The 57,671-nt window shown below is 35.9% G+C and carries 53 protein-coding genes and 1 pseudogene (1 of these 54 only partly in view); 31 read left to right on the forward strand and 23 right to left on the reverse strand.

All coding sequences use genetic code 11. From position 1 onward, the window contains the following. The 5 genes from C0Z22_RS06885 to C0Z22_RS06905 all read right to left on the reverse strand — a co-directional run. Positions 1 to 865: the start of a hypothetical protein gene (locus tag C0Z22_RS06885; protein ID WP_146037828.1), read on the reverse strand. It extends 1,766 nt beyond the left edge of the window; 865 of the gene's 2,631 nt are visible here — the first part of the coding sequence; the start codon lies at positions 863 to 865; its stop codon lies beyond the left edge, outside the window. A 56-nt stretch (positions 866 to 921) separates the two neighbouring features. Further along, the gene (locus C0Z22_RS06890; RefSeq protein ID WP_103217626.1) at positions 922 to 1,449 is read right to left on the reverse strand and encodes a hypothetical protein; all 528 of its coding nucleotides are present in this window, start codon (positions 1,447 to 1,449) and stop codon (positions 922 to 924) included. 26 nt (positions 1,450 to 1,475) lie between these two features. Further along, complete coding sequence (locus tag C0Z22_RS06895; RefSeq protein ID WP_146037829.1) at positions 1,476 to 2,966, reverse strand: hypothetical protein; 1,491 nt, start codon at positions 2,964 to 2,966, stop codon at positions 1,476 to 1,478. Between the two features lie 222 nt (positions 2,967 to 3,188). Continuing rightward, positions 3,189 to 4,322, reverse strand: coding sequence for a hypothetical protein (locus C0Z22_RS06900; RefSeq protein WP_103217628.1), 1,134 nt, complete (start codon positions 4,320 to 4,322; stop codon positions 3,189 to 3,191). Positions 4,323 to 4,469: 147 nt separating this feature from the next. Next, on the reverse strand, positions 4,470 to 6,206 hold the full coding sequence (locus C0Z22_RS06905) for a chloride channel protein (RefSeq protein WP_103217629.1): 1,737 nt from the start codon (positions 6,204 to 6,206) through the stop codon (positions 4,470 to 4,472). Between the two features lie 227 nt (positions 6,207 to 6,433). Between C0Z22_RS06905 and groES the strand changes: the two genes are divergently transcribed. From groES to C0Z22_RS06920, 3 genes are all read left to right on the forward strand, one after another. Then, a complete protein-coding gene (gene groES / locus C0Z22_RS06910) occupies positions 6,434 to 6,721 on the forward strand; it encodes a co-chaperone GroES (RefSeq protein ID WP_103217630.1) in 288 nt (95 codons plus the stop codon). Positions 6,722 to 6,752: 31 nt separating this feature from the next. Further along, a complete protein-coding gene (gene groL, locus C0Z22_RS06915) occupies positions 6,753 to 8,390 on the forward strand; it encodes a chaperonin GroEL (protein ID WP_103217631.1) in 1,638 nt (545 codons plus the stop codon). Between the two features lie 328 nt (positions 8,391 to 8,718). Continuing rightward, positions 8,719 to 9,126 carry a response regulator gene (locus C0Z22_RS06920; protein ID WP_103217632.1) on the forward strand — a complete coding sequence of 136 codons (408 nt, stop codon included), beginning with the start codon at positions 8,719 to 8,721 and terminating at the stop codon, positions 9,124 to 9,126. Positions 9,127 to 9,143: 17 nt separating this feature from the next. Here the strand turns inward: C0Z22_RS06920 and C0Z22_RS06925 are convergent, their stop codons facing one another. Further along, positions 9,144 to 9,536 (reverse strand): hypothetical protein, encoded by a 393-nt coding sequence (locus C0Z22_RS06925; RefSeq protein WP_103217633.1) that lies wholly within the window; start codon positions 9,534 to 9,536, stop codon positions 9,144 to 9,146. 140 nt (positions 9,537 to 9,676) lie between these two features. Here C0Z22_RS06925 and lepB point away from each other — a divergent pair, with 140 nt between their 5' ends. From lepB to C0Z22_RS06985, 11 genes are all read left to right on the forward strand, one after another. Further along, positions 9,677 to 10,441 carry a signal peptidase I gene (gene lepB / locus C0Z22_RS06930; protein WP_103217634.1) on the forward strand — a complete coding sequence of 255 codons (765 nt, stop codon included), beginning with the start codon at positions 9,677 to 9,679 and terminating at the stop codon, positions 10,439 to 10,441. A gap of 707 nt (positions 10,442 to 11,148) precedes the next feature. Next, a complete protein-coding gene (locus C0Z22_RS06940; protein WP_146037830.1) occupies positions 11,149 to 11,526 on the forward strand; it encodes a hypothetical protein in 378 nt (125 codons plus the stop codon). 16 nt (positions 11,527 to 11,542) lie between these two features. Beyond that, positions 11,543 to 11,938 carry a hypothetical protein gene (locus C0Z22_RS06945; protein WP_103217637.1) on the forward strand — a complete coding sequence of 132 codons (396 nt, stop codon included), beginning with the start codon at positions 11,543 to 11,545 and terminating at the stop codon, positions 11,936 to 11,938. Continuing rightward, entirely contained in the window at positions 11,916 to 12,599 is a 684-nt protein-coding gene (locus C0Z22_RS06950) for a bifunctional 2-polyprenyl-6-hydroxyphenol methylase/3-demethylubiquinol 3-O-methyltransferase UbiG (RefSeq protein ID WP_158246845.1), read from the forward strand. The genes C0Z22_RS06945 and C0Z22_RS06950 overlap by 23 nt, the downstream gene beginning before the upstream one ends. Before the next feature lie 56 nt (positions 12,600 to 12,655). After that, positions 12,656 to 13,345, forward strand: a complete 690-nt coding sequence (locus C0Z22_RS06955) for a hypothetical protein (RefSeq protein WP_103217639.1) — start codon at positions 12,656 to 12,658, stop codon at positions 13,343 to 13,345. A gap of 122 nt (positions 13,346 to 13,467) precedes the next feature. Further along, positions 13,468 to 15,117: an ABC transporter substrate-binding protein gene (locus tag C0Z22_RS06960; RefSeq protein ID WP_103217640.1), complete on the forward strand. Its 1,650-nt coding sequence runs from the start codon at positions 13,468 to 13,470 to the stop codon at positions 15,115 to 15,117. 14 nt (positions 15,118 to 15,131) lie between these two features. Then, positions 15,132 to 16,157 (forward strand): ABC transporter permease subunit, encoded by a 1,026-nt coding sequence (locus C0Z22_RS06965; protein WP_103217641.1) that lies wholly within the window; start codon positions 15,132 to 15,134, stop codon positions 16,155 to 16,157. Continuing rightward, on the forward strand, positions 16,154 to 17,164 hold the full coding sequence (locus tag C0Z22_RS06970) for an ABC transporter permease subunit (protein WP_103217642.1): 1,011 nt from the start codon (positions 16,154 to 16,156) through the stop codon (positions 17,162 to 17,164). The genes C0Z22_RS06965 and C0Z22_RS06970 overlap by 4 nt, the downstream gene beginning before the upstream one ends. A gap of 10 nt (positions 17,165 to 17,174) precedes the next feature. Further along, entirely contained in the window at positions 17,175 to 17,960 is a 786-nt protein-coding gene (locus C0Z22_RS06975) for an ABC transporter substrate-binding protein (protein ID WP_103217643.1), read from the forward strand. Further along, complete coding sequence (locus C0Z22_RS06980; protein ID WP_103217644.1) at positions 17,957 to 18,619, forward strand: ATP-binding cassette domain-containing protein; 663 nt, start codon at positions 17,957 to 17,959, stop codon at positions 18,617 to 18,619. Before C0Z22_RS06975 ends, C0Z22_RS06980 begins: the two co-directional genes overlap by 4 nt. Next, positions 18,616 to 19,542 (forward strand): iron ABC transporter permease, encoded by a 927-nt coding sequence (locus tag C0Z22_RS06985; RefSeq protein ID WP_103217645.1) that lies wholly within the window; start codon positions 18,616 to 18,618, stop codon positions 19,540 to 19,542. The genes C0Z22_RS06980 and C0Z22_RS06985 overlap by 4 nt, the downstream gene beginning before the upstream one ends. Here C0Z22_RS06985 and C0Z22_RS06990 read toward each other — a convergent pair. Further along, the gene (locus C0Z22_RS06990; protein ID WP_158246846.1) at positions 19,539 to 20,630 is read right to left on the reverse strand and encodes a S1C family serine protease; all 1,092 of its coding nucleotides are present in this window, start codon (positions 20,628 to 20,630) and stop codon (positions 19,539 to 19,541) included. The genes C0Z22_RS06985 and C0Z22_RS06990 overlap by 4 nt on opposite strands. A gap of 114 nt (positions 20,631 to 20,744) precedes the next feature. Here C0Z22_RS06990 and C0Z22_RS06995 point away from each other — a divergent pair, with 114 nt between their 5' ends. Further along, the gene (locus tag C0Z22_RS06995; RefSeq protein WP_199177536.1) at positions 20,745 to 21,647 is read left to right on the forward strand and encodes a phosphatidylserine decarboxylase; all 903 of its coding nucleotides are present in this window, start codon (positions 20,745 to 20,747) and stop codon (positions 21,645 to 21,647) included. Here C0Z22_RS06995 and C0Z22_RS07000 read toward each other — a convergent pair. Beyond that, a complete protein-coding gene (locus tag C0Z22_RS07000) occupies positions 21,611 to 22,390 on the reverse strand; it encodes an endonuclease/exonuclease/phosphatase family protein (RefSeq protein WP_103217647.1) in 780 nt (259 codons plus the stop codon). The genes C0Z22_RS06995 and C0Z22_RS07000 overlap by 37 nt on opposite strands. A 114-nt stretch (positions 22,391 to 22,504) precedes the next feature. On the opposite strand from C0Z22_RS07000, the gene C0Z22_RS07005 reads away from it, so the two are divergent. Continuing rightward, complete coding sequence (locus C0Z22_RS07005; RefSeq protein WP_103217648.1) at positions 22,505 to 22,807, forward strand: hypothetical protein; 303 nt, start codon at positions 22,505 to 22,507, stop codon at positions 22,805 to 22,807. Between the two features lie 9 nt (positions 22,808 to 22,816). Continuing rightward, positions 22,817 to 23,311, forward strand: coding sequence for a hypothetical protein (locus C0Z22_RS07010; RefSeq protein WP_103217649.1), 495 nt, complete (start codon positions 22,817 to 22,819; stop codon positions 23,309 to 23,311). Positions 23,312 to 23,329: 18 nt separating this feature from the next. Here the strand turns inward: C0Z22_RS07010 and C0Z22_RS07015 are convergent, their stop codons facing one another. Continuing rightward, a complete protein-coding gene (locus tag C0Z22_RS07015) occupies positions 23,330 to 23,728 on the reverse strand; it encodes a hypothetical protein (protein ID WP_103217650.1) in 399 nt (132 codons plus the stop codon). 81 nt (positions 23,729 to 23,809) lie between these two features. On the opposite strand from C0Z22_RS07015, the gene C0Z22_RS07020 reads away from it, so the two are divergent. Then, complete coding sequence (locus tag C0Z22_RS07020; protein WP_103217651.1) at positions 23,810 to 25,522, forward strand: ABC transporter ATP-binding protein; 1,713 nt, start codon at positions 23,810 to 23,812, stop codon at positions 25,520 to 25,522. Between the two features lie 22 nt (positions 25,523 to 25,544). On the opposite strand, the gene C0Z22_RS07025 is transcribed toward C0Z22_RS07020, so the two are convergent. From C0Z22_RS07025 to C0Z22_RS07035, 3 genes are read right to left on the reverse strand one after another with little or no spacing between them, the layout of a single operon-like run. Beyond that, the gene (locus C0Z22_RS07025) at positions 25,545 to 26,522 is read right to left on the reverse strand and encodes a glycosyltransferase (protein ID WP_103217652.1); all 978 of its coding nucleotides are present in this window, start codon (positions 26,520 to 26,522) and stop codon (positions 25,545 to 25,547) included. Positions 26,523 to 26,531: 9 nt separating this feature from the next. Continuing rightward, on the reverse strand, positions 26,532 to 30,206 hold the full coding sequence (metH, locus tag C0Z22_RS07030) for a methionine synthase (RefSeq protein ID WP_103217653.1): 3,675 nt from the start codon (positions 30,204 to 30,206) through the stop codon (positions 26,532 to 26,534). Beyond that, positions 30,206 to 31,150 carry a methylenetetrahydrofolate reductase gene (locus C0Z22_RS07035; RefSeq protein ID WP_103217654.1) on the reverse strand — a complete coding sequence of 315 codons (945 nt, stop codon included), beginning with the start codon at positions 31,148 to 31,150 and terminating at the stop codon, positions 30,206 to 30,208. Before C0Z22_RS07035 ends, metH begins: the two co-directional genes overlap by 1 nt. Before the next feature lie 200 nt (positions 31,151 to 31,350). Between C0Z22_RS07035 and C0Z22_RS16325 the strand changes: the two genes are divergently transcribed. Genes C0Z22_RS16325 through C0Z22_RS07045 form a run of 3 tightly spaced genes read left to right on the forward strand, consistent with a single transcriptional unit; the run spans position 31,351 to position 33,136 of the window. After that, positions 31,351 to 31,485, forward strand: coding sequence for a hypothetical protein (locus C0Z22_RS16325; protein ID WP_255407613.1), 135 nt, complete (start codon positions 31,351 to 31,353; stop codon positions 31,483 to 31,485). A gap of 4 nt (positions 31,486 to 31,489) precedes the next feature. Beyond that, positions 31,490 to 32,374 carry a hypothetical protein gene (locus C0Z22_RS07040; RefSeq protein ID WP_158246847.1) on the forward strand — a complete coding sequence of 295 codons (885 nt, stop codon included), beginning with the start codon at positions 31,490 to 31,492 and terminating at the stop codon, positions 32,372 to 32,374. A gap of 21 nt (positions 32,375 to 32,395) precedes the next feature. After that, positions 32,396 to 33,136: an inositol monophosphatase family protein gene (locus C0Z22_RS07045; protein ID WP_103217656.1), complete on the forward strand. Its 741-nt coding sequence runs from the start codon at positions 32,396 to 32,398 to the stop codon at positions 33,134 to 33,136. Here C0Z22_RS07045 and C0Z22_RS07050 read toward each other — a convergent pair. The 5 genes and pseudogenes from C0Z22_RS07050 to trmB all read right to left on the reverse strand — a co-directional run bounded on the left by C0Z22_RS07050 (position 33,133) and on the right by trmB (position 40,802). Beyond that, positions 33,133 to 36,267, reverse strand: a complete 3,135-nt coding sequence (locus C0Z22_RS07050; RefSeq protein ID WP_103217657.1) for a DEAD/DEAH box helicase — start codon at positions 36,265 to 36,267, stop codon at positions 33,133 to 33,135. The genes C0Z22_RS07045 and C0Z22_RS07050 overlap by 4 nt on opposite strands. Positions 36,268 to 36,371: 104 nt before the next feature. After that, the gene (gene rpoD / locus C0Z22_RS07055) at positions 36,372 to 37,808 is read right to left on the reverse strand and encodes an RNA polymerase sigma factor RpoD (protein ID WP_233189712.1); all 1,437 of its coding nucleotides are present in this window, start codon (positions 37,806 to 37,808) and stop codon (positions 36,372 to 36,374) included. Next, positions 37,782 to 38,123, reverse strand: a pseudogene (locus tag C0Z22_RS16405) (RNA polymerase sigma factor region1.1 domain-containing protein); the annotation flags it as partial. The pseudogene C0Z22_RS16405 and the gene rpoD, both read right to left, overlap by 27 nt. Positions 38,124 to 38,142: 19 nt before the next feature. Continuing rightward, positions 38,143 to 40,029: a DNA primase gene (gene dnaG, locus C0Z22_RS07060; RefSeq protein ID WP_103217659.1), complete on the reverse strand. Its 1,887-nt coding sequence runs from the start codon at positions 40,027 to 40,029 to the stop codon at positions 38,143 to 38,145. Between the two features lie 20 nt (positions 40,030 to 40,049). Then, a complete protein-coding gene (gene trmB / locus C0Z22_RS07065) occupies positions 40,050 to 40,802 on the reverse strand; it encodes a tRNA (guanosine(46)-N7)-methyltransferase TrmB (RefSeq protein ID WP_103217660.1) in 753 nt (250 codons plus the stop codon). Between the two features lie 155 nt (positions 40,803 to 40,957). On the opposite strand from trmB, the gene C0Z22_RS07070 reads away from it, so the two are divergent. Continuing rightward, complete coding sequence (locus C0Z22_RS07070; protein WP_103217661.1) at positions 40,958 to 41,857, forward strand: hypothetical protein; 900 nt, start codon at positions 40,958 to 40,960, stop codon at positions 41,855 to 41,857. On the opposite strand, the gene C0Z22_RS07075 is transcribed toward C0Z22_RS07070, so the two are convergent. The 5 genes from C0Z22_RS07075 to C0Z22_RS07095 all read right to left on the reverse strand — a co-directional run bounded on the left by C0Z22_RS07075 (position 41,854) and on the right by C0Z22_RS07095 (position 44,740). Beyond that, a complete protein-coding gene (locus C0Z22_RS07075) occupies positions 41,854 to 42,048 on the reverse strand; it encodes a hypothetical protein (RefSeq protein WP_103217662.1) in 195 nt (64 codons plus the stop codon). The genes C0Z22_RS07070 and C0Z22_RS07075 overlap by 4 nt on opposite strands. Before the next feature lie 8 nt (positions 42,049 to 42,056). Continuing rightward, complete coding sequence (locus C0Z22_RS07080; protein ID WP_103217663.1) at positions 42,057 to 42,269, reverse strand: hypothetical protein; 213 nt, start codon at positions 42,267 to 42,269, stop codon at positions 42,057 to 42,059. Positions 42,270 to 42,417: 148 nt separating this feature from the next. Next, the gene (locus C0Z22_RS07085; RefSeq protein ID WP_103217664.1) at positions 42,418 to 43,389 is read right to left on the reverse strand and encodes a hypothetical protein; all 972 of its coding nucleotides are present in this window, start codon (positions 43,387 to 43,389) and stop codon (positions 42,418 to 42,420) included. Then, the gene (locus C0Z22_RS07090) at positions 43,386 to 44,342 is read right to left on the reverse strand and encodes a hypothetical protein (protein ID WP_103217665.1); all 957 of its coding nucleotides are present in this window, start codon (positions 44,340 to 44,342) and stop codon (positions 43,386 to 43,388) included. The genes C0Z22_RS07085 and C0Z22_RS07090 overlap by 4 nt, the downstream gene beginning before the upstream one ends. Then, on the reverse strand, positions 44,330 to 44,740 hold the full coding sequence (locus C0Z22_RS07095; RefSeq protein ID WP_103217666.1) for an NUDIX domain-containing protein: 411 nt from the start codon (positions 44,738 to 44,740) through the stop codon (positions 44,330 to 44,332). The genes C0Z22_RS07090 and C0Z22_RS07095 overlap by 13 nt, the downstream gene beginning before the upstream one ends. A gap of 138 nt (positions 44,741 to 44,878) precedes the next feature. On the opposite strand from C0Z22_RS07095, the gene C0Z22_RS07100 reads away from it, so the two are divergent. The 4 genes from C0Z22_RS07100 to C0Z22_RS07115 all read left to right on the forward strand — a co-directional run bounded on the left by C0Z22_RS07100 (position 44,879) and on the right by C0Z22_RS07115 (position 49,156). Continuing rightward, the gene (locus C0Z22_RS07100) at positions 44,879 to 45,538 is read left to right on the forward strand and encodes a site-2 protease family protein (protein ID WP_103217667.1); all 660 of its coding nucleotides are present in this window, start codon (positions 44,879 to 44,881) and stop codon (positions 45,536 to 45,538) included. Positions 45,539 to 45,572: 34 nt separating this feature from the next. Next, positions 45,573 to 46,478: a ScpA family protein gene (locus tag C0Z22_RS07105; protein ID WP_103217668.1), complete on the forward strand. Its 906-nt coding sequence runs from the start codon at positions 45,573 to 45,575 to the stop codon at positions 46,476 to 46,478. Between the two features lie 23 nt (positions 46,479 to 46,501). After that, positions 46,502 to 48,019, forward strand: coding sequence for an SMC-Scp complex subunit ScpB (gene scpB / locus C0Z22_RS07110; protein WP_103217669.1), 1,518 nt, complete (start codon positions 46,502 to 46,504; stop codon positions 48,017 to 48,019). Positions 48,020 to 48,124: 105 nt separating this feature from the next. After that, entirely contained in the window at positions 48,125 to 49,156 is a 1,032-nt protein-coding gene (locus C0Z22_RS07115; RefSeq protein WP_103217670.1) for a pseudouridine synthase, read from the forward strand. Between the two features lie 47 nt (positions 49,157 to 49,203). On the opposite strand, the gene C0Z22_RS07120 is transcribed toward C0Z22_RS07115, so the two are convergent. After that, positions 49,204 to 51,207: a hypothetical protein gene (locus C0Z22_RS07120; RefSeq protein ID WP_146037831.1), complete on the reverse strand. Its 2,004-nt coding sequence runs from the start codon at positions 51,205 to 51,207 to the stop codon at positions 49,204 to 49,206. A gap of 379 nt (positions 51,208 to 51,586) precedes the next feature. Between C0Z22_RS07120 and C0Z22_RS07125 the strand changes: the two genes are divergently transcribed. The 5 genes from C0Z22_RS07125 to C0Z22_RS07145 all read left to right on the forward strand — a co-directional run bounded on the left by C0Z22_RS07125 (position 51,587) and on the right by C0Z22_RS07145 (position 57,665). Further along, positions 51,587 to 52,000, forward strand: a complete 414-nt coding sequence (locus C0Z22_RS07125) for a response regulator (protein WP_103217672.1) — start codon at positions 51,587 to 51,589, stop codon at positions 51,998 to 52,000. A gap of 12 nt (positions 52,001 to 52,012) precedes the next feature. Beyond that, entirely contained in the window at positions 52,013 to 52,849 is an 837-nt protein-coding gene (locus tag C0Z22_RS07130; protein ID WP_103217673.1) for a chemotaxis protein CheX, read from the forward strand. Between the two features lie 148 nt (positions 52,850 to 52,997). After that, the gene (locus C0Z22_RS07135) at positions 52,998 to 55,031 is read left to right on the forward strand and encodes a chemotaxis protein CheA (RefSeq protein ID WP_103217674.1); all 2,034 of its coding nucleotides are present in this window, start codon (positions 52,998 to 53,000) and stop codon (positions 55,029 to 55,031) included. 27 nt (positions 55,032 to 55,058) lie between these two features. Then, a complete protein-coding gene (locus C0Z22_RS07140) occupies positions 55,059 to 55,526 on the forward strand; it encodes a chemotaxis protein CheW (RefSeq protein ID WP_103217675.1) in 468 nt (155 codons plus the stop codon). A gap of 33 nt (positions 55,527 to 55,559) precedes the next feature. Further along, the gene (locus tag C0Z22_RS07145) at positions 55,560 to 57,665 is read left to right on the forward strand and encodes a methyl-accepting chemotaxis protein (protein WP_103217676.1); all 2,106 of its coding nucleotides are present in this window, start codon (positions 55,560 to 55,562) and stop codon (positions 57,663 to 57,665) included. Positions 57,666 to 57,671: the final 6 nt, after the last annotated feature.

The raw sequence follows: 57,671 nt of genomic DNA on the forward strand, positions 1-57,671 counted from the left end.
TGATGATTTGTTCGTATTTAGAATTCTCAACTTTCAAGTTCTTCATTGCCCATGCAAAATAGAGCTTCATTGAATTCCAGTAGTCAAAGCCAATATCTTTTTCCCAATATTTTTCTTTGATTCCTTTTATATCAAATTGATAGCCAGATACTTGAAGATTATCAATTTGATCGATATCCTCAAGGCGACAATCAGTTACCCTTTCGTCTAAGTCTAGCAGCTCTTGTGCGATTCTATTTAAGTCTTGAACCGAGGGTTTTTGACCAAAGAGATTAGCCTGTAGAGGACCGAATTTCTTTATTCTAATACACTTAAAAGTTTCATCATCATTGATATATTTTTTCTGAATATAGTTATTATCTTCAAAACTGTCATAGAGACGATGTTTTAACTTATGCGAGTTTGTCCATAGTACGTCCATATAATTATTAAGTTTCGGACACTCTAGTTTTCCATAGCACTCTTTCAATATTCGTTGATACTTAACTGGGATGTTATTTTCACTATCTAAGTAGGGGAGTAGAGGGAGTTCTTGATGAATAAGTTTTTGATGGATTTCATAGATAAGTCGAGTGACTTTATTTCGATAGTCTCTAATAAGCTCTTTTACAACTACCGTCTTATCCTGTCCCGTTCGATTTGCAAGTCGATAAGCAGCTTTTGCAGGAATAGTATTATTTAAAAAGATAAATATTGAAGTTGTTGGTTTTTTTGAATCAATTGCACAAGAGGCACGGTTGTTTAAGTCTATTGTTGTTAACGGTGTGATTAAATTATTTAATTCTTGATGTTGCCAATCATGCCATTTAATTTTTGCATGGGCCGTAAACGTAATTAAAAATAGAAATAAAAAACCTCTCATCATAGAGAGGTTTTATAATTTTGAATTAATCTTAACAATTAAAGAAAAGCTTAAGTTTTTTAGCTTCCGCTATTTCCATTACAGTTGCTTGATTTACCAATGATTGTTGTATAGAAAAGAATCATTGCTTCATCAGCAGGAGTGAAGCCACGGCGTGTATTACCATCTGTGTCAAGTAGGCCATACATATAACGGTTAATAGCAATATAAACAGACTTAGGTACTTTAATACGTTGAGTACACTTACCGTTGTAGTATCTAACATTAACTCCCCAGTATTCTCCGTTAATTTGTCCACCGTATCCTCCAGTGTAGATATTAACTCCACTTCCAGCTTGTTGATTCATGCCTTCGCCAATATTGAATCCAACTTCAAAACCAGCAAATTTGTTTTCAGTAGAAAAAAGAGTACATTCTCCTTTTCGACATGAAACTTTAATGTCTTGTTCTATTCTTAGTAGGATTTCTTCATTTGAAAATTTCTCAAATTCAAATTGGTCCTCGCCACTCCCAAACATATCGTCAACATCATTTGCGAAAGTCGTGCTTGTAAACATTAATAATAAAATCATCAGTAATTTTCTCATTGTTTCCCCTTTGCTAAATATAGCGACTAAAAATCAATATCCCCAAAATCATCATCACTGTCATCGTCCGTTGGGTCCTTCCCTGGAGGAGTACAAGTAAAATATGGTGCTTTGTATTCGTTTGTTGTCTTGTTATCTTGAACATTACTTATTTTTTGGTATTCAAAGACTTCTGAAAGCAGCTCTCCAGTCTTTTCATCTTTCGTTATCTTGAATTTTAATTTCAGTCTTAGCTTGTGATCTTTCATTAAGACACATGATCCCTCGATACAGTAGTCTGAAAAGTATGGTGGCCAAACTGGGTCGTCGAATACACGGCTAATTGAATTAACAGTATTCATTACACCTAAGTGGCTATTCCCAGTAAATTTAATCGTATCAAATACTGGATAAGTCGGTAGTGTCTTTAAAACTTCAACTTTTGCAAATGGTGAAATTTCACCAATTGTTCGTCCTTCTCTATTAATAGAAGGTATTGTTGTCGGTCTCAAAGTTAGGCGTGATTTAATACGGCCCTTGAACATCATAAAATTATATTCTTGATCATCGAGGATTACTTCTAGTTCATAATTCTTTCCAATCTCAAAATAATTAGAAGTAATTTGCGTACCAATTCCGTTTATTAGGCCTGTCCAGTTTGCTGGTGCGATACCTCCATCAAACCAAGAAGTTACATAGTGTTTTTTACCATTGCCAGCTAGCTGAGTAAGAACAAATTCTGCGGCTACTGGTTGCGTATAATTACAAGGTGCCGTACATAGCTTCCCTGGTTCGCATTTTTTCTCACATGTATTTCTTACAAATAACGGTACTCCGAAGTAGGCATTGTTTTTAGCATCTGCTGAAGTTGTTAAGTATAGTTGTCCCAGTTGAATATCGTTTACAGGCCACTTTGTTGGAAACTTTGGCTCTTCCGGTGTAACTGTTTTATTTACCGTTAATAATCCTTCTGGTGATTGATTTACTCTTAATTTAAAGTCATTAATATATTTTAGTTCAGTTGATCGTCCTGTTGCATCTCCTGAAACATAGACACCAATTGAAGCTAATATATCTTGAAGCTCAAATTCATTTTCTGTGTAAAAATCTTTTGTTAAACAAGCTTCGTTAATAATAGGTTTAATAATATAGGCAGAGTCAGTTTTTGGTTTGAAGAAACAGTAGTAACCTTGAAACCTAGCTGAGTTTTCATCAATTCTTGTTACTTTACAACCTGATTGTGATTTTGGGAAATCGATACCTGTTGCTGATACGTCATTCACTTCAAACTCTAAACAGCGATTCATAATTCGACGACGACCTAATAATCGTTGTTCTCTTTCATCTTTGGTTGTTCCATATGTATTTTCAAGATTTTCAATTCGGCAAAAATCTTTTGAACCATATGTAACACTATCGTTAATACTGTATGTTAGAAATTTATCTGTTAGAACGTAATTTTCTATACCAACTGTAATCATTGTATAGTGATTGTTTGTTGCCGCCGTCATACAGTTGGAAGCTAGTATGTTTGGCATATCATCTTTTTTTACCCCAGCCTCATCATAGATATACAGACCTTTACTGAGTGGAGAAATCGAAATGTTAATATTCTTTGGTGCCGATGCAATTAAGCAGGCAAGAGTATTAAATGTTAAAAATAATAGTATTAAGCCCCTGTAAATCATTTTTCCCCCGCACATCTCTTCACTTAGTAAAGGCAGGGTGGAAAACCACCCTGCAGTATTTAAAAATTGAGATTAGTATCCGTAGTCGTGATCGTGACCTTGGATGTTAGTGATAGCTGTATCAGTACAGATGTTTGCAGCTTGCATTTTCCATCTTCTGAATTTATCAACTGTTTTGTTTGCATATCTTGCATTCTCTTCGAATTCGTAACGAACAACACAACCTCTTAGGTCAGCTGCTGCATAACGCTTGAAGAATTCAACAACAGAGTTTGAAGATAGGTCGATTTGAGCAGAAGGGTTTCCTGATCCACCGTAAACTTGAACGAAGTCACCATCTTTGTCTTTACAGAAAATTCCTGATTTAACAGCAAGTTGAGCTGCTGATTGGTAACTTTCTTCTGACCAGATAACGTCATCTTCGTTTAGATCCCAGTCACCGTTAGTGTTAGAACCTGCGATGTCTGTTACTGTAACTTTTCTTTCGAATTTGTACAGTGGGTTGTCGATGCTACCAAATGACTCTGGCATACCTACTACATAGTCATCTCTGATTTCTTCAGGTACGATGAAATCAAATCTGTCTTCTGAAGACTCTGCTAGGTAGTCTGGTCTTTGACCGTAGTCAATTTGTGTTGCACGGAAACAGATATCAACAAAGTACTTCGCACCATACATTTCTGAACCTAGGTTGAATGATAGTTCTTTAAGTCTCTTGTTGAATTGCTCGTTGTAAGAAAGTAGGCTGTGGTAGTCATACTCACCAGCTGTTTTCTCAAGCGAGAAGCTGTGGTGAGAACGATCTCCGTGATCAGTCCATTTTGTGATTTTACCACGTACTGTATCTAGAGTATTTTCATTTCTTCCATCTAGATCACCAGCACATACGCAATCACAATTTGTTCCATCTGGTCCACAGTCTTGGCCACCGCCATTTGAGCCACCGTAACCGCCGTTACCACCTTCAGCGATAAGTCCTTCTAGGAAAGGATAACCACCATGGCCACCTCTTGATCCTGGATCACATGATCTTAAAGTTTTTGGGTTGTAGCAGAAAACACCTCTGTGCTTTTTGTGCTTTAAACCAGCGTTACATGGATAGATTGATGCTCCCGAAGAATAAACATCAAAGTCGAATTGAACTCTCGCCGCTTGCGTCGAGAAGGCTCCCATAAAAAGAGCCGAAGCTAGTAGTAATTTTTTCATTACCCTCTCCTTTTTAGTTAGGTTGTTAGACAAAAAATATTGATGACAAATTTGTAACAACCGATTTTTTGAAAGTCGAGAGGGGTCAAGGGTGGAAGGCCTGAATTTGTACTTAATTAACCGGCTTTTAAGAAAAGGTTAACTGATTTAATCATTTTCTTTCGATTCTGTGATTTGATAACCGAATTGTTTTACAATATCTTTCGGCGTAAGAATTCCAATGATTCTTTTTTCGTCAAGTCTCGAAACGACCGGTAGACGGGAGATTTGGAACCTTTTAAGTCTGTGAAGGGCAATGTATAAACTTTGATCTGGATATATTTTTATAATCTTTTTTTCGCAACAGTGTTCAATTTTTACATCACCGTTACCTTTAGCAAGTTGTACTTTAAGTTCTGAAGTCGACATCATTCCTAGAAGTCTTCCATTTTTTAAGACAGGAAAACCTTGAAGGTCTGGATTATATTTTTGAATATCTTTTAGTGTTTCACTTACTGTTAAAGTAGCACCGTATGTAACGATATCTTTTATCATTGCATCTTCTACATGTAACTGATCAAGCACTTCAAGGTCATCTCGTGTTGGTAAGTGTATACCATCTTGTGCTGAGATTTGTTCGTAGATAGATTCATTTTGTGTCGGTTTTGAAGAGAGCATATAGGCAATAATATTTGCAATCATTAGTGGCAAAATAATATTGTAGTCTCTTGTTAATTCAAACACGATTAAGATAGAAGTAAACGGAGCGCGAATAACTGTAACAAAGAAAGCTCCCATTCCTACTAGTGCATATGCACCCGTGTTCGTTGTAATCTCTGGAAAGAAAACACTTGCTAGTGAACCAATTAAACTTCCTAATGTTGCTCCCATTAAAAGTGTTGGCATGAAAAGACCACCTGAAATTCCTGCCGAATAACAAAGGGAAGTCGCAAGAAACTTCAAACAAAACATTAGAAATAAAACTTTTGGATCGAGTATTAGTGAAAGCAATGTATCTTCTAAAGTTCCATGTCCACTTCCAATGACACTTGAATGTACCTGAGTCATTAGTGCAATAATGAGAAAAACAATCATCATATAAGTAAGCTTATGACTCTTCATATGTTTTCGATTGAATTCTCTAAATGCTAAAACCGACTTCATCCAAAGAGGGCCAATAAAAGCACAGCTAATTCCAATTAATAAATAGAAAAGTAGTTCACGATGGTCGTGCATCTTATAGTAAAGCTGCTCAAACATATGATGTTGGCCAGTTAGCATCTGTCCAGTGATTGAGGCTACAACTGAAGAAATAACAATTGAACCAAGAACTTTTGCGTTGAGGTCACCAACAACTTCTTCTAATGTAAAAACCACTGCTGATATCGGAGTTGCAAATGCTGCTGCAATACCACCAGCTGCACCAACTGCAACAAGGGCCTTCACTCTCTTTTTAGAGATATGAAATGAGTAGCCAAGCCATGAGGCAACACCTGAGGCGATAGTAACTGTTGGACCTTCTCTTCCTAGAGAGACACCAGAGCCAAGAGCAAGCAGAGTTGTTACTGCTTTTGCAAATGTATCTTTTAAACTGATTCTTCCGTGATCAACGACTAAGGCCGCACGAACTTTTGGGATTCCCGAACCTTCAGAGAATGGAAATCTACGAGTCGTTAGCCAACCAGAAATAAAAAGGGCGATTCCACCAAGAATTACGGATTGCCATGTAAATGTAGTATCTGTTTTAAGGATATGTTGAATCCAGTGAACACCTTTTTGAAGACCAACGGCGATAAGAGCTGATGAAACACCTGTAATGAGCGTAAGGACAAAAAATGTTCTCTCTTCTGCAGTCTCATTTTGCAGGAATTTACCTAAAAGTTTTTCATTAAACTTTAGTTTCATATGCTGTTTATCGGAGCGACTCCTTATAAAGATAAGTTAACTGACTAATTTTTCGCAATATCTCACAATTTTAACCTTACGGAAAGAGAAATTCTGCCTTGCGCCAATATAAATGTGAAAAAATATGATTTTTTCTAGGTGGCAGACCTTGACATGTATCCGTTCACTCCCAATTTATGTATAAACAAACGTGAAATAAATAAAAAATGTATTTAACTGGAGGATTTATGCAAGTTAAACCATTACAAGATAGAGTTCTAATCAAAAGAATTGAAAACGAAACAAAGACAGCTGGTGGTATCTACATTCCAGATAACAACTCAGAAAAACCAAGTGAAGGTGAAGTTATTGCTGTTGGGCCAGGATACCGTCTAGACAATGGTTCTGTTGCAGAACTTGCTGTTAAAGAAGGTGATAAGGTTCTTTTTGGTAAATACGCTGGAAGTGAAGTAAAGCTTGATGGTGTTGAGTATCTAATCATGAAAGAATCAGATATTTTAGGAATTTTAGTTTAATCAAATTGATTAATATACAGGAGATAAAAAGATGGCAAAAGAATTAAAGTATTCAGAAGAAGCTAGAGGACTAATCCTTGAAGGTGTTAATCAACTTGCAAATGCAGTTAGAGTAACTCTTGGACCAAAGGGGAGAAACGTAGTAATCCAAAAATCATTTGGTGCTCCACACATCACAAAAGATGGTGTTTCTGTTGCAAAAGAAATCGAATTAGAAAATAACTTTCAAAATATGGGCGCTCAAATGGTTAAAGAAGTTGCTCAAAAGACTAACGAAGACGCAGGTGATGGTACAACTACTGCAACTGTTCTTGCTCAAGCAATCTATACGGAAGGTGCTAAGCTTGTAACTGCTGGTCACAATCCAATGGATCTTAAAAGAGGAATCGATACTGCTGTTGAGAAAATCGTTTCTGAATTAAGAGCTGTTGCAAAAGAAATCAAGACTAACGAAGAAATTGAACAAGTTGGTACAATCTCAGCTAACAATGACAATGAAATCGGAAAACTTCTAGCGGAAGCGATGGATAAAGTTGGTAAAGATGGTGTTATTACTATTGAAGAGTCAAAAACAGCTGAAACAACGTTAGATGTTGTAGAAGGGATGCAATTTGACCGTGGTTACCTTTCTCCATACTTTGTAACTAACTCAGAGAAAATGGAAGTTTCTTTTGATAATGCAAATATCCTAATCACTGATAAGAAAGTTTCTAACATGAAGGAACTTCTTCCAATCCTTGAAAAAGCTGTTCAGACTTCAAGACCACTTTTAATCATCGCTGAAGATGTTGAAGGTGAGGCAATTACAACTCTTGTTGTTAATAAGCTAAGAGGAACTCTGAATGTTGCAGCTGTAAAAGCTCCAGGATTCGGTGATAGAAGAAAAGAAATGCTTAAAGATATCGCAGCACTTACTGGTGGTACTGTAATTTCTGAAGAACTAGGAATGAGCCTTGAGACAGCTGCTCTTGAGCACTTAGGTTCGGCTAAGAAAATTTCAATTGATAAAGAAAATACAACTATCGTAGATGGTGCTGGTGATGTAGCTGCTGTTGAAGCACGTGTTAACCAAATTAAAGCACAAATTGCAGAAACAACTTCTGACTATGACAGAGAGAAACTACAAGAAAGACTTGCTAAGCTTTCTGGTGGTGTTGCAGTTGTTAACGTTGGTGCTCCAACTGAAACTGAAATGAAAGAAAAGAAAGACCGTGTTGAAGATGCACTAAACGCAACAAGAGCTGCTGTTGAAGAAGGTATTGTTGTTGGTGGTGGTTCTGCTCTTGTTAAAGCTGCTCAAGTTCTTGCAGATCTTAAAGCAAATAGAGAAGAAGAAATGCACGGAATTAAAATCGTTCAAAGAGCTGTTGAAGCTCCTCTTAGACAAATTGCTACAAACGCAGGACTTGAAGGTTCTGTTGTTGTTAACGAAGTTAAGAAGAACGAAGATGCAAAATATGGTTTCAACGCACGTGATGAGAGATATGAAGACCTAATCGCTGCTGGTATTATTGATCCAGTTAAGGTTACTCGCTCAGCACTTCAAAATGCTGCTTCAGTTGCAGGACTTATGCTTACAACTGAAACAATGATTGCTGATATTCCTAAGGAAGACGGTCCAGCGATGCCTCCAATGGGTGGAATGGGCGGAATGCCTGGTATGATGTAACCCGCAGCATCTTAGCGAAGCTAAGATTTGATGCGGGGTAGGCGCCCATCTTTTGGAATGCCTATCTCACCGATTTGCCCCAGCGCGAGGGGACTCACTTAAGTAAAAATAAGCCTGCTTTTATGCAGGCTTTTTTTATATTACTACTTGCTTCTTTGAGAGTGACTAGTTAAAAGCCAACTCTTCAAGGCGCCTATTTTCAAACCCATCCCATTTAAGGACTCTAGTTTTCAATGCTTTATACCGCTTATCTTAAGTACGTAAAGAATTTTCATTGGATTCCGATATAATATTTATTACGAAAGAGTTCACTTTAAGGGGAAAGTTCATGGAGTATTCAAGTATAAAAGCACTTGTTGTTGATGATCTCGATTATATTAGAAAATCAGTTAAAAGTATTTTGAATGATATTGGAGTAGAGAATATTAATGAAGCTGTTGATGGTATTTCGGCACTTCGAAAAGTAATCGAAGCCCATGAAAGTGGCTCACCCTATCAAATAGTTTTTTGTGATGTGCATATGCCAAACTGTGATGGACTTGATTTTCTCTTCCAACTTAGAGCTGATGAAAGGATGGCCGACTTGCCTGTCGTTATGGTTAGTTCTGAAAATTCGATTGCAATCATTAGAAGAACAATTGAATTAGGTGCAAATAATTACTTACTCAAACCTTTTTCCGCAACAGTATTAGAAGATAAAATGAAATCTGTTTTAAAAATAGAAGCGGCCGTTTAAGCCGCTTGAGTTTTTTCTTATTGCTCTTGTTTTCTTAATTCGTAACTGATGTCACTAAAGTTGCGATTCACACAACTTACGAAAGAGTAGCTAACGCCTCTTCCAATATTCATACAGTGGCTCAGAAACATTCCTAATTCACTTTCAATTCTTCTGAAATTATTGTTTACACAACTTTCAAATGAGAAGCTTAAGTCATCACCAAAGTTGCTGCAATATTGTAAGAATAGATTTGGTACTTCGAATTCTGCTCGTCTAAAGTTTGAATTAATACAACTTGTGAATGAATAGCTTACTTTGTCTCCAAAATTAGAACAGTGTGATGGAAAATATGCTTCTTGTTCACTTGATGCACTAACATTTAGAATAGTAAAAAATAAAAATACAATCGTAACTAAAGCTGATTTCATAATTCCTCCCTAAGTTATATGAATAATATTATTTTATGCAGCTTTTTAAAGGATGTGCAACCAAAGTGTCTAACGCAATTAGCCTTATACTTTTTAGGGACAACTCGTTATAATTTTTTAAGTTAATAAAGTGAGGAAATATGTTTAATAAAGCACAAGAAGTTGAGGAGCAGAAACCTGCTTTTCTTTCAGGTCAATGGTTTAAAGATGAAGCGCTATCATGGATTAAAATTATTTTAATCGTATTTGGTTTCAGATCTACTTTTGTTGACCACTACCACATTCCAACAGGATCACTACTTCCGACAAATGCTATCGGTGATTCAATTGTTGTTAATAAGATGTCTTACGGGTTTAAAGTTCCATTTACGGAGTTCTTTAATCCTATTTATATCGGTGGGCAATCGCTCCCTGAACGTGGTGATATTGTTGTTTTCGAATATCCAATTAATCCTTCTATCCTTTTTGTTAAAAGAACAATTGGCTTACCTGGGGATACGATTGAAGTATATGAAAATGAATTATTTATTAACGGTAAGAAAGTTGAAAAGACTGCGATCGAAGGTGAAAAAGATCAAGAGCTAAGAGGTCTTTACGATAAAGAGCCTTCTCTTAATCCTGAAGATATGAAGTTCTATTATCAACAAATTGGCGAGAAGAAGTTTACGGTTGGTGAAAACCCAACATTCTTTAGGCATCTAAATCAAGAAAAGGTTACTGTTCCAGATGGACACGTATTCGTCATGGGTGATAACAGAGATTATTCAAGTGACTCACGTGTTTGGGGATTTGTTCCTGTAAAGAATATTCGCGGTAAGGCATTCATGGTTTGGATGTCGCTAGTGTACCCTTGGTCAGATAAACCTTTCCACTTTAGACCAAGTCGAATCGGTACATCTCTTTAAATTTTCCTGACAATAAATTTGCTATGGGGCCACAAAGGAAAGTACTCTGGTACTAGTTCCTTTTTGGTCCTATGTTAAGTGCTTGTTTTTGTAGGACCATTGATTTCTCTATAGTGCGGCCTGTGGGGCATTTTGCACACTTCAATTGTAAAGTTTTTGTAAGTTATTGAATCTATTATTTGTCAATTTTGGCACGCTACCTGCTTATATATAAGTATCCAGAGGCCAGGGGGCCTCCCCAAGATTAGGACGATTTTGGGAATTAGCAATAGGACGTTGCTATGGAAACTGAGAGTTACACTTATGAATGTAAGGTCGCTTTCAGGAAAAATGGGCCTAGAGGAAAGGGCAACAGAATTGTAAAAAGCACGAAGCTTAATCAAACCACCTCTAGGCCCCTTTTAAAAGTTGTTGTTTATTTAGAGTGTCCACGGAAGGACACGAAGAAAACATGGAAGTTATAGATAAGCTTTGGAGACATCCCTCTCTCCCTATGATTTGACCCAAAGCTTATAGAGGCCGAGAGTAACGTGTGTGGTTTTAAGAAAGGAGTGCTCTCGGCCTTTCTACGTTTTAGGGCAATTTTTTCCACAATCTTATTCATCTTTAATTAACGTTTGCAATGAACCGATGGGCTCATTGTGAGAAAGTCAAACTATGTCATCTATTTACAATTTGAACGAGCCTTAGGAGAAGAGTTTCTTTATATGTCTCGTGTGTTTTCAGAATTTGGAATGAAACTAGTTCCAATGAAACTTGATGACTTTAAGTCGATTAGAATGAAGGAGCATCAATTTGTTATTTGTTGTATCCGAGATATTCGTGCACTTTTTAATTATAATAAATTATTAAAGAGATATATGAACTTCATGCTTAGACAGGGAAGTATCACACTATTTGAGTATAGTTCATTTGCTATAACTCATGATGATGCCATCTTAAAAACAAAAAAAGTTTTTCAAGAAAGACTACCTGTTAGTATGTTTCGTATGGCCGATCGTGCGGGACAAGAAATGTTCAGCAAACTTGTGACAAATTCTTCTCGCTGGCCAGGTGGAAGAAGAGCAAAGTTACCTGAGTATTAAAAGGGATTGAGAGAGAATGAGAGTTTCAAAGGAAGTAAGTCGCTTACTTATTATTCTTAGACAAGATGCTGCTAGACTTGCAGATAAAATCATTCACCGCGAAAGAGAGTATTTGCAAATCTTATCGATGAAGCGAACACGCGAACACTTCAATGCCATTTTTAGATCTAATTTTAAAACGATAACAGTTGCGCAGTTAATGCTTTTATCTGAAGAGCTGATTATCAATCTTGAAGATTTCTATAATACCGTGGATGACCTCCATTGGTACCTCGCGCATACAGAAGATATGCCCGCAACTATTGAAGATAAAGTCCATGCTATGGTAAAAATGGTGAAAAACAAGTATGAACAACTAAATCTTTATTTAAATGCGGAGCTTGAGACTCATGAAGAAAGCGCAATTGCTTAAATTCATTATTTTACTATCTTGTTTATTTCAAGACACCTTTGCACGCCAAAGCATATCTGGTTCTCGTTATGAGTTACTAACAGGTCAAAGAGTTCAAGATAAAGCCTCAAATATCTGGGATAAGAAGTTTGCTCAGCACGACTATATTTATGGGAAGTCTCCTGCAAATTTTTTAGCAAAAAATTATCAGCATATACCTCGAGGAGCTACTGTTCTAGATATTGGGATGGGTGAAGGAAGAAATGCGGTCTTTCTTGCTACAAAGGGATATAAAGTAACAGGTGTTGATATCAGCTCAGTGGCAATTGATAAATCACTAAGGCTTGCAAGACAAGCTGGTGTTCGTATCAAGACTATTCACAAATCTGTTGATGATTTAAAAATCGCCGCAGGATCTTTAGATGCGATAATTTGCTTCTATTATGTTGACCGTGAAGTATCTAATAAACTTAAAAAGTGGCTAAAGCCTGGTGGGGTTATTATTTATGAAGGGTATACAACTGCACATAAGAAGAAATATAAAGAGCAGAGTGTCGATTCATATTTCTTAAAACCTGCAGAACTATTAACGATGTTTAATGATTTTAAAATTCTAAAATATGAAGAGCCACAACAAAGCTCCGAGCTAACTCAATCAATAATTGCTAAAAAGCCTGAATAAAAGGCATCTCTTTCCCGCAACTATCTAAAATAATTAAATATGGCACAATGGAGAGAGTGAAGTACTTCATCTTAGTTGCCACATTCTTGAGTGGAATTGTTTGTTATGCAAATATTCTCGAATTCAATAAAGACCTAGGCTATTTTTCTGGGAGAGTCTCGCATATTGAACCAAGCGCAAGACTCGTACGCTTCAAAGTCGATTTTGATAATATCAAATATATTAATAAATTAGATGAACTCGATCTCTGGGGTCTTCATCAAGAATCCTCTAAGTGTAAGGCCATTGTGATGGGCCGAACTAGTCACTACTTGTTGGTACGAGTACCAAAATATGACGAGTGCAATCGTAACTCTGCCTTTTCGACGGGGCGTTATTATAATTTTTATTCACAGGATCTTGTTAATAATGTTGCGATGGGTAATGAGTTAATTGAAATTCTTGCGAAGAAAAAATTGGCCCTTGAGTCAAAAATTAGTCGCAATAAAAAAGACCTAATTACTTATACGCAAAGAGTCGAAACGATCAATGCTCGCTATGATTTATTGAGACAAAAACTTGAGAAAGAATGGCGTGATGAGCTGCGTCGACTCGAAGATGACCATCAACAGCTTGTTCGTAACACTGAAGGTATTCAAACACGATTGAATGAAGTCGATTATAAATTACAACAATATCGCATTGAGTCTAAAAATCTTAAAGAAGACCGCTGGTCTTTGGATCCGAGGAATTACATCACAAAATAATTATCTCTTTTGTAAATAATTTTAGCATCTAGACAGACGAACGCGTACATCCTAATGTGCATTCTAGCCATTTGGTGTAAAATTTTATATTGTGACTCGCTAAATATAAAAAGGATAAGTTTATGAAAAAAGGAATCTTTTTACTTCTTTTAAGTACACTTCTATTGTCAGTAGTAGGGTGTAATAAAAGTGGTGGAGCTAAAAAATCAAACAACACTTTTTACTACAATCTAAGTGGTACTCCTACAACACTGAACCCGTTATCATCAACTGATGCTTACTCGTCAAATGTTCAAGGTTATGTTTTAGAAGGTCTTCTTAACAAAAATATTGATACAAATGAGTGGGAACCAGGTCTTGCTGAATCATGGTCAATTGAAAATGATGGTTATGATTTTGTTTTCAAAATTAGAGAAGGTGTAAAGTGGCATGATGGAAAGCCATTTACTGTTGAAGATGTAAAATTCTCTTTTGATGCAGTAACTCATCCAGAAAACAAGTATAAGACAGCTCACATGAAGTCTTACTTTGCTAACTTTAAAGAAGCTGTAATTGAAGGTCCAAGAACAATTCGTTTTAAGGCCAACAAAAAGTACTTTGGTAACCTAATGTCTATTGCTAGTGGTGGATACCTTGCAATCGTTCCAAAGCATATTTATGAAAACCCAACTGAAGAAGAAGAAAAAGAACTTAATAAAACTCTTATTGGTACAGGTCCTTATATCTTCAAAGAGCTTAGAAGAGGTAAAGGTATCTCTCTAGTTCAAAATAAAGACTGGTGGGGATACAAGACAGATAATTATAAGAATGATTACTCATATGGTGAAATTTTCATGAGATTTATTAATGAGTCTTCTGTTGCTATTCAGAGACTTGAAAAAGGTGACTTAGACTTTAACTCACTTTCACCAGAAGAATACGAACAAAAAACTAATGGCCCAAGATGGGGTAAAGAAGTTTTAAAAGTAAAAACAGAAAACAAATCAGTTAAAGGTTACGGTTTTGTTGGTTGGAACTTTAAGAGCCCAATCTTTAAATCAAAAGAAGTTCGTAAAGCAATGAACTATCTTATGAACCGTGAAGAGATGAATAAGAAATTCCGTTTCGGATATTCTGTTCTTGCAACTGGTCCTCTATACGTTCAATCTGAATATGCAAATAAAGACGTTAAAGCGATTCCTTTTAATGTTGAAGAAGCAATTAAGATCCTAAAGAATGATGGATGGAAAGATTCAGACGGTGATGCTGTTCTTGATAAAACAATTGATGGTAAGAAGACTAAGCTTGCTTTTACAATCTTAAACCCATCTAAAACTTTCTCAAAATACTTAACTATGTATCAACAAGATGCAAAGAAAGCTGGTGTTGCGATTGAAGTAAAATACATTGAGTGGAACTCTTTCATTAAAGCTCTTGATGAAAGAAACTTTGATGCTGTAACTCTTGCGTGGTCTGGTGGATCACTAGATTGGGATCCAAAACAAATTTGGCACTCAGATTCAGCAGCTAACAATGGTTCTAACTTCATTTCTTACTCAAATAAAGAAGTTGATAAGCTAATTGATCAAGCTCAACTGACTCTTGATAAAGAAGCAAGAAAGACAATGCTTAAAAAAGTATACAAGCTAATTGCTGAAGACTACCCATATATCTTCCTATTTAACGACCGTTATACTTTCTACGGACATACTGAGCGTATGCAAAAAGAGAAAGATACTTATATTTACGGAGTTGGTTACGGAAGTAAGTGGTCGATTAAACCAGCTAAATAAGTAGGAGAGACGACTTGTTTAATTATATCCTTAGAAGATTAATGATTATGATCCCGACGTTGATCGGGGTCAGTATCCTTATGTTTGTGATGGTAAACCTTGCACCAGGTTCTCCAATCGAGCAGAAGCTTCAGCAAATGAGATTTGGTGGAGTTGGTCAAACGACAACTGATACTAGTTCAAATAATGGTGCTGTATCTCAAGAAGTTGTTGAGGCCCTTAAGAAACAATATGGTTTTGATAAGCCACTATACGTTCGTTATGGTATTTGGCTAAAGAATCTAGCTACTCTAGATTTTGGTGAGTCATTTACATACGAAGAGCCAGTAATGGACGTTGTAATGAGTAAGCTACCGGTTTCAATTCAGTTTGGATTGGTCTCATTCATACTATCGTATTTGGTGTGTATCCCGCTTGGAGTTCTAAAGGCAGTTAAAAGTGGATCTCGATTTGATGTCGTGTCTTCGTTTGTTTTATCTGGCCTTTATTCAATTCCATCTTTCATGCTAGGTATCTTACTTCTTGTTTACTTTGCAGGGGATACATTTGTTGACTGGTTCCCAATTGGAGACCTTGTTTCGGATTACTATGATGACTTAAGTATCTTTGGGCAAATCCAAGATAGAGTTTGGCACTTTGTACTTCCTCTTATCGCATATATGGTAGGACAGTTTACAGTACTAACTCTTCTTATGAGAAACTCGATGATTGATGTCATCTCACAAGATTATATCCGTACAGCAAGAGCGAAAGGTTTAGCGGATAGAAAAGTTTACTATAAGCACGCTTTAAGAAATGCTCTGATTCCAATTGTTACTGGATTCGGACACTTCCTATCTCTATTTTTTGCTGGATCTCTTCTTATTGAAAGAATCTTTAACCTAGATGGTATTGGTCTACTTGGTTACCAATCACTTCTAGAAAGAGATTATAACGTAATTATGGGACTGTTCTTTATTCAAACTGTCCTTATGTTCTTAGGTAACCTAATCAGTGACGTACTATACACTGTTGTTGATCCAAGGATTGATTTCTCATGATTGAAAAATTTATTGAAAATGAACTTACACTTAAAAGATGGAGACGTTTTAAGAAAAGAAAGTCTGCAGTAGTTTCTATTGTACTTCTTCTCTTCTCTGTACTTTTAACACTTTCGGCACCGTTGATTGCTAATAGTAAGCCAATCTATATGACGTACCAAGGAAAGTCTTACTTTCCTGTATTTAAAGACTATCATCCAAAGGAATTTGGAATTACGAACGTTTATGTTACGAATTACAGAACTTTAGATATGGATAGCGTTGTATGGCCGCTTGTACAGTGGGACCCATATGAATCAAATCGTGATGTATATGAATATCCAGCTGCACCTAGTGAGACAAATATCATGGGAACAGATGATAGAGGTCGTGATGTATTCACTCGACTACTATATGGATACAAGTACTCAATCGCTTATGCTTTCTTAGTATGGCTTCTTTCAACTATCATGGGTGTATTCTTTGGTGGTGTAATGGGCTACTTTGGTGGGAAAGTGGATTTCTTCGGTCAGCGTGTTGTTGAAATCTTTAGTACGGTTCCAGTATTCTTATTACTACTTACGATGATTTCGATCTTTAAGCCTACACTAACGCTTCTAATTTTCATCTCATCAATCTTTGGATGGATGGGAGTAAGTTACTATGCTCGTGGTGAGTTCTTAAAGAATAGAAAGCAAGAATTCGTAGAAGCTGCACGTGGTATGGGAGCATCAACTTCTCGTATTATCGTTAAGCATATTCTTCCAAACTCTCTAGGTCCGATTATTACTTTCGCACCTTTCTCAATTGCTGCAGGTATCTCTGGTCTTGCTTCACTTGATTACCTGGGGTTTGGTCTTGCAATTCCTACACCTTCTTGGGGAGAGCTTCTTAACCAAGCTCACCAGAACTTTAGAATTGCATGGTGGCTAGCTGTTTATCCTTCAGCTGCACTATTTACTAGTTTATTCTTACTCGTACTTATTGGAGACGGAGTAAGAGACGCACTAGATCCAAAAATGAAATAATGAGGTTGGCGTGAGAATATTCATCTTAGTATTCTCCGCCATTCTTTTCTTTAATTCTCACGCACAAAATTTTCGAGTCCTTTCAACTCTTCCAAGCTTTACTGAGTCAATGTTTTATCTAGATGCTGGAAAACTGTTAGTTGGAGTCTCTGACTATTGTAATTTTCCAGAAGAAGCCAAGCGTTTGCCACGCTATGGGTCTTCATTTGAAATTAATCTTGAGAAGGTTGTAGAAGACAAAATCACGTCTGTTCTGCTTGCTGAAGTTCAAGGCGGACGAGTCAAAAATAATTTAGAAAAATTAGGCGTTGATGTCATCATTACACCATATAAGAAACTTGATGATGCAGTAGGGATGCTTAAAGTTTTTAACGAAAAGTTTAAGCTTAACAAAGATAAGAAAATCGAAGCGTTTTCTAATGAACTGAAATCTCTTTTAAAACCTATATCTAAAGGTAAGAGAGTTCTGATGATTATCGATGAAAAGTTTAAGGATGGTAAACTACATGAGGTTAGGGCCATCGGTATTGATAATTATTATCATGAGATATTAACAAAACTAGGTGCAAAAAATATTGTAGCGGAATCAGGTTACCCTTTAAGGAGTCTTGAGAGCTTACTGACTTCTAATTTCGATTTAATTCTAAGAATATCAGATCGTAAAATAAAGTCAGAACAAGATTGGAAGAATTCTTATTTTAAAGATAAAATTTATCTATACGAAAAAGATTATGCGGTTGTTTTGGGACCTAGGACATTATCGTTAGTTAAAGATTTAAGGGAGATTTTGAAGTGATTAATTGTGAAAAATTATCAATTCAAGATAGGCTATCAGTGAATAGCTTCTCATTTGAATCGGGCCATTGTGGAGTTATCGGCCCAAATGGTGCCGGGAAATCGAGCTTTCTAAAGGCAATTGCTAATCTTGTTGATTTCAATGGAAAATGTCTTGTTGAGGGGGATGTTGCGTATTGTGGTGATAGTGCTTCAATCCAAACTGATATGGATGCGCAAGAAGTTATGTCTTATGCTAGGGGTAGCAAGGCGCAAGACTTAGCTTATCTTAATAAATTAATTAAACACTTTAACTTTGAAAATCTTCTAACTAGAAGAGTGTCAACATTAAGCGGTGGAGAAAGGCAAAGACTTAATCTAATTTGTGCCTTTTATTATGACTGTAAGTTTACTTTACTAGATGAGCCCACAAATTACTTAGATCCAATTTACGTTGAAAGGCTGAGTTGCTTTCTTCAAGAGTATAAAAAAAGCTGCTTTGTTGTTTCCCATGACTTTAACTTCATTATAAATATTTGTGATCGTCTTGTGGCGTTTGAAGACTCTCAAATGAGTTTTGATTCGACTGTAGATGAAGCCGTGTCGACAAAAATCTTTGATAAGATATTTCATAAGAATTTTAACTATCACGTGATTGATAATAAGAGGTATATTCTGTGAAAAAAACAATCCTCTTATATATTGCGGTTATTTTAGCGGTAACACTTACTCCTTTCATAGGCCGAGAAGGAATTATTGACTTAAACGAGCAGGGACTTTATATCCTAGAGAACTTGAGACTCCCTAGGGTTTACTTAGCATTTTTAGTTGGTGGAATACTTTCTGTAATAGGGAGTACAACACAGGTAATTTTTAGAAACCCACTTGCTACTCCATATACTCTTGGCTTTTCGAGTGTGGCCGCCCTTGGGCTTGCTATTGCGGAGCTTGGATTTAATTCTTTTTCTTTAGGGGCTTATATTGCTCTTTCATCAATCTTTCTTCTAATCTTATTATTTCTCTATTTGAATAAGTTCTCGTCTCAAAGAGTATTACTATTTGGAGTTTGTCTTTCTATCTTTTCATCAAGTGCTATAGTCTTTGTTCAAAGTATACTTGGAAATGAAAGCATTGCTAGGCTAATTCGATGGATGATGGGAAGCCTTTCAATTGTAGGGTTTGAGGGTCTTTTATATACAGCACCATTATATATTTTAGGTTTAATATTCTTTGTTATTCATAAGAGAAGTTTAACTCTAATTTCTATTGGAGAAGATTTTGCACAAACGAGGGGAGTGCCAACTCGTAAGGTAAATGCAACACTAATACTTGTTTCAAATATACTAATTGCAGTTGTCGTATGGCAATGTGGCCCGATTGGTTTTGTTGGCTTGATTATTCCACATATTACAAGGCGACTTGTAAGTGCTAACTATGAAAGAAGCTTAATGCCTACTTTTATCTTAGGGGGGGGCTTCTTAGTACTATGTGATTTTATTTCAAGAATAGTTTTGGCAAATAGTATTATACCAATTGGTGCAATTACGGCGTGTGTTGGAGCACCTGTTCTGGCACTCCAACTATTTAAACGAAGCGAATCTTAATTTCTTTTTATTTCTTCAAGTTTTACGATGGCCTTTTTAAGTGCAGAACCTCTTCGGTAAAGAACTTCTACGTTATCGCCAACTTTATATTCATAAAGAGTATTAAAGATATCATCGAAATCATTTATTTCTTTTCCATCAATCTTTAAAATAACATCTCCTAGAATAATACTTCTTGTACGTGGATCTTGTTCTAGACCTCTTAATCCCGCTTTTGCAGATGGCCCATCTGGTCGAACACTTTGAATCGGAAGTCCCTTTTCAACATCAATACCGTAGAAGTATGAGAGCTCTCTTTTTTCTGCAATGGCTATACCAAGACCTGGTCTTTTCACAATTCCGTATTTAATTATTTGTGGCACTACTTTACTTACAATATTTATAGGAATAGCAAAACCAACACCTGCCGAAGAGCCAGAGTTTGAAAAGATCATTGTATTGACACCAATTACATTTCCTGAAGAATCAAATAGCGGTCCTCCTGAATTTCCAGGGTTAATTGAAGAATCTGTTTGTAACATTCCTCTAATTTCAACTCCACCAATGCCTTGAATTCCTCGATTTTTAGCCGAGATAATCCCTGTTGTTACCGTTGCATCAAGACCAAATGGCGAACCAATAGCAATGGCCTTTTGACCAACCCTAACTTTATCAGAGTCTCCTCGATTTAGTGGCTTAATATCTCTTGGGATTTCTAATAACTTCAAGACAGCAATATCTTTTGCTGGCTCTGTTCCGATGAGTTTTGCTTTATATTCTTTTTTATTGTTATTAAATCTTACTAAGAAGTTATCTCCACCTTCGACTACGTGAAAGTTTGTAATGATGTGCCCTTTATCATCCCAAACCCATCCTGAACCTTCACCTTTAACGACTTGTTTATTTGTCATCGAAAAGAAGAAGCCACTTCTTGCTCTCATGCGACCTAGGGTCGAAATATTTACGACTGAATTCACTGAACGATCGAACACTGAAATAGTATTACGTTCACTTTCTAATATCGCCTTATTTTCATCAAACAAAGCCTTTGAATTTAGGGATGTTAGTAGAATAAGAATTAAAAAGAATGGCCTTAAATTGCTTTTCATAATATTCCTCATTATCTCTTTTTGACGCTCATTTCATTATACATATATAATCATAGTATAAAAAATTTTGTAACACAGAAATGTCAAATTTCTGTAAGAATTCTGAGGTCACTCGTGGATATTAATTATTTTAATCGTTATACAAATCAAATGGAAGTGGAGAAAGTTTACGGGGATGCTGCTATTAATTTCCTCTATGGAAATCCTCTTGGAAAGCTAATCTCTGGCGCAATTACTTCATCAATTGTCTCGTGTATGTATGGCGAAATTCAAAATATGAACTTTACTAAGAATAAGGTTCCAAAATTTGTAAAAGATTATCAAATAAATATGGATGATTTCCTTCCAACTGAAGGACGTTCAAAAGATGACCCTTATGGCAGCTTCAATGAATTTTTTATTCGTAGGTTTAAAGAAGGAAAGAGGCCATTCTTAGATGAAGCTGATTCGATGTCTGCGTTTGCTGAAGCAAGATACTTTGGATATGAATCAATTAATAACCAAGTTAAGATACCGGTTAAGGGCAAATTTTTAAATTCAACGGAGTTATTACAGAATTCTAAGTGGGAAAGTGTTTTCGAAGATGGACCACTTCTTCTCGCTCGATTATGTCCTGTTGATTATCACCGTTTTCACTATCCTCTAGATGGTGAAGTGATTGATTACTACAAGATTGGTGGTGGATATCATTCAGTAAACCCACTTGCTCTACGTAAGAAAAATGATATTTTTTCTACAAATATCCGTGAAGTAACAGTTATGCAAACTAAAGAGTTTGGCAAAATTGCATACGTTGAAGTTGGTGCAACGATGGTTGGCCGTATTGTACAATCAAGTGATTTAACAACATTTAAAAGAGGCGATGAGAAAGGTTATTTCTTATTCGGTGGCTCTACTGTCATTGTTATTGGTGAGAAAGGTAAGTGGTCACCAACATCAGATATCCTAAATAATACAAAGAACGGAATTGAAACTTATATTCATTTAGCAGATAAAGTTGCACAAACTGGAAAGTGATCTGATGGGTAAATCCCCTCAGAGCTTTCTTTATGAAGGTGAATTCCTTCGCACTTTAAAGTATCTTTTGAGTGAAGAATCCAGTCAATTCGAGAACCATCTTCACGAAATCCTTTGAAGCTATGATGACTCTCACACTCTTCATGCCCCAGGTCTAGCCATGGATCAGTAAGATTGAGGTCACTTTCATCTAGTACTTTCCTAACTTTTTCAAAAGGTGACTCATTAAAGTCTCCAGTTAAAATAATAGGATAGTCAGCTCTTACTTTTTCAATTTCACTAATTAGGACTTTGATTTGTTCCTTTCGTGTATCAGATTCAAGGTGATCTAAATGAGCATTCACAAAGAAGTAGTGTTTTCCATTTTCCTTGGCCTTAAGAATCGCCCATGTACAAAGTCTTGGAAATGCACTTCCAAATGATTTCGACGCAGCAATATAAGGTGTTTCAGAAAGCCAAATGTCTCCTGAATTTATTAATTCAAAGATATCTGGTCGATAATAAAGAGAAGGATACATTCTATCATCAATCCACTCACGATTTGAATCAATGATCTCAAGTCCATCTAAGAGCTCTTGGAAATCTCTTAATTGGGGCTCCCAGCCTTCTTGGGTTCCAATAACATCTGGTCGATAGGCATTCAGTGCGTTTGCAAGGATAACACGTCTCCCATCCCATGAATGAACTCCATCGGCAGGGTTATTAAATCGAATATTTGAAGAAATTACAGTGAAATTAAACATATTCCATTAATGAAAACATATTTTTCATCAATAGAAAAATAGAAAACTCCGCAATCGACACAAGTAGTTAAAAACTGACTTTTTTATTAAAAATGGGCCAGTTAAGGAGGTCTTATGGTTCAACAAGAGCAATTAATTAAAGAAATTAAAAAACGTTATCCAAAGCATACATACAAGCAGTTGGGAGAGATGTTTCAGATGCAAACGACACGTCTATTTAGATTAATGAATGGCGCAGAAATGAGAACTAGTGAGTATTTTAAGATAAAGGAAAAGCTAGAGATTAATTCTTCGGAACTTAGTTCATTAATTCAATTCTTAGAAAAGCATTCATTCAGCTTAAGTCGTAACGATTGTAATGAAATTGTGAGTAACTTAGAAGAAAAGTTTTTTATTAGAAAGTTAACAGGGTTATAGGGAGAGAATATGTCACGTTTATTAATGGTAGAAAGAGCAATTTTAGAAGTTTGTGGTAAGTCTCAAAAAACAATATTTCAAATCTCTAATGAAACAGGAATGAGTTTATCTTTAGTGGGGAGCTTGTGTGTTCGCTTAAATAAGAAGGGCATACTAAAGAGGCAAGATAGTACATATTCGCTTAATAAAGATGCCCAAGGTTTAATGATTGCAAATGCAGTAGAGAATGTCAGAAAAGAAGTAAATGAAGTGGCCAGTTCAATTGTAGAAAATTATTTTAGTCAGAAAGAAAATCGATCATTAAAACTTCAAAAAGTTTATGTAAACAAAACAGAAGAGCTTATTCTTAATTCAATGCTTGATCAGTTAAATAGTTTTGTTGAGGAGCTTCAGCGTAATTACAAAAAAAGTTCAAATAATATTGTGAAAAAACAAAAGGTTTTACTTTGGGGACATGGTAATTATTCAGACATAATTAATAGCTCTTTAAACTTAGCGAAGTAATATTAATAATGTCTAAAATTAGCCAACGTAGCCAAAATCATTAAGCATTTTGGCCACAAGTTCTTTTAATTGATATTTTAAAATCTTATTTTCAGGAGACAGTGTAGAACATTCGATATAGCCAATCATTGTTTTAAAATCTGTCTCTCTTTCATTTTCCTTTAGCCATGAATCAAATGTGAGGATGGCCTCAATCCAAGCACGAACAGAGTATTGAGTTTTATCAATAAGACTAAATAAGAGTTCACCATTTTCTTTCTGACTTGGTGAAGATTTCAGATGCTTTTGTAGGTAACTAAAGATTATTTTTATCTCATCTTCAGAATGTATATTCTCTAACAGAAGATTAAGCCTTTCATCAGAAAGGAAGGCCACTGGATATTGTGCTCTGAGTCTTCTAAAATACTTTTCAATCATAGTGCCTAACATGGTGTGCAAACGAGTTATTTTGTTCTAAACTAGCAAAGTTAATTATATCTAATTTAGCAAGGGTTTTTCATGTTTGAAACTATTAAAAATATATGGCCACTAATCCATCGCCATCGCGCCAGAGTGATCGGAAGTATGATCTTCGGTATTGGTATGGCCTTAATTAAGGGTGGTCAAATGGCGCTAATTAATCCTCTTTTCACAAAGGGGCTTTCGCCAGAATCAACACTTGAGGAGATTCTTGGAATTGTAGGATTAGCTTGTTTACTTGCACTTATTAATTTACCTGTTCGCTTCTTTCATTTCTATTGGATGCAATTTGCAATGAACGATGCTGTATGTGAAATCAGAACAAAGATTTATTCAAAGATTCAAGATATTCCAATTTCATTTTATACGACGACTAAGCAAGGTGACGTTATTTCAACAATCTTAAATGATACGATGATTTACTCGCAGGGGATAAGTGGTCTTCTTACATTATTAAGAGAGCCGATCACATTATTTGTTTTATTAGGATATGCCTTCTATCTTGATTGGCAACTAACACTTGTTACATTTGCACTTCTTCCTATTATGCTTTTAATTTTTGGTTTCTTTGGAAAGAGAGTAAAGGCACACCAATCAGATGTTCAGTCGAGACTTTCTGATATGACTCATGTCATTGGCGAAGGTGTTGGTGGACAAAAAATTATCAAGGCTTTTAATCTTCAAGATTATACGAGGGATTTCTTTAAAGGATATCAGAATAGCTTTTTTGAATTTCAAATGAAATCAGAAGTAATGAGACAAATTTCACACCCTTTAGTTGAATTTATGACAACTCTAATCCTTTCTTCAGTTATCGTTTTTGCTCAGGTGAAGATTACTGGAAATGCAATGACAACAGGTGAGTTCATTACTTTTATTGCAATTATGGCAATGATCCAAGATCCGATTAGAAAGACAAATGAAGCAAATTTAAAAATTAGCCAGGCGCAAGCTGCGGAAAAACGTATTTTTAAATTTTTAAAAGTTGAAAATGAAAAAGATGACGGTAAAAATGAGCATTCTGAATTAAGTGATAAAATTTCTTTTGCAAATTTAGACTTCTCTTACGGTGATCATCAGGTCATTAATAATTTGAGCTTTGATATAAATAAAGGTGAAAAGGTTGCTTTAGTTGGGCTTTCAGGCTCTGGTAAGTCGACTCTTATTAATGTTCTTCTTGGACTTTATCCTGTTAAAAAAGGAAGTTATAAAATCGATGGTATTGATTCAAGTGATTTCAAATTAAAATCACTACGCCATTATTTCGGCTTAGTTTCGCAAGATATCTTCCTGTTTAATACAACGATAAGAGAAAATTTAACTCTAGGTAAGGAAGTCAATGAAGCTCAAATTCAAGAAGCATTAAAAGTGGCCCATGCGATAGAGTATATTAAAGAGCTTCCAGAAGGGCTAGAAACAGTTATCGGTGATCGAGGGGTAAGACTATCTGGTGGACAAGCACAACGTTTAACAATCGCTCGTGCTTATCTTCAGGATAATGATGTCTTCTTATTTGATGAAGCGACTTCTGCTCTTGATAATGAATCAGAGAAAGTAGTTCAACAGTCGTTAAATGAGCTTGCAAAAAATAAGACAGTTATTGCTGTTGCACACAGACTTTCAACTATTCAGAACTATGACAAAATCATTGTATTAAAAGATGGAAGAATGATTGAGCAAGGCCGTCATGATGAACTAATGAACCTTGATGGCGAATATAAAAAGTTATATGAACTGAGTATGAAGTCTTAACTTCATACTCAGTAGGTATTGATTAGAATGGTAGTCGTTTTCCGGCCCTAAATGGATAAATCCATTCTGGTTCTTCTTCATTTAAATGTTGTCCATTTAAAACAATCTTATACTTTTCAACAAAGTCCTTTGTGAACCTTTCAATTGAATAGTTTTCGATTACATGATTTCTAATAAAGTCTCGATCGAATTCTTCTGCACCATTTTTAAAGTATTGAATAATCTCTTCATGGCTATAAAAAGTTCTTCCAGTTCCTTTTACGATTAGATCAGGAAGTGAACCGAAGCTAGAACCAAATACAGGTATACCTTGAGTCATTGCTTCAATAATAGCAATTCCAAAAGGCTCATGCCATCTAACTGGAAATAGTAAGGCGTCGCATTTTTGCATGATCGACAACTTATTATCACCCCCAACCATACCATGGTTGTGGATAAGAGGATGAATTCCAAGTATTGAGTTTCCACCACAGATGTGTAGATGCTTATTTGTTTTTAGAGCTATTTTTAAGGATTGCTTTAAATTTTTTACTCGCCATGATGCTTTTGCAAGAAAGAGAAGGTGTTCTATTTCTGTTATCTTATTACTTGTGTAATTGATAGGGTATTCTCTCATGTCGACAGCGTTATTTACATAAGATGTACTATTATGATTTCTTGCATGTGACTTCGAGCAAAATACCGTATTACGATCATGCTTTTCACCAGGGAAGCCATTCCCTTGGACATTTAATACGTATGGTACATCGATTCTAATTTTCTCAGGAAATGAGACGTGTACAATATCGATATTATCGGGAACAAGTTTTTGCCAATCTTCGCCTTTGTTCCATACAATATGCTTGATTCCGTGCTTTGTTACTTCACTCTCTTTTGGTCCAATAAACGTTACTTGATGTCCTTGTCTAACTAGTTCAAGCATGTGCCAAAAAACGGCCCTTTCAATTCCACCATATTTCTTTACTGGAAGAACTTTATGGTGATGGATACATACATGCATTTCTGCTCCTTATAGTATTGGCCTAAGCCATTTTTTAGTTATTTCTAGGTCCTGAGCTTTTACTTTTGAGTAATGCTCAATTTGGTCCTGGGCAATGTTTAGAATATTAAAATATTTAGCACAAGGGTTAAAGAAGATGTAGCCAGAAACTGAACTAGCAGGATACATCGCAAAGTTCTCTGTTAAGTATGCGCCAGTATTTTCTTGTACATTCATAAAATCCCACAGCTTCGCTTTTTCTGTATGGTCAGGGCATGCAGGGTAGCCAGCTGCTGGTCGAATACCAATATATTTTTCTTTAATAAGTTCATCTAAAGAAAATTCACGCTCTTCTTCGATTCCACACATCTGACGTGCTCTTTCGTGAATTAACTCTGCATATGCTTCAGCAAGACGATCTCCTACGGCCTTAACCATAATTGAAGTATAATCATCACCACTTTCTTCAAAAGTTTTAGCATACTTCTCAACTTGATCTCCCATTGTGACAACAAATGATCCAATATAATCCTGCTTTTCACCCTTTGGTAGGATGTAGTCGGCCAGAGATAGATAAGGGCGATCTTTTTGTGTCTTTTCTTTTTGTTGCCTTAGGAAATTGAAAGTACCAAATTCATTCATATTTTCATCGAGTAGGATAACATCTTCATCTTTTGAATAAGCTGGCCAAAATCCTAGGACTGCTTTTGGAGAAAAGCGATTGTTCTCAATAATATCGTCTAGGATATTTTGAGCTTCGTTATAGAGTTTTTTGGCTTCTTCTCCATAATCTTTATGCGATAAGATATGAGGGTAGAGACCTTTTAGTTCCCATGTCCAAAAGAAAGGTGACCAGTCGATATACTTTGCAATTTCAGCAACACTAATATCGTCAAACTTCTTAGCGCCAATGAATGGAGGTGTGAATTCGACAAATGTTTGTCTTGGGTCAACTCTTAAGTGATCACGGGCCGCTTCTAATGAAACCGTCGCTTGGCCACTATCTTTCTTATTTTCAAAATATTCTTTTGTTCTTTTTTGTGACTCTTTAAGATCTTTTAAAAAATCATCTCTTAGATTAGTACTTAAAAGGCTATTACAAATTCCAACTGTTTGAGAGGCATCCCCAACGTGAACGACAGGACTTGTACACTCAGGTGCAATTTTTACTGCAGTATGAGTTTTAGAAGTGGTAGCACCGCCTATTAAAACAGGTACTTCAAGACCTTGACGATTGAACTCTGCTACGTTGTGAATCATCTCATCAAGTGAAGGCGTGATAAGGCCACTTAGTCCAATGAATTTGGCTTCGTGTTCTTTGGCAGCTTTAATAATTTCTTCACAGCTAACCATAACCCCAAGATCAACAACGTTATAGCCATTGCAAGCGAGAACAACACCAACAATATTCTTTCCGATATCGTGAACATCACCTTTAACTGTTGCAATAACAAATGTATTCTTTTTACTTTTCCCGTCAGCATCCTTTTCCATAAATGGTTCAAGGTATGCAACAGCCTGTTTCATAACACGTGCACTTTTAACAACCTGTGGAAGAAACATTTTACCTGCACCAAACAGATCACCTACAACTCTCATCCCATCCATTAGAGGGCCTTCGATGACATTTATGGGAGCACCTAGCTCTTGTCTTGCTTGTTCGACATCTTCTTCAATGAATTTACCGATACCTTTTACAAGTGCGTGGGTGATACGCTCTCCAAGATTTCCTTCACGCCAAGTTAAATCGTCTTCTTTTGCCTTTGATTTTACACCTTTAAATTTTTCAGCATATTCGATTAAGTCATCAGTTGCACTTTCAGAACGGTTGAAAAGGACATCTTCAATTTTCTTCATTAGCTCAGGTTCAACGTTCTCGTAAACTTCGAGCATTCCCGCGTTTACAATTCCCATATCTAGGCCTGCTTTAATCGCATGGTAGAGGAATGAGCTATGCATAGCCTCGCGTACAATATTATTTCCACGGAATGAGAAAGATATATTTGAAATACCACCACTAGTTAAAGCGCCTGGACATTTTTCTTTTATTTCTCTTACCGCTTCGATGAAGTTTATCGCGTAGTCATTATGTTCTTCAATTCCTGTTCCAACTGTTAGTACATTTGGGTCAAAGATAATATCTGTGGCCGGGAATCCTACTTCTTCAGTTAGAATTTTAAAGGCGCGTTGGCATATCGAAACTTTTTCTTCTTTAGATGCAGCTTGTCCCTTTTCATCAAATGCCATGACAACAACGGCCGCTCCATATTGAAGGATCTTTTTCGCATGTTCTTTAAAAACTTCTTCACCTTCTTTTAATGAGATTGAGTTAACAATCCCTTTTCCTTGAATGCACTTAAGCCCTTCTTCGATGACCTCCCACTTAGATGAGTCGATCATAATAGGAACCTTACAAATATCTGGCTCAGATGCAATTAGGTTTAAAAATTTAACCATACAAGCTTTAGAGTCGAGGAGACCTTCGTCAAAATTCACATCGATGATATTTGCTCCATTCTCAACCTGCTGTCGGGCAATATCCAAAGCTGCTTCAAAGTTTTCTTCACGAATAAGGCGTGCAAATCTTGGTGAGCCTGTCACGTTTGTACGTTCTCCAACCATGATGAATGGACGCTCTCCTGTATAATCAAGATTTAACGGTTCAAGTCCTGAAAGTCTTTGCGTTTTAGGTAGATCGTGTTTTTCGCGAGGATTGATATCTTTTAGATGATTGTAAATAGCGTTGATATGATCAGGAGTTGTTCCACAACAACCTCCAACAATATTAACGAGCCCCGATTCTGCAAACTCTTCAAGAAGAGCAGCTGTCTCATTTGGCTTTTCATCATAACCTGTATCACTTAACGGATTAGGAAGTCCTGCATTAGGGTAACAAGATATCAAGCAGTTTGAAACTCTTGATAACTCTTCAATATATGGGCGCATCTCTTGTGCACCAAGTGCACAATTGATACCAACACTAAGTGGCCTAGCATGTTCAACTGAGTTCCAAAAAGCTTCAACAGTTTGACCTGATAGAGTTCTTCCAGATGCATCTGTAATAGTTACAGAGAGCATAATTGGAGTATCAAGGTTGTTATCATCTAAATACTTTTTCATTGCAAAAATTGCAGCTTTTAAATTTAGTGTATCAAATGAAGTTTCAGCCAAAAGAAGATCGGCTCCGCCGTCAATTAGTCCTTTTGTTTGCTCATAGTAATTATCGACAAGTTCATCAAATGTAATACCTCTAAAAGCAGGATTATTCACATCAGGTGAAATCGAAGCTGTTTTATTTGTTGGACCTAGAGCACCTGCAACATAACATTTGCGCTCCGGATTTTCTTTCATGAATTCAAGACAAGCCTCTTTGGCAATCTTGGCCGCTTCCACATTTAGTTCATATGCAATTTCACTTAAGTGATAATCGTCTTGAGCTATTCTCGTTGCCGAGAAAGTATTTGTTTCAATAATATCTGAACCAGCAGCAAGGTATTTTGTATGAATCTCTTTAATAACTTCTGGTTTAGTAAGATTTAATAAGTCGTTATTTCCTTTCAAGTCTATCTTAGTATCTTGAAAGCGATTTCCTCGAAAATCTTCTTCTGTTAGATGGTATTGTTGGACCATTGTTCCCATAGCACCATCTAGAAAAAGAATTCTATTCTTTAGTGTTGATTCTAATTCACTACGAATATCTTTCATTAATATATACCTTTTAAAACTTCTGAAACATTTGCACTATCATTCATTACATAGAAGTGAACTGAAGGAACATTTGCATTTAGTAATTCTTCCGTTTGTTTTCTTGCCCATTTAATTCCGATTTCTTTAATATGTTCTGAATTTTCTGTCGCTTCATTTACGAACTCATCTGGGAAGTCTACATAGAAGTGCCTTGGTACATTTGAAAGCTGTCCCATGCTCTTAATGACTTTAATTCCTGGAACAATTGGACACGTGATTCCAGCTTCACGACATTTATCAACAAATTCAAAATACTTCGTATTATCAAAGAACATCTGTGTAACGATATAATCAGCACCAGCATCAACTTTCTCTTTTAGGTACTTTATGTCTGTCGCTAGATTTGGAGCCTCGAAGTGTTTTTCTGGATAGCCTGCAACACCAACAGAAAAGTCTAGAGGTAAGCTATTTGAAATATCATCAAGATAGATACCTTTTTTTACGTTATCAATTTGCTCAACAAGGTCTTTTGCATAGAAATTTCTTTGGCGAGAAAGATCGTATTTTTTATTATAGTTAAGGGCGTCTCCACGTAAGGCCAAAACATTATGAATACCGAGGTAGTTAAGTTCAATTAGAGCATCCTCAGTCTCCTCTTTGGTAAAACCTTGAGTTAAAAGGTGAGTAACTGTATCGATTTTAAATCGATTTTGAATAACTCCACAGATCCCAACTGTTCCCGGTCGTTTCTTGTAGATCTTTCTCTCAACTGAGCCATCATTTTTTTCGTTATAATATGCTCCTGCTGAGTGTGCTGTTACGTCAATCCATGACGGATTAAATGGCAAGAGCTCCTTAACGATATCCGTTACAGCTGAAATATTTTTTCCTCTTGGTGGAGGTACAATTTCAAAACTAAAAAGTGGGCTCGTCGCCTTGTCGATGTGCTCGATAACTTTCATTCGTGTATTTCCCTATGTGTAAATTAGACACCTTATTTTAATCATTTATGAGCAATAAGAAAAGGCGAGGGCCCCTTTTTCTGGGGCCTTAGGTTAATTCGAATGAATCAGGTAAATGGAATATTTAGATAACTTTAGAGGTTAAATGGGGGGAGCTAGAAAGCATCATGTTTGCTTCTAACTTGAAGGATTTTTAACCTATGGCCGAATATATTTGGACTTTTTTCACAAATGAAATGAGTGATCTATTCCACAATGAAATATATTGCCTAAATTCAGGTGCTTATGAGTTTCACGATGGGCCAAAAACTGTTATCATATTTATTAGAGGATGATTTGATGAATCAGGATCAGATTTACCATTTAGAAAGTGAGTTTATTAGAGTTTCAGTTACGAAGCAGGGAGCTGGGCTATTATCAATATTTGATCTTGAATCATATGTTGAATATCTATGGCAAGGTCATCCAACTCTAAACCCTTGGAAGCCACAAATAATTTTTCCAATTGTAGGAAAACTTAAGGATGACCAGTATTGGTTAGGTCGAAAATACTATCACATGCAAAAGGATGGCTTTCTTAAAGACCTTCAATTCGAAGTCAAAAATCATCGTAAAGATCGAATTACCTTCGTTCATACGAATAGCCCCGATACAGAGCTTATATTTCCATTTCGCTACAGTATTGAAGTTACTTATATGGTTTATGGGCCAAAACTTACAGTTTCTTTTGTTATTAAAAACCTTGATAAAAAAGAAATGTTCTTCTCTTTAGGCTTTGCTCCAACTTTCAATGTTCCTTTAGGACCAGAAGGGCATGATGATTGCTTTATTGAGTTTTCAACTCAAGAAGAGCGTGGAGCGTATTTTCTTGAAAATGATTTAGTTAACTTTCATGATGCGGATAATAAAAAAGTTGTTCAAGATTGTCGTGTTTTCTTCACTCAAGAAAATTTTAGAGGTGGAGAAATGGTATTTAAGGATATTAAGTCAAAGAGTATCGCTCTTAAGAATATTTTAAATGAGAAGTCGGTTAATATAGATCTAGGGAATATTCCATATTTATCAATTTGGACATATCCAGGTGCGAACTTTGTTAGGATTGCGCCAGCCTTTGGAGTTACTGATGCACTAGATTCAAATAATGACTTTTATACGAAAGAGGGACTAATCGATTTAGAGCAAGAAAAGACCTTTAAGCACGAGTTCGTCTTTCACATAAGATAGTCATATCCACTAGGACCAATAATGTATCGAAATGAATTAGAAGAAATAAAGAGCAGTATTCATACTAAACTCGACACAATGGTGTGGGGTGATATGTCTATTGAAAGAAAGGCCGATAAGAGTATTGTAACTGAATTTGATATTTTTGTGTCTGATCAAGTGAAAAAGGTTTTTCATGAATCAAATTTTGATTTTAATTTCTTTTCAGAAGAGGACCAAGAGAGCTTTGAGTTTCCTGTCATTGTTCTAGACCCAATTGATGGTACTCGAGAATTTGCCAAGGGGTACGGTGAATGTGCTGTATCTTTAGCTATTTTATATTCTGCTGATATTCACGATGATCGAAACTTTGGTTGGATTTATAATCCTTTTACTGGATTTGAGATTACAAGTGATGTGAAATATCCACTTGGAAGTCGCCATGCTCATGCTGAGGCGGTAAATATTATGATCTCCCGTTCAGAGTGGGAGAAGGGTGCTAATAAATTAGATTTTAAGCATAACTTCAGGATAACTCCACTAGGTTCAATTGCATTTAAATTAGGTCTTCTCGCAGCAGGTGCAGCAGAATGTGTAATCTCATTTCGAGATAAGAATATTTGGGATATTGCTGCTGGAGTAATTATTTGTCACTCTAGAGGAATCTACTCAGATGAGATTGATGATCTTTCAACAAAGAAGTTAAAAGGACCATTCATCTTCTGTCGAGATGAGTTAAAAGAAGCTGTTCATAAAGAAGTGAATCGTTTAAAAAATTCTTAGTTAAATAACTCTTCAAAATCTTTCATTGTGAGTTTTCCGCTGAATAGTTCTTCATCATCTTCAGGAAGAAGTTCTTTGAATAGCTCACGTTTGATATCTTGTAATTTTAAGACTTTCTCTTCAACTGAACCTTTAATAATAGGTCTAAATACGTTTAGAGTATTTTTCTGACCAATACGATAAGCTCTGTCGATCGCTTGAGATTCAACAGCTGGGTTCCACCAAGGATCCATAATGAAGACATAGCTTGCTGCTGTTAAGTTAAGACCAACACCCCCGGCCTTTAGAGAAATAAGGAAAAGCTTTGTTTTCCCACTTTGGAATTCATCTACTGCTGCTTGTCTCTTCTTAACATTCAGAGAACCATCAATTCGAGAATACTTCCAACATTGGCTATCAAAAGCAGAACCAATGATATCAAGATAAGTCGTAAATTGTGAGAAGACGATAACTTGGTGACCTTCTTCAACGATTTGTTCTAAACTTTCAATTAGGTAGTCAACTTTTGTTGAAGTAAGACTTCTAATATCCTTTGTCGTTTTATTGCTATGATTTTGCCACAGACAACTTTGACGTAATTCAAGAAGCCCTTTGAGAATTTCTCCATACTTCTTGTTCTTAGGAGCATTATTAATATTATCTTTAATTGATTGTAATTTGTTTTTGTAAAACTCGTCTTCGCCTTCATCAAAACTAAGGAGAACATTATTCTCTATTTTAGGAGGAAGGTCTGTGAGAACTTGATTCTTCGTACGCCTAAGGATAAATGGGGCGGCAGTTTTTCTCGCGTATACTCTTGATTTAGGAGTAGAGCTAGATCTTAAGAATCTTAGATCTCCCCAGATACCAGGTATACTAAGATCAATAATATTAAAGAATTCAGCAAGATCGTTTTCAACAGGTGTACCCGTTAGGCAGATTCTAAAGTCTGCATTGATTTTTCTTGCAGATGACGCTCCAAGTGAGCGCATATTTTTAAGGTGCTGAACTTCATCCAGAACGAGTACATCATAATGTGATTCTTCAAATTCAGCTTCAAGTTCTCTTTTTAAGATTCCATATGAAGTTAGGATTACTTTCGCTTTGCTATCTTCAGGTAATTCTCTGTCTGCACCGTGGAAGATATGAACATCGATATCCGAGAATTTTTTAAATTCATTTTCCCAGTTAAGTAGTAGGGAAACTGGACAAACAATTAAAACTTTATCGATCTTATCGTAGATACTCTCAATAAAGGCGATTGTTTGAATTGTCTTACCAAGACCCATGTCATCTGCAAGACAGGCCCCAAGCTTATTTTCATGAAGGAACTTAAGCCAATTGTAACCAGTCTTTTGGTATGCCCTAAGAGTTGAACCTAGATGTTCAGAGATAGGGTAGTCTGGAATACCTTCTAGATTTTGAAGTCTTTCACAAAGCGCAATTTCTTCTTCTGTAAGCGCTCCTTCTAGACCAATTTTCTTAAGTTCAAATAATTCAAAAATTCTGGCACGAGAAAAAGGTAAGATAAATTTTTTAAATTTTCCATCTTGTATCTCTTCTTTTGCTTCAAATTTTGTATATTTTTGTACAAATTTTAAAAGATCTTTTTGCTCATTGTTTAGTAAGATGACACCATCTTTAGTAATGGCAATACTATTGTCCAAATCGACGTTCTTGAGGACTTCTTGGTCGACGTCATTTATTTCTAGTTCTAAATCAAACCAACCTGAGCGCCCAATTTGCTTTCTTTCAAAGCGTATTCGCGAGTTCCAGTTTTTGATTTCATTATTATTATAGAAAATTTCAACACCGTAAGGTTTTGTTACCGTAAATAACTTAGAAAGACCTTGAGTGATTTGCGACATTGATACCTGAAAGATAACTTCATTAGTATCTCTGTAAAGGTAAGAGTAGCGGAAAAAGTGATCTCCAAATTCTGTTACCATGACTTTAAATAAAAGGCGTTGAAGCTTATTATCATATTTATAAAGCTTATGATTTTCGTGATCAAAGCTCAGCGTATAGTCTTTACTAACAACTTCTGAAATAAGGCGAATCCACGAAGACTTTTTCGATTTTCCTGATAGTGACTTTTTATAACTATCAACACCTGTTTCAAAGTAGTGTTGAACTTCTCTTAGGAAGTGATAGGCTTCAATCTTCTTTCTAAAAAGATCAAGATAGCCACCTTCAAAAGTGAGAGAGGCCATAAATTGTGGAGGCCTAGTCCTCTTATCTTCCTTATTGAAAAATTCAATTGAGAAGTTGTTGTAACCCTTTCTTTGAGAGTTGTTTATATAAATTCTTAAGTCAGGAGACTCAATACTTGAAATATCGAATTGGTTTCCTTCAACTTCAAATGCGATATATTTTTCTAGCCTTTCTGAATAAGCCAGATTTAAGGCATCATCGATTTTATATGATGTTAAGTTTGATCTTAGAGTCGAAAAGAACTCTTTTAGTTCACTTGGTAGCGAATATAAATGACCAGTATCCCAATTAAATAAATATATACTTTCAAAAATACTAATATTTCGATGAGTTTTTCCCTCATCATCGAGTAAGGCAAAACGAATACTCGATTTTAAGTCATCCTGAAAATCAACACGTTGCTCTTTATTTGGAGCAATATTGAAAACAAGTTTCCCAGAAAGATTTTCAGGGATAGGGAATTCAATAGTTTTCTTAGATGTTAAAGAATAGTTTAGTGTAGAGTATGTCGGGCCATGAGGTGCATTTTCTAGCTCGTGTGGTCCACTAAGAATTGTTCCATACTCAAGAGGGTAAACACCATATCCTCCAATTGGTGGAAGGTGTGTACTTGTATCTGACTGATCGTTTGTTGTCGCAATATAGTACATAAAGAGCGCAGCTGTATGGTGACAGTGCTTTTCTTTTGTCCACTCTAAACAGTCACATGAAGTTGAGAGTGGAGACTCGTCAGTTCCCTCAAGTCTTTTCTTGTAAACAACTTTAGACTCATAAGGACGGTCTTCTTTGATAATACCTGTTGTAATTAGGTAACCATCAAGACTTCCTTTCTTAAATGAAAGAGAGACCTTCCCAAGGCTGAGAACTTTTCTGGCCTTTGAAATTGCCAGAGTTGAAAAATATTTTTTTGCTAGGTCGAGTCCAGGTTCTTGTGTCATATATTACTTTTATGTCTAAAAGCCTTATTATAACGCAAAATTAAGGAATGTAATAGTTTTAGTTAGCTCAAGTAATAAGGCCCCTTAATAGGGGCCTGAATTACTTAGTTATTTTCGATATATGACTTAAGAAGTTTTGCTCGAGAAGGATGTCTTAGCTTGCGAAGTGCTTTTGCTTCGATCTGTCTAATACGTTCACGAGTTACGAAGAAGTCTTGTCCAACCTCTTCTAGAGTGTGGTCAGATTTCTCACCAATACCAAATCTCATTCTTAGAACTTTTTCTTCTCTTGGAGTAAGAGTTGAAAGTACTGAACGAGTTTGCTCAGATAATGTAATGCTCATTACAGCATCTGCAGGTGAAATAATTTTCTTATCTTCAATGAAGTCTCCTAGAGAAGAATCTTCTTCCTCACCAATTGGTGTTTCAAGAGAGATTGGCTCTTTAGAGATCTTTTGAACTTTCTTAACCTTATCAACAGGCATTTCCATCTTCTCAGCAATTTCTTCTGGAGTTGGCTCACGCCCAAGTTCTTGGATAAGTTGTCTTTGAGTTCTAACCATCTTGTTGATTGTTTCAATCATGTGAACTGGGATACGGATTGTTCTTGCTTGGTCAGCAATGGCACGAGTAATGGCCTGACGAATCCACCAAGTTGCATAAGTTGAGAACTTATAACCACGACGGTACTCAAATTTATCAACAGCTTTCATAAGACCGATGTTACCTTCCTGAATTAGATCAAGGAATTGTAAACCACGGTTTGTATATTTCTTAGCAATAGAAACAACAAGTCTTAAGTTTGCTTCAACTAGTTGAGCCTTCGCGCGGTCAGCTCTTTCTTCACCATTAGTGATAATCTTGTAAACTGTTTCGATATCATCAAAGCTCATTCCAGCTTCTTGTGATAGTCTTCTTAGTTTTCTTAGAATATCTTCTTGGTTACGAACTAGTTGCTCTACCTTTGCATCAGTTGTGTAAAGCTCTTTAGCGAATGCACGTTTGAATGCATCGTCTTCCATAATCTTTTCATGAAGATCACGGTAAGCTTCAATTGTTTCTACTTCTAGGAATTTAAAGATACGATCTTGTTGCTCGTAAAGATCTTTAAATTGTAGGTAGTACTTCTTAACTGGCTCAACGAAGCTATTGATGATCTTTCTGTTGAAAGTAAGATCCGCAAGCTCTGTTGCAATAGAGTCCATTTTTGTTTTTTCAGTTTTTGAAAATTTATCAAGAGTTCCATCATCTTCGTTTAGTGAAGAGTCATAGATTTCTTTAAGCTCATCACATACATTGATGATTGTTTTCTTAACCTTATCAATGTCTTTTTGTGTTGATTCATCATCAAGACCACGTACAAGCTCTCTTACGAACTCAGTTGGGTTTTCTAGTTCATTGATACGATCTTTTAGGTTAATGATTTCTGCAATCGCGTGAGACGATTTAAGTGAAGAAAGAATAATTTCTCTTTCACCTTCTTCGATTTCTTTTGCAATTACAACTTCGCCTTCTCTTGTAAGAAGGGCAACAGAACCCATTCTCTTTAAATATAATTTTACAGGATCAGTTGAGGCACTTCTAAGTTCAGCTCTCTCTTCTTTTGAAAGCGTCTCTTCAATAATTTCTGTACCGTCAAGCTTGATTCCTTCATCTTCCTCTTCAACTTCATGATCAGTTACTTCAATCTCTGATTCGCTGATAGCTAGCATAATGAGGTCAAGTTCTTCAGGAGCAATTAAACTTGCTGGAATAGCATCGTTAATTTCTTCTGGAGTTAGAGAGTCTTGATCCTTACCGCGAGCGATAAGTTTTTCGAAACCCTTTGATTTTAAAAATTGTGCAGCACTTGACATGTTTGGTTTCTCCAGTCTTTTACTTTTTTAAAGCGTGAAGCTTTCTTCGGATTTTAAAAATCTTTTCATTCAACTTAGTTTCTTCTTCTTGAGTTGTAATATTACTTCTCTCAGAATCTAAGCGACCAATTTCTTCTTCTAGACTAACTCTTTCAAGTTTTGTTTTAAGGTCTTTAATAATTTTAAACGCTCCCTCTTTTTCTAGTTTGATTCCTTTGTATTTCTTTATGCCCTCATCGATTATTTCATGTAGGCCGAATTTGGAAGAACTCGAAAGCGCAAAGTTTTTAAATTCCCTCTCATCTATTTCAAAGATTAAATTTTTCAGATTTAAAATATATTCTTTTACCCTATCTGAGTGCATAAAATCAAGCAGATCGGTCATTTCATCATACTCAAGACAATCCGGATGTTCAACGATAGCAAGCAGTAAAGTCTTCTCCGTTTTTGAGATTGGAGCTTCAACTTCATCCATTATTGGCATCACACTTGCATCACTTTCGATGAAACTTGCCATATAGTCTTCGTCAAACTCAGCTGGAACCATTTCCATTGGTGGATTCTCTTCAATGGCCGGCTTAAAGGCTGGAGATTTCTCATTTTTTAAGAAATCTTCATAATTCTCGATAATACTGTCTTTACTTGATTCAAGATTAAGTTTTTTGGCCCAGCTAACAAGTCTTTCGATAGCGTTCAGGTCTTTACCTAGTGGAGATACAAGATCAAATGCCTGTTTTAGAAGAGCTAGTTTTTCATCGAGAATTTCAATCTTACGATCTGGTAGTAATTTTGAAAATTCATAGTCAATAAATGGAACAGCGTTATCAATTCTGTCTTGATAGGCAATGATACCTTCCTTTTCAAGGAAGTCGTCCGGATCTTTATGGGGATTTAGATCGACAAACTTAGGGATAATACCTGTTTCAAGAAATTGGCGATTGGCCCTCTGTGAAGCCTTAAAACCAGCTTCATCATTATCAAGCGAAAGATAAATATTCTTTGTCATGGACTTAAGCGTACGAAGAGAGTTATCGCCAAGGGCCGTCCCCATGATTGCGACACTATTTTCAAAACCCTTCTTGTAGTTTGCAATTTGGTCCATATTTCCTTCAACTATAATCACGCTATCGCGCTTTCTAATGAATGATTTTGCAAGATGGAGGCCATAGAGTAGGTTTCTCTTGTTAAAGATGAACGACTCTATAGAATTCATGTACTTAGCGTGTTGATATTCATGAATTCGTCGGCTAGTGAAGCCGATAACTTTACCGTAATGGTCCCAAATCGGAAACATTATGCGTTCACGAAAAGTATCATAATGGGACTTGTTGTCGGCATTATATTTAACGATACCAATTTTCAGGGCCGTCTGTAGAATCTCTCCACGGTCTTTGGCCGGAAGAGAACATATATAGTCGTAGATGCTATTTTTTTTAGGAGCAAATCCTAGTTGATAGAGATCTGCAATTTCATTGCTTAAATGACGATTCTTTAAAAAGTCTAAATATTGCTCAGGCTTGAGGTTTCGCCCTGACTGAAAGTAGATAGTTGATGCAACTTTAAGAATTTTTTCAGCATAAATGAACTCTTTCGACTTTTCTTTAGTATTTGTATAAGAGTCGAAATCGATACCAAACTTATCGCAGATATCTTTCATGGCCTCGATGAATTCGAGGTTTTGAAGATTCATAACGAAGTCGAAGTGACTGTGACCTGCTCCACATGAGAAGCATTTATAGATCTTCTTGTCGTTAACAACAGACATCGAAGGATTTGTGTCGTCGTGAAATGGACAGACCCCATAAAGGTTGTTGCCCTTGCGAACTAAGTGCACACCATAGCGCTCGATTAAATCAGAAATCGGGATCTCATTGACGATCTTTTCGCGCAGTCTTTGTAATGACATGTGTGTGCTAACCTAGCTTATTAATTTGCTTTTTTGGATTTTAGAACAAAAGCCTTAATATTTACACCTTGCTCGATAAATATTTTCTCAAACTTTGTTTTAAATTGGCAAAGTAGGTGATCTGGAGCATCGTTCCATAGATCTTTTGTCTCGAGTTCAAGCTCAAATAGGTCCTGTTTCTCGATAACTTCCTTCATCCACTCCGCATAACCATCGTGATCAGTCTTCACAAAGAAATATCCGCCTGGCTTAATAACTTTGTATGCTCTTTCAAGAAAAGGAAGTTGAAATAGTCTCTTCTTGTGATGACGCGCCTTTGGCCATGGATCAGGGAAGAAGTAGAATACTTTATCTAATTCATTCTCTGCAAAAAGGTGTTCGATTCTTTCACCCTTAGCTCTTAAGTATTTAAAATTACGATATGGAAGTGACTTTAACTTCTTAGCTAAGGCGTAGCTTCTCTTAAAACGATAATCTAAACCAACAAAGTTTTGGTCTCTATAAGCATCACAGTATTGAAGCATAAAGTGGCCGTATCCAGTTCCGATCTCAAGGCATAACTCGCCATCTTGCGTGAACACTTCTTTGTTCCAATTACCACGGTGAACTTCAGCTTCTTCATCTCTTAGAACAAATTCACTAAATTCCTCTAACTTATCATGGTAAGGGTTGCGGTGCTTGTACTGAAAGTCCTTAGCAAATGACTTGTCTTGGTCTTGTTTGTACGCAAATGGATCGTTTGTCGCTTCTTGAGCGTCTGATTTTACTGGCAACTTATACTCCTAAATGATTATTGCACCTAGTTATCAAATTGAAGGCGCTCAGGCAAGGCTTTAAAACCTTTCTACAAGGTTTTGAAGAGGTATTCATAAATAAATATTAGGGATAATTAAGTATTAATTAACTCAAAAGCTATGGAAACTGTAGTATGAAGTTTATTTTGCAACTATTTCTAATTTTTCATCTCTCTCAAGTGGCCCATGCCTTCGATGCAATGAGCAGAGGGCCAGCTTCTATTGATCCTACTCCCACATACAAGGAGCATGAAGTTAGTATTATTCAAGGACATTTTCGACATCAGTATTTTCGCTATTTTCTAGAGGAGATATTAACACTTTCTCGAAGTGACTTCGGTGATTTTAAAGTTAAGAGCCTTGAGTGCGGAAATGAGAAAGAATGTGTGGAGTCGGGAGCTTATAAGAAAGGTGATATTATTTATTCTCCTTCTGAAAATTGGGATTTAGCAGATTTTAAAAAAATAGAGGCCCCGATCTTATCTGGTTTGATGGGACTTCGCTTGCCGGTTTATGAGTATAAAGATCGCATGAAATTTGAAGCGATAAAATCCCCTGAAGAGTATAAGAAAAAGCGTGTATCATTTAATAAGAATTGGCGCGATTATAAAATATTAGAAAAATCTAAGTTTAAACTAATTGCAGTTGAGACATTTGATGACATCTACGGTGCACTAACTGATAGTCGAGCAGACTATACTCTTAGGGGAGTTTCTGAAGCATTTATTGAAGTGCTCAACCAAAAAGAGAACCTTCTCATCGATACAAAAAACTTTATCTACTATAGTTATCCAGTTTATCTCTATGTGAGAAAAACTAATAAGAGACTCTATCGAGCTTTGATTTTAGGAATGAAAAAAATGGAAAGCCAATCCTATAATAACTTTACTAGAAGTTTTGTCGGACAAAACCTTGTCTTGGACGAAAGAGAGAGTTGTAAGATCTATAATGTGAATACAGAAGTCGTCCAGGTTTTAAAGCAATGTGAGCTAAAGGGTTTAATTGAAGCTGTTGCCAACTTCAATCGAAATTAACCTTTTAACATTTGCTCAATAAGACGAGCTGCTTTCTTTGCTTCTTGTGGATTTTCTAAACGCTTTTGAATGAGCTTTTGAAGTTGTTCAACTTCTTGCTTCATCTTCTTATTGCCTTGAGGGGCAGTAGGTGCTGAGTTTTCACGTGAGTCAGCACCCTTAAATAAGTGAGTATATTTTTTAACACCCATGAGAATTCCTAAGCAACTGCTTCAGCTGCACCTTTTTTCATTGTAGAAACTCTTTTCATGTGTTCCTCAATTACTTCATATAACTCTAGTTTTGTTGAATACGGATCCATACCATCAGGCATTGTCGAATAAATTACTTCGTTGTTGATTTCTGCAAAGATAAACCAGTTGTTACCTAGTTTTTGAAAAAGAACTTCTGTACCTTTGTGTTGAATTGTCATAAATCATCCTCCTGAAATAGTTTTTGCAATCCTTGCTAAAACAATGACACTAACTTTATCGTCGCTTTAATTTTTTCTTTTAAAAAAAAGTGAGTACTATTTATGAACGGAATTTTTTGCCGATGGTCTCTAGAGAAATGCCAAAAGGCTAGTAACGATAGGTGAATCCGACATTGTAACCAAATGTTCCTTCAAGGTCTGTCGAGATTTTATTATCTGGCCATAATTGAGAATTTGTAAATTGACCATCTGACTCAAGTGTTGATGGAAGTCGAATGTCGATAACAGGGCCATGATAAAGATAAAATGTGGAAGAATCGAAGATTCTTTTATGGGATAAATTTATTGAAAGTCTTGCATTAAAAAATAAGCCACTAAATAGTTTCTCTTCTGTAATTCCATTTGTTTCATCATCTTGATTAACAAATCGTCTTTGGTAATTGAGTCCAACTTGTAGCATTGATTCGATTTCAAAATACTGTCTCTTGTGAAACGTATATGAAACAACTGGCCCAAACGAGTAGTGAATATTACTCTCTGTTGTGAAGATATCGCCATTAAGTCGATACTCCGCTTGCCCTGTCGTAACACCTCCGAAAAAGCCGTAGTAGAGGCGGTTCCCATCATCAAATGTTGCTGGGCTTAGATACTTCACATTTAAGCTTCCTTCAAAACCTGTACTTTCTTGCTGAACTTCAGAGTTGTAGGCATAACGAGAAGAGACACCTTTTTTAAAGATGAGATCAAATTGGGCGCGATGAAGAGGGCGCCCCTTTAATGGATATTCATCAGGAAGAGGTTCTGCAATAACATAATCAGTTGGATCATTTTTAACATAAATAGTGTTGCCGAGATCTTCTGATTCATTATTTAAAATCAGCTTAATAAAGTCCTTTCTAATATAGGCTTTTCTTCCATCTCTCGTAAGAGTTACGTAGTAGTCCTCTTCGTTCAAGTAGTTTGGATGCAAGTAAACTTTGGTACCTTTTCTCAATTTCATTAGGATGTGGCCATCTTCATTTGGCTTGCTGACAACAGGGGCTTCATGGACGCGAATGATTCCATTTGTTGCAAAGACAGAAGTTGTCAAAAGTATAATGAAGACTAGCTTTTTGATCATATTGAAACCTCAAATTCCTTGCCAATATTAAAGCTAATAGCTGTCGCAGAATTATCATTAGTAAGGTTTGCAGCTGGTAGTACGACACTTGAATCAAATGCATAATTTTGCATTTTAAGGTCTAAGCTTACAAAGTATTTTGCATAATTGTAATTTACATTGATACCAAATGAATCGATTGTGTAATCTACTTTAGAATTATCAATTGTTGCTGAAGTGTAGAGTGATCGTTGGGCACTAAGGCCGGCGCCAATAAACGACTTTTCATTTATGTGATAACGATATTCTGTTCGTAGTCCTATTGAAAAAGATGTGAGTTGGACTTCTTGGCCACTATTTTGTGCTAGGTATTCAGCAATAAGAAAGACAGGGATATTTGTAAACGTTTCAACTCCAGCTTCTAAAGCAAGAGTGGTGCTTGATAGTGAAATATTATCAAGAAAGAAGTTCGGTGTTGAGCTCCCTAATCCTGCTCTTATCTGTGTATAAGTATGTATTTGCTTCTTATCGTATTCGATTGCTTTGAATTTATCTTGTTTAAAAGGAGTAAATTTCTCATTGTTGAAAGTTAAAATTGTTTCTAAATGATCTAGGTTCGTACTTAAGGTAACGTACTTCACATTATCTTCATTTCCATCACTTGGAAGGATAAAGAAATAGCGTGAACCCGGTGATACTTCTTTAGTTCTAATGATTGTATTCTCTTTTATGCGATAGTAACTTTTTCCATCAAGTGACTCAATTAATGAATTTGCCAAAATAACACTTCGAAAAGTCTTCGCCTTTAAATTATTCTTTATGTATTTAAAGCGTGGTTTCGCCTTTGTTTTAACAGCTTCCTCTTTTAGATTAATTCTTCGTAAGTCTTCAAACAGCTTGTCAGAAGAGCTTTGGGCCACACATGTTTGTTGAATAAGCAGACAAGTGATGATGAATTTAATTAGTCGAGACATTCAAGGGCCTTTTGAAATGCAATGAAGTTACTTTCGTACTTAAAATCCTTCTTTGTTATTTGATCAAATGAAACCCATTTGTAGCCTTGATGTTCTTGTGGGGAAATGATGACTTCTTTCTGATTGGTTTTTGCAAGAAAGCAATACTCCGTCACATCCTTGTTCCAGCGATCATGAAATTCAAATTTTTGATCTAGTTGAATTATTTCTGCAGCATTAATTGAAGTCTCTTCAAGTAGCTCTCGTTTGGCAGCTGTAAAAATATCTTCTTCAGGCTCAACAGATCCTGTTACATTTTGCCAACCAAAGCCACGATCTTCCTTCATCTCAAGAAGAAGAATGGCCTTTAAATCATTGTGCACAGTGACAACCTGAACCTTTTTATGACGCGTATTCATAGGTTTATTATAGCAAAAAAATTTAATTTCAATGCCTTGGGCAAATTTGGAGGTTAATTTCTTTAATTTGTCTTACATTCCGTTCATTTTGCGGCGCAAATTTTTGTCGATTCCCGTGGTTTTTGGTAGATTATTGCGATGGATTTAATGCGAATTATCAATACATTGACTTTGGCCCTGCCGGGCTTTCTATTAGCGATCTCTTTTCACGAGTTTGGACATGGTTGGATGGCCAAGAGATATGGTGATGATACAGCCGAAAGAATTGGGCGCTTAACCTTAAATCCTATTCCACATGTGGACTTAGTTGGTACAGTAATTTTCCCAATGGTAGGAATTATGCTTGGTGGAGTTCCATTCGGTTGGGCCAAGCCAGTACCTGTGGATGTTCGTCGATTTAAAAATATGAAATCAGGGATCTTCTGGGTAAGCTTTGCAGGCCCTGGAGCGAACTTAATACTTATGGTTTTATCTGCGCTATTCTTTGGAATGGTTTACGCTTATGTTCCAGCGACATTCTCATTAAAGACGCAATTTATGGATATGCTTCAGTACTCGGTATTTATTAATATCTTACTGGCGGTCTTTAACTTAATTCCATTTCCTCCACTTGATGGATCGAAAATGGTTGCAGCTTACTTAGATTACAACTCAGCACGAAAATATGAAGAACTTCAAAGATTTAGTTTTATTTTTATTCTAATTCTTTGGTTTACACCTATCTTTGGTTACATGATCAGACCGGTTATGCAGCTAGGGATGGTATTAATGAATACTTTTGCAGGTATTCTCTCTTAATTAAGTTAATTGAGGGATTTGAGGGAATTAACACATGTTAGACACAACGATTAAGGTTAAAACGGATACATTTGATGGTCCACTTTCACTGCTTTTGCTTCTTATTCAAAAAGAGCAAATGTCGATTAAAGAGCTAGACCTTACTAGAATTACTAAGCAGTACTTAGATTATCTAGCAAATATGAAAGAGCTTAACTTTGATATTGCAGGAGATTACTTATTCTTAGCTGCGACGTTAGTCCTTCTTAAATCAAAGAATGCAGTTACTGAAGAGGAGCAGGCTAAACTTCAAAGTCAGCTTGGTTCGGAGAGCTCGTTAAATATCACTTCTCATGCGGAGCTTGTTCGTCGTCTTGAAGAGCTTGCCCTTTACCAAAAGATGGGTCAAAAGCTTCTTGATCTTCCTCAAACGGGAAAAGATATTTTCGTAAAGCCAAAGGTAAATCGTAAGGAGATTGTTAACTCAATTCTTACTCCAATGGAGCTTGAGAAGCTAACTGATACGATGATTGATTTCATTTTCCGTCAAAATCGTAAGTATACAGTTATTAAGCGTGACCGTTTATCGATTAAAGAAAAATTAGAATTCTTAAAGACATATCTACAAGTGGGACAAAAAACAAATCTAGATGAACTACTTGAAAATGATAGCAATAGCCGAATGGCAACGACGACTGGTGAAGATACTGCAAAAATGTCTGCAGACGGTAAGAACACAATTGATAACGTTGTAATTACATTCATCTCACTATTAGAACTTGCTAGACTTAAGCGTGTACAGGTTTTCCAAAATGAAAGCTTTGGGCAAGTTTACGTTGATGTTGTGAAGACTCTTGATGACTTCGATGTTACTCAAGCCGATGGGTTTGATGATGAGAATGAGTCAAAAGATAAGATTGAAACACAAGAATTAGAAAATATGGAACAAGTAGCGCAATAAGCGCTATTAGAGAGAGCACACAAATGGAAGAGAACACAACAGTTACTGAAGCAAATCTAGAGTTTCTATCAACAGAAGAAGAGATGGTTGAAGAGTTAGAAATGGCCCTAATGCCATCAGATGAAGACCTAGAGTTTCCAGAAGAATACTTAAAGCTAGAGTCTGACTTTGCTGATGAAAAACTTCAAGAAGATAAGCTTTGGAAAGCCAGAACAGGACTTAATGAAGAAACAATTTGTGGTGCAATTGAAACAATTGTATTCATGAGCGATAAGCCGGTTCCATTAATGAAAATCAAATCACTTATTGATGAAGATATTCCTCTACGTGTTGTTCACGAAGCAATTACTCGTCTTCAAGATGAATATGAGTTAAAGCACCACGGAATTCGTCTGCAAGAAGTTGCAAATGGATACCAATTTAGAACAAAGGCAACTTTCTCTAAGTATGTGCAAGACCTATTTAAAATCAATGAATTAGTACTTTCTCCAACAGCTCTTGAAGTACTAGCAATCATTGCCTATAAGCAGCCAGTTTCAAAAATTGAAGTTGAAAAAATCCGCGGTGTTGATAGTTCACACATTGTACGTGGTTTAATGGATAAGAGACTCGTTCGCGTAACTGGACGTTCTGAAGAAGTTGGACGCCCTGTTCTTTACGGGACAACTTCTGAATTTTTAGAGGTATTCAACTTAGCAAATATTGATCAACTACCACCAGAACATGAGCTTGCTGAAATTGCTACTCAAGGTGTTGGTAAAATCGAAGATATTAAAACACTTGTTAACGCCGACCTTGCATCACGATTTGATCAAGATGAAATTGAAGAACTTGATAATATCGCAATGTCGATTAAGGCAATTGATTCTGAAACAGCATTTACAAAGTCTCTTAAGGTTCAAGAGAGAAGACGTAAGTCAGGTAGAACTGAAGAAGGTGAAGAAGCTGCACCAATTCTTACTGCATTTGATCTTCTTGAGCAGCACCTTGATAACTCACTTGTTACAGGAGCAAATAAGGAATCGGCTGAATCGGAAGTATTTACGGCTATTACTTGTCCAGAAGTTATCGCAGACTTAACTAAAGGCCCATTCAATATCCCTGAAGAAGAGGAAGATGACTTTGAAATGATCGATCTTGATTCAGGTGAAGTTATTAAAGATATCTCTGTTGAAGAAGCGTTAGAAGAAGTTGCTGAAGCAATTTTATCTTCTGGAAGTGAAGAAGGTCTTGATGAAGAAGATCTTATTAATGATGAAGCCGATATTGAAGTAGCGGCCGAGCAGGTTGAAGAAATTGCTATTATTGATGAAACAAAAACGGATGAAGAAGCCGATCAATTAGCACAAGCTCTTGATGATGCGTTTGCAAAGTTATTTGGTGGTGACTCTGCTGTGCCACAAGATGAGATGGAAGTTGATCTGGATGATAGTATCAATGAAACAACTCAAAATTTAATTAATGGAGCAAAGGATCTTGATCTTGACCTCGATTTTTTAAATAACAAGGACTTAGGGGATTCTGAGTCATATATTGATTAAGAAATAATTACTTAAATACTTGTAAAAGCTTACGTTTAGTTCTATTTAGACGTAAGCTTTTTCTTTTAGCTTTTAACCGCCGAGATGGCAGATAGGAGAGTCAAAATGTCTAAATTAGTACGTTTACAAAAATTTATTGCAGATTGTGGAATCACTTCACGTCGTAAGGCCGAAGACCTAATCGTTCAAGGACGTGTAAAGGTTAATGGTATTGCTATTCGTGAACTTGGTTCTAAGGTTGATCCAACGATTGACGCTGTTGAAGTAGATGGTAAAGCAGCAGATCTTGGTTCTGTTGAAAAAATCTATATGATTATGAATAAACCTCGTGGGGTTATGACTACAGTTAATGATCCTGAAGGAAGAGAAACTGTTGTTGATCTATGTAAAGAAATCAGTGAAAGAATCTATCCTGTAGGTCGTCTAGATTACCTTTCAGAAGGTCTTCTATTAATGACTAATGATGGTGACTTTGCAAATCTTGTTATTCACCCAAGTTCAGAAATTACTAAGGTATACGAAGTAAAAGTATTTGGTGCAATCAATGAATTCCTACTTAAAAAGCTAAGAGCGGGTGTTTATATTGATGGTGTAATGACAAAGCCACAAGCTGTTCGCGTAATTAAGCAACTAGAAACAAAAACATGGCTTGAGTTTAGAATCAATGAAGGTAAAAACCGCGAAATTCGTCGTATGTGTGAAGGTGCAGGTCTAACTGTTGATAAACTAAAGCGTGTTGCTATTGGTGGCTTAACTGTAGAGGGGATTGCTCCTGGTTCATACCGTCTAGTAAATAGAAGAAACTTATTGAATGCTATTGGTATTGATATGGCAGGAAATAAGATGCAAGATGCTGTTGAGTATATTTCAAGCAAGAAGTCTGTAAACTTAAAGAAGAAAGGTCATCAAGGTTGTACAGCGGCCGATGATAAAGCTTTTGTTAAGTTTAGAAGAGAGACTTACTTTAAATCAATTAAAGAGATTGCTGAAACTAAGAAAGCAAAAGAAAAAGAGATTAGAAGACAAGCTTGGGAAGAAAAAGAAGCAGCTTTCAAGAAGAGACAAGATAAGAAGAAAGCTCGTGTTGCTAAGAAAGAAAATGAACAGAAACATGTTCACGTAGAATTTGTTAAATAGAAAAAGCCGCTTTAAGCGGCTTTTTTTTTATCTTTTTAGTCGGTAAATTAGTCTAACTCTTGGATATCTTCGATTCGATCAATTCGATCATCAATTCTTAAGTCCTCATCTGTTCCTCTAATATAGCGGTTCAGGTACTCAAGTTGATTATAGATTTCTTGGTAATTATTAGTTCCGATTCTTAGGTCGACAAGAGTCTCAGAATCATCAGCAATATAAACATCAAGATAAAGATATTTTTCAATATTATCAACAGGTAGAAGCTCTACTAGAAGTTGCATAATATATTGCTCGTTATTTATATTTCTAAGTTTTGAAGTGAATTTATCGACCTTTTCATTATAAGGCATATCACTATGGATGATATCGTAGAAGAACTTAGCAAGTTTCTTTGTTTTTCTTTGGTATTCATCTTCCGGTACTTCATATGGACGCATTCTAGAGTCTTTGTCATGGCCTGATGTGCGAATAACTCTTTTGCCTCTTAAGTGTTCAGCTAAGCGGTAGTGAAAATCTTCAAAGGAGATCTTGTTAAGATAAGAGAAGGCATCCTTCTTTAAAATCATTGTAAGTTTCGAATTAAAATTTACGTAACGCTTCTCTTTAGGGATTCGTGCGATAACGTCATCTCTTACTATCTCAGGAAGTATTCCACTAAGAATTCTTAAGTATCTTTTTTGCTCTAATCTTCTAAACTCGTTATCAACTCGATTAAAGTTCATTCCAACGTTTAAGAACTTGTGATCACTATGAGATGAAGTTAATCCAAAATATGAAAGGATTTCTTTTTCTTTTGTATCAAAAATTTCAATAGAGATTTTTGATTCTTTCGTCTTTGTGTAGTTTGGGTAGTAGAAGGCGACAGTTGAGCCATCAAGTTTTTCGAAATTAAAACGGTTATTAACGTAGTGGCTCTTTGCTCCAAGCTTTAGAATATCTAAGTTAAGCTGAATCCCTGAGGATTTAGATTTGTATCTATTGTGTCCTTTAAAAACACGCTCTACTCTTGGAGAGTTCTGACCATTATCAATCTTAGCAATTCGATCAACATCCTCTAGGTTAACAACGTAGTACTTATCTAAAAGATCAGAATTAAGTGATTCAGCAAGAAGCTTGGCTTCTTTAAATTTAAAGACATTGTTGAATAATTTATCATAAACCTTTCTAACCTCTTCATCTTTAAGGTTAAAAACATAGTCCGCAAGAATAATATTACCCTTAGTGCGAGAAGCATCTAGTTTAAACCAATCAAGCTTATACTTGTAATCGACGTCTTGACCCAAAATTTCAAAGCTAATAAGTTCTATCCCAAAACGGCTTCTAAAGCTTATTCCAGAAGTTTTCTTCTTTTGAGCAATGATTTTTACACGAACTTTCTTATCATCAAGCTTGTATACCTGAATTAAGAAGTCTCCTGCCATCGTATAAAACCCAGTAAGACCTGTATTCATAAGTGGGATTGCATTGTTGTAACTAAAGCCTGTCGTAATGGCCATTGAAGCAGGTATTGAAATAAAGTCACCTGGATTTAATTCATCAACATATTTAGAGCGAATTGGGATCTTAGCGACATTAAATGGAAGGGCCTTCATTGCATCTGTTTTCTTTGCAAATTGTCTTGAAATGATTACTTCATTATTTCGATCGGCCTTTAAGAAAAATGGCGTTTGAAGCTCTGGGAAGAAGGCATTCTTTGTATCGTGCTGAATTCTAAAATTAAATTGATCACGGCGAGTATAGTTTCCTTGAATATAGGATTTTTCTACTTCGTATTCGTACTTTCCTCTTAGAGAAAGGCCATCTGCGATATTGATTTTAAAAATATCAACATCAAAGCTGACTTTTAAACTGTTAAAAGCATCGATTAGCTTTCTATTGATATTTTCTTTCGAGAGGTGATCTCTTAGAAAGTACTTGAACTTCAAATAAGTACTTGGAGTACTATCTTGAGTTGTGGTTTCTACCACATTCTTGTCGTTAATAGGCGCCTGCTCGGCCGCAAAGCTGAGTGACGTAATCAGGATAATTATCAGTGTTTTGAACCTATTCATGTCTATGATTAATATCATAATAAATAGTTGGAAAATCGTTGAATGTAATAGTTATAAGTGTGAACAAAGTCTAAGCATATTTTATCGACTGATAGCTCATTATAAGGAGAAAGTTAACTCAGTTAACTTTTAAGTGGCTAAATTGGCAAACACAGGAAATTATAGGCATTTTCTACAATAAATTCTCTTTGGGGAAATAATAAACTTTGACACAAATTGGCATAAATTTAAATTAGTAAAAGCCGATAACTAACTAGATATATTAAGTTTAAATAAGAGATCAAAACTTTTTTTATTTGCTGGGAAAAATAAGGTCGCTATTTGCGCTATTTACCTGGTGATATATTAGTTGAAGATTATTGAGTAGGAGAATGAGTATATGGAAGATCTTAAGAAGTTTTCTTTTTTAATTGTAGATGACATGAGCACAATGAGAAAGATCGTAAAAAAGTTATTACGTGATTTAGGGGCCGATCGTTTTGTTGAGGCAGTTGATGGAAAAGATGCTCTTAAAAAAATTGTAGAGAATAAAGGTGGACCAAATGAGATATCTTTTATCATCTCTGACTGGAGTATGCCGAATGCTACTGGACTGGATCTGCTAAAAACAATTAGAGGCAGTGAAAACTTCAAAGAGATGCCATTCGTAATGGTTACAGCAGAGCAAGACGTTGCACAAATTCAAGAGGCAATTGCTAGTGATGTAGATGGTTATGTTATTAAACCATTCGATCAAGCATCATTTAAGAAGAGGTTGGCCCTGGCCATGAAGAAAAGGTTTCCACAAGGTTAATAGGAGGCTTTCATGGGTATGGTAGAGAGAATTACTAAATCTCACTTCTCTGTTTTGGCCTTCTCAGGTGATATCGATCTAGATTGCGTTAAGTCTTTATCGATGATCTTTGATGCGATTCTAGAGGACGAGAAGGATAAGCTAATTATTCTAGATTTTAAGAGTGTCGAATTTGTATCACCAAAAATTTATAATGAAATATTTAGGCTTTTTAAATCTGCAGAAGATAAATCAATTCTGATTTATACAATTAATGCGCGATCAAAATTAATTAGAGAACTTAAAAGTGATTATGCAGATGAACGTTTTAATTTCACAGATTCGATATCGAAAAGACTACAAGAGCTAAATCTTAAAAAGAAGAGAATTGAGCTTGATGTAAACTTTGTTAACCCATTTATTCAAGCAGCAATTGATACATTTGGGGTTCAGGCAAATTTAAAAGTATTACCGGGAAAAGTATCAAAAGCAAAAGATTTTGAAAGTTATGAGATTGGTTTAATTGGATCAATTGATGTTCAAAATGAGCAGTTTAATGGCAGGCTTTTAATTTGTTTTCCAGATATTGTTTTTATCAATATTTATAACCAAATATTCGGAGAAGATTACACTGAGCTTAATGAAGATGTGAAAGATGCAATTGCAGAATTTACAAATATTACATTAGGGCAGGCAAAGGCTACTTTAAATCAAAATAGAGGGATTGTTATTGACCGTGCAATTCCATCAGTTTTACTAAGAGAGAACTTTTCAGAAATTGAGCTAGGCAAATATGAGTCATTAATGATTCCACTAGCAACGAAACTGGGCTCTTTTTATATCTACATCCTATTGGGGGCAAACGAATAATTAGGTAGTTGGAAAAAACTGAACATGATCTTTGTCATGTAATTAAGATTGTTTATAGAAATTTATAGTAAGCCACTAAAAATACTAATTAAATAAAAATTTTGTCCGAATAATGAAGAGATATTAACACAAAAGACAAGATGTGATTATGGATGAGTTTGAATTAGAATTAAAGATGGATTTCCTTGAAGAGGCTGTTCAGCTTCTTGAAGATTGTGAAGAGTCTTTCCTAGAGCTAGAATCGGGTGTCGATAATACAGATGAGCATATCGATAAAATCTTTCGCCTTGCTCACAACCTTAAGGGTACATCAAGGGCCGTTGAGTTTAGTGATGTAGCTGAGTTTACGCATGAGATGGAAGAGCTGATCTTAAAAGTTAAGAAAGGCGAAGTCGATATTTGTGCTGATGTTATTGATGTATTCTTAAAATGTTCAGATCATTTAAATAATATGATCTCAACTCTAAGAGATGATATTGAAGCAAAGTTTAATTCTGATGAGATCATCCAACTTATTAAAGATGTTTCAAGTGCTGATGTTGAGCATAATGACCTGAGAATTTCAAATATTCCTGATGAAGCTGAATTTGAAGCGAGTGCGCAAGAAGAAGATGAAGATACTTATCATCAAGAAGTAGAAGAGGACTTTGAAGACGAAGAACTACAAGGAATTCTTGATAACGAGGAACCTGTAAGCTTTGATGAAGAAGTTGTTGCGGATGCACGTCCGAGTCAATCAGATATGAGTGACCTCGATCGTCTATTATATGGTGAATCTTTTGATACAACAGAAGAAGTAAAGCCTGTTGAAGCACCTGTTTCAAGTACACCAAATGATCTAGATACTTTAATGAGCGAAACAGCTCCTAAAGATCCTGTCGTTGATAATGTTGTAAGTCTAGACTCTGCAGCGAAGAAGGAAGAGAAGAAACCATCTTCAGCTCCTGCTGCGAAAGTTCAGGCGGCAGCTCCAAAAAAGGCCGCAAAACCAGAAGAGACAATTCGTATTGGTATTAGTCGTGTAGAAAAACTTAACAACTATGTTGGAGAACTTGTAATTCTACAAACTGTTTTAAGTGAATGTAACGATCTTGTTGCTGATGAGCACGTAAGAAAAAGTGTTAGTCACTTATCAAAAATTACAAAAGAAATTCAAGATATTTCAATGAAAATGAGAATGGTACCACTTAAAACAACATTCTCTAAATTACAACGTATTGTAAGAGATACATCAAAGGCATTAGGTAAGAAAGTTAATCTTACTATTGTTGGTGAAGAGACGGAAGTTGATAAGAATATTCTAGAGCAACTTTCAGATCCATTAGTTCACATCGTTAGAAATGCAGTCGACCACGGGCTTGAAAAGAGTGTTGAAGATAGAAAAGCCGTTGGTAAGTCTGATGCTGGTGAAATTCAAATCAAAGCTTATCATGAAGGTAATAGTCTTGTGATTGAAGTTGTTGATGATGGAAAAGGGATTGACCCAGAGATTATTAAAAGTAAAGCAATTGAGAAAGGCGTTATTAAAAATGCAGATAAACTAAGTGATCAAGATGCGATTAACTTAATTTTTGCACCAGGTTTTTCAACTAAAGAAGCTGTAAGTGAAATTTCTGGACGTGGTGTAGGGATGGATGTTGTTAAAAAGAATATCCAAGATATCTCAGGGGCCGTTGAAGTTAAGTCTGAGGTCGGTTCTGGTTCTGCCTTTAGAATTAAGCTTCCATTAACAATGGCTATTATTGAAGGGATGGTTACACGAGTTAGTGAAGAAAACTATGTTGTTCCATTGAACTTAATTCATGAGACTGTCTCTGTTACAGAAGAAAACTATAAGAAAGTTAATAATGTTGGAGGATGTATTGTGCTTAGAGGACAAGTACTGCCAGCATTTAGACTTAGTACACTTCTGAAACATAATGTGAAAGAGCCTTCAGTAAATGAGATTGCACTAGTTGTAAGAACTGAAGATATGGATTTTGCAATTGTTGTTGATGATGTTTTAAGACGTCAGCAAGTCGTTATTAAGAGTCTTGGAAATGATATCAAGAATACACAAGGTTTTATGGGAAGCTCTATTCTTGGTAATGGGCGTCCTGCTTTAATCTTAGACTTGAAAGAACTTGTTGTGAATAAAGTAAGTAAAACAAAAGGTCAGAGACCAGTAAGTAACGCAGCTTAATATTATAACTTGAAGTGTGGGGAAAATATGGAAAATGAAACAACTGATGTAACAAAAAGGTACTTAGAATTTAAACTTGGGGATGAACACTATGCAATCCCACTTCTACAAGTAAGAGAACTTATCTCTGTTCCTGAAACAACAAATGTACCATTTAGTCCTAGTTACTATGTCGGAATTATGAACTTACGTGGACAAGTAATTTCAATTATTGATCTACGCACGAGGCTGGGTGTTAAACCTGCTGAATCTAATGAAGAGGCCGTGATTATTGTTGAGTTTGGTCAGCTATGCTTAGGTATTGTTGTTGATAATATTTGCAAGGTTCTATCTGTTGATGAAGAACAGATTCAAGAAGTTGCTTCTGTAGAAACAAAGAAACGTGACCGCTTAAACAAGGTATATCGTCATAACGAATCTTTAATTCAATTAGTTGATCTTGAATCAATTTTGAATATCGATGAAATTAATGGCCTAGCTAAGAAAGCTGCATAATTGGGGATGGTGTAGATACACCGGGAGAAAGTAATGAAACAAACAAAACTGTCAATGAACAAAAAAACGATTCTGAGTTTTCTTGGTATCTTTGCAATGTTTGGAATTGGATTAGCTATCTCAATTTATTCTTACTATGGACTCGTTGAAAGCTTAAAGAATACTGTTCAAAATGACTTGAAAATGAAAGATTCGATGAGAACTTTTGCAACAAATCTTGGAGAACAAATTTCACACGAGAAAGAGTTTATAATTTCACAAGATCCCGCTGGAGTTAAGCGTTTTCTTGAGCTAGCTAAAATAAACGAAGAAACTTATACCAATATGAAAAAAATAGATGTTGATTATTCTAATGAAATCATTTGGGATGAGCTTTATAAAGAGTTTAAAGAACACTCTAAGAATTTTGGTAATACTCGCAGTACTTTAAAGATTGAAGGTGACTCAAAGAGTGGTCTTAGAGGTGAGCTTAGAAGTTACGCTCATGATATTGAAAAAAAGATTAAGAAATACGATTTAAATCCAAGTTTCATGATTTCTCTTCTTAATCTTCGTCGCCACGAAAAAGATTTCCTTTTAAGAAGAACAAAGAGTTATGTAGATAAAGCGAAAACTGAAAGTGAGAAAATTAAGAAGGAGCTAATTGCTCGAAAGTATAAGCAATATGTTTATAGTGATGTGAGTAAGTCTGTTAATGACTACATTCGTACATTTGATAAATTATATTCAAATCAACTACTTTTAGAGAAATATAGTGCTATCGCAGTAAAAGGTACAAAGAATATTTTCGAAATCATTCAAAAAAATATTGAGTTGATTGATAGAAAAACTACTGAAAGAATTGAAGAAAGTACTGTCTTAGAGGATAAAATCAGCTTTTTTATTCCAATTCTTTTTGCTGTGATTGCAGCCTTTGCGTATGGATTTCAGTATAATTTCTCAAAATCAATTAAGAAAATTATTGTACTTAGTGAGAGACTACGTGACTCGTCACAAGTTACTGAAAAGTCTTCAACTAATATGAGTATGGCATCAGCAAAAGTTTCTTCTTCAGTAACTCAACAAGCAAGTGCTATTCAAGAGACTGTTGCTACTCTTAATGAGATTACGGCCATGGTTAATAAAAGTGTTGAGAATGCAAAAGTTTCAAGCCAAAAGGCTGATGAATCACAACGTGTTGCTCTAGAAGGTAAGAAGGCCGTTAATGATATGGTTGAAGCTATTGGACAAATTAACGGTAATAACGAAGATATTATGAAAGAGATGAATCGTAATAATGAAGAGATTGTAAAGATCGTCGATGTTATTAATGAGATCTCTGAAAAAACAAAAGTAATCAACGATATCGTATTCCAGACAAAGCTATTATCTTTTAACGCTTCTGTAGAGGCAGCTCGAGCAGGCGAGCATGGGAAAGGTTTTGCTGTTGTTGCTGAAGAAGTTGGAAATCTTGCTCAGATGAGTGGTAACGCTGCTCTTGAAATTGAAGAACTACTTGGTGGCTCAATTAAGAAAGTACAATCAATTGTTGATGAAACACAAGTGAACGTTAAAAGACTTATTTCAGAAGCTCAAACAAGTATTACTAAAGGTGTTGATGTTTCTGAAAATTGTGGAAAAATTCTAGATAGTGTTGTTGATAATGTTGATGCCGTTACAAAAATGATGACGGAGATTTCAACAGCATCTCAAGAGCAAGCTGAGGGGATCAATAATATCTCAGATGCGATGAATGAACTTGATGAAGTAACTCATACTAACTCAAGTATTGCACAGGAAACTTCTGGTTTTGCAGAAAGCTTGTCTGAACAAACTTCAATCCTAAATGGAATTGTTGAAGAGTTAGAAAGTGAAGTATTAGGAAAAATTCAAAATTTATCGGCAGATAGAGATAGACTTGTTGACTCAATTTCAAGCGCGCCAGTAGAAACTTATTCTGCACCAGAGCACAAAGTGGTTGAAGATTTTCCTGTCTTCGACTCGACTCCAGCACCACAAGTTGTTAAGGATAAGCCAGCAAAGTTCGTTGCAAAGAGTGCACCAGTCGTCGAGGATATGGGGTTTGATGACCCTGTTTTAGAAGTAGACTCTGATGAGTATCCAAGCGAAGACGACGCAAGATTTGATAAAGCAGTATAAGATCAA

Origin of the sequence: Halobacteriovorax sp. DA5 (assembly GCF_002903145.1) — a bacterium.
GTDB lineage: Bacteria > Bdellovibrionota > Bacteriovoracia > Bacteriovoracales > Bacteriovoracaceae > Halobacteriovorax_A.

Coding starts and splice junctions, on each gene's coding strand:
- C0Z22_RS06890 (WP_103217626.1), bottom strand. CDS start 1,449: ATGAGAAAATTACTGATGATTTTATTATTAATGTTTACAAGCACGACT.
- C0Z22_RS06895 (WP_146037829.1), bottom strand. CDS start 2,966: ATGCCAAACATACTAGCTTCCAACTGTATGACGGCGGCAACAAACAAT.
- C0Z22_RS06900 (WP_103217628.1), bottom strand. CDS start 4,322: ATGAAAAAATTACTACTAGCTTCGGCTCTTTTTATGGGAGCCTTCTCG.
- C0Z22_RS06905 (WP_103217629.1), bottom strand. CDS start 6,206: ATGAAACTAAAGTTTAATGAAAAACTTTTAGGTAAATTCCTGCAAAAT.
- groES (WP_103217630.1), top strand. CDS start 6,434: ATGCAAGTTAAACCATTACAAGATAGAGTTCTAATCAAAAGAATTGAA.
- groL (WP_103217631.1), top strand. CDS start 6,753: ATGGCAAAAGAATTAAAGTATTCAGAAGAAGCTAGAGGACTAATCCTT.
- C0Z22_RS06920 (WP_103217632.1), top strand. CDS start 8,719: ATGGAGTATTCAAGTATAAAAGCACTTGTTGTTGATGATCTCGATTAT.
- C0Z22_RS06925 (WP_103217633.1), bottom strand. CDS start 9,536: ATGAAATCAGCTTTAGTTACGATTGTATTTTTATTTTTTACTATTCTA.
- lepB (WP_103217634.1), top strand. CDS start 9,677: ATGTTTAATAAAGCACAAGAAGTTGAGGAGCAGAAACCTGCTTTTCTT.
- C0Z22_RS06940 (WP_146037830.1), top strand. CDS start 11,149: ATGTCTCGTGTGTTTTCAGAATTTGGAATGAAACTAGTTCCAATGAAA.
- C0Z22_RS06945 (WP_103217637.1), top strand. CDS start 11,543: ATGAGAGTTTCAAAGGAAGTAAGTCGCTTACTTATTATTCTTAGACAA.
- C0Z22_RS06950 (WP_158246845.1), top strand. CDS start 11,916: ATGAAGAAAGCGCAATTGCTTAAATTCATTATTTTACTATCTTGTTTA.
- C0Z22_RS06960 (WP_103217640.1), top strand. CDS start 13,468: ATGAAAAAAGGAATCTTTTTACTTCTTTTAAGTACACTTCTATTGTCA.
- C0Z22_RS06970 (WP_103217642.1), top strand. CDS start 16,154: ATGATTGAAAAATTTATTGAAAATGAACTTACACTTAAAAGATGGAGA.
- C0Z22_RS06990 (WP_158246846.1), bottom strand. CDS start 20,630: ATGAAAAGCAATTTAAGGCCATTCTTTTTAATTCTTATTCTACTAACA.
- C0Z22_RS07000 (WP_103217647.1), bottom strand. CDS start 22,390: ATGTTTAATTTCACTGTAATTTCTTCAAATATTCGATTTAATAACCCT.
- C0Z22_RS07005 (WP_103217648.1), top strand. CDS start 22,505: ATGGTTCAACAAGAGCAATTAATTAAAGAAATTAAAAAACGTTATCCA.
- C0Z22_RS07010 (WP_103217649.1), top strand. CDS start 22,817: ATGTCACGTTTATTAATGGTAGAAAGAGCAATTTTAGAAGTTTGTGGT.
- C0Z22_RS07015 (WP_103217650.1), bottom strand. CDS start 23,728: ATGATTGAAAAGTATTTTAGAAGACTCAGAGCACAATATCCAGTGGCC.
- C0Z22_RS07020 (WP_103217651.1), top strand. CDS start 23,810: ATGTTTGAAACTATTAAAAATATATGGCCACTAATCCATCGCCATCGC.
- C0Z22_RS07025 (WP_103217652.1), bottom strand. CDS start 26,522: ATGCATGTATGTATCCATCACCATAAAGTTCTTCCAGTAAAGAAATAT.
- metH (WP_103217653.1), bottom strand. CDS start 30,206: ATGAAAGATATTCGTAGTGAATTAGAATCAACACTAAAGAATAGAATT.
- C0Z22_RS07035 (WP_103217654.1), bottom strand. CDS start 31,150: ATGAAAGTTATCGAGCACATCGACAAGGCGACGAGCCCACTTTTTAGT.
- C0Z22_RS16325 (WP_255407613.1), top strand. CDS start 31,351: ATGGCCGAATATATTTGGACTTTTTTCACAAATGAAATGAGTGATCTA.
- C0Z22_RS07040 (WP_158246847.1), top strand. CDS start 31,490: ATGAATCAGGATCAGATTTACCATTTAGAAAGTGAGTTTATTAGAGTT.
- C0Z22_RS07045 (WP_103217656.1), top strand. CDS start 32,396: ATGTATCGAAATGAATTAGAAGAAATAAAGAGCAGTATTCATACTAAA.
- C0Z22_RS07050 (WP_103217657.1), bottom strand. CDS start 36,267: ATGACACAAGAACCTGGACTCGACCTAGCAAAAAAATATTTTTCAACT.
- rpoD (WP_233189712.1), bottom strand. CDS start 37,808: ATGGGTTCTGTTGCCCTTCTTACAAGAGAAGGCGAAGTTGTAATTGCA.
- dnaG (WP_103217659.1), bottom strand. CDS start 40,029: ATGTCATTACAAAGACTGCGCGAAAAGATCGTCAATGAGATCCCGATT.
- C0Z22_RS07070 (WP_103217661.1), top strand. CDS start 40,958: ATGAAGTTTATTTTGCAACTATTTCTAATTTTTCATCTCTCTCAAGTG.
- C0Z22_RS07075 (WP_103217662.1), bottom strand. CDS start 42,048: ATGGGTGTTAAAAAATATACTCACTTATTTAAGGGTGCTGACTCACGT.
- C0Z22_RS07080 (WP_103217663.1), bottom strand. CDS start 42,269: ATGACAATTCAACACAAAGGTACAGAAGTTCTTTTTCAAAAACTAGGT.
- C0Z22_RS07085 (WP_103217664.1), bottom strand. CDS start 43,389: ATGATCAAAAAGCTAGTCTTCATTATACTTTTGACAACTTCTGTCTTT.
- C0Z22_RS07090 (WP_103217665.1), bottom strand. CDS start 44,342: ATGTCTCGACTAATTAAATTCATCATCACTTGTCTGCTTATTCAACAA.
- C0Z22_RS07095 (WP_103217666.1), bottom strand. CDS start 44,740: ATGAATACGCGTCATAAAAAGGTTCAGGTTGTCACTGTGCACAATGAT.
- C0Z22_RS07100 (WP_103217667.1), top strand. CDS start 44,879: ATGGATTTAATGCGAATTATCAATACATTGACTTTGGCCCTGCCGGGC.
- C0Z22_RS07105 (WP_103217668.1), top strand. CDS start 45,573: ATGTTAGACACAACGATTAAGGTTAAAACGGATACATTTGATGGTCCA.
- scpB (WP_103217669.1), top strand. CDS start 46,502: ATGGAAGAGAACACAACAGTTACTGAAGCAAATCTAGAGTTTCTATCA.
- C0Z22_RS07115 (WP_103217670.1), top strand. CDS start 48,125: ATGTCTAAATTAGTACGTTTACAAAAATTTATTGCAGATTGTGGAATC.
- C0Z22_RS07120 (WP_146037831.1), bottom strand. CDS start 51,207: ATGAATAGGTTCAAAACACTGATAATTATCCTGATTACGTCACTCAGC.
- C0Z22_RS07125 (WP_103217672.1), top strand. CDS start 51,587: ATGGAAGATCTTAAGAAGTTTTCTTTTTTAATTGTAGATGACATGAGC.
- C0Z22_RS07130 (WP_103217673.1), top strand. CDS start 52,013: ATGGGTATGGTAGAGAGAATTACTAAATCTCACTTCTCTGTTTTGGCC.
- C0Z22_RS07135 (WP_103217674.1), top strand. CDS start 52,998: ATGGATGAGTTTGAATTAGAATTAAAGATGGATTTCCTTGAAGAGGCT.
- C0Z22_RS07140 (WP_103217675.1), top strand. CDS start 55,059: ATGGAAAATGAAACAACTGATGTAACAAAAAGGTACTTAGAATTTAAA.
- C0Z22_RS07145 (WP_103217676.1), top strand. CDS start 55,560: ATGAAACAAACAAAACTGTCAATGAACAAAAAAACGATTCTGAGTTTT.